31 protein-coding genes are annotated in these 42,120 nt (G+C 45.2%); 22 read left to right on the top strand and 9 right to left on the bottom strand.

Annotated elements, in window-relative coordinates; genetic code table 11:
- The first annotated feature begins 337 nt into the window (after window positions 1-337).
- The 6 genes from WKT20_RS10465 to WKT20_RS10440 all read left to right on the top strand — a co-directional run bounded on the left by WKT20_RS10465 (window position 338) and on the right by WKT20_RS10440 (window position 9,877).
- The gene (locus WKT20_RS10465) at window positions 338-2,668 is read left to right on the top strand and encodes an outer membrane beta-barrel protein (RefSeq protein WP_340417334.1); all 2,331 of its coding nucleotides are present in this window, start codon (window positions 338-340) and stop codon (window positions 2,666-2,668) included.
- A 108-nt stretch (window positions 2,669-2,776) separates the two neighbouring features.
- Window positions 2,777-4,009, top strand: coding sequence for a transglutaminase-like domain-containing protein (locus WKT20_RS10460; RefSeq protein ID WP_340417333.1), 1,233 nt, complete (start codon window positions 2,777-2,779; stop codon window positions 4,007-4,009).
- A gap of 461 nt (window positions 4,010-4,470) precedes the next feature.
- Window positions 4,471-6,795 (top strand): TonB-dependent receptor domain-containing protein, encoded by a 2,325-nt coding sequence (locus WKT20_RS10455; protein ID WP_340417332.1) that lies wholly within the window; start codon window positions 4,471-4,473, stop codon window positions 6,793-6,795.
- Window positions 6,796-6,851: 56 nt separating this feature from the next.
- A complete protein-coding gene (locus WKT20_RS10450) occupies window positions 6,852-8,723 on the top strand; it encodes a hypothetical protein (RefSeq protein ID WP_340417331.1) in 1,872 nt (623 codons plus the stop codon).
- Between the two features lie 170 nt (window positions 8,724-8,893).
- Window positions 8,894-9,370, top strand: a complete 477-nt coding sequence (locus WKT20_RS10445; protein WP_118163054.1) for a hypothetical protein — start codon at window positions 8,894-8,896, stop codon at window positions 9,368-9,370.
- Between the two features lie 93 nt (window positions 9,371-9,463).
- Window positions 9,464-9,877, top strand: a complete 414-nt coding sequence (locus WKT20_RS10440; RefSeq protein ID WP_118441761.1) for a secondary thiamine-phosphate synthase enzyme YjbQ — start codon at window positions 9,464-9,466, stop codon at window positions 9,875-9,877.
- A 1-nt stretch (window position 9,878) separates the two neighbouring features.
- Here WKT20_RS10440 and WKT20_RS10435 read toward each other — a convergent pair whose 3' ends face one another.
- Entirely contained in the window at window positions 9,879-11,804 is a 1,926-nt protein-coding gene (locus WKT20_RS10435; protein ID WP_340417330.1) for a biosynthetic peptidoglycan transglycosylase, read from the bottom strand.
- 379 nt (window positions 11,805-12,183) lie between these two features.
- Here WKT20_RS10435 and WKT20_RS10430 point away from each other — a divergent pair, with 379 nt between their 5' ends.
- Together WKT20_RS10430 and WKT20_RS10425 are read left to right on the top strand one after the other, a co-directional pair.
- On the top strand, window positions 12,184-12,456 hold the full coding sequence (locus WKT20_RS10430; protein ID WP_022053139.1) for a hypothetical protein: 273 nt from the start codon (window positions 12,184-12,186) through the stop codon (window positions 12,454-12,456).
- Between the two features lie 6 nt (window positions 12,457-12,462).
- A complete protein-coding gene (locus WKT20_RS10425; protein WP_117703071.1) occupies window positions 12,463-13,020 on the top strand; it encodes a 1-acyl-sn-glycerol-3-phosphate acyltransferase in 558 nt (185 codons plus the stop codon).
- Window positions 13,021-13,183: 163 nt separating this feature from the next.
- On the opposite strand, the gene WKT20_RS10420 is transcribed toward WKT20_RS10425, so the two are convergent.
- Window positions 13,184-14,266 (bottom strand): phosphotransferase enzyme family protein, encoded by a 1,083-nt coding sequence (locus WKT20_RS10420; protein WP_117703070.1) that lies wholly within the window; start codon window positions 14,264-14,266, stop codon window positions 13,184-13,186.
- Between the two features lie 208 nt (window positions 14,267-14,474).
- Here WKT20_RS10420 and WKT20_RS10415 point away from each other — a divergent pair, with 208 nt between their 5' ends.
- Window positions 14,475-15,095, top strand: coding sequence for a tetratricopeptide repeat protein (locus WKT20_RS10415; protein WP_117703069.1), 621 nt, complete (start codon window positions 14,475-14,477; stop codon window positions 15,093-15,095).
- Between the two features lie 134 nt (window positions 15,096-15,229).
- Window positions 15,230-16,774 carry a peptide MFS transporter gene (locus WKT20_RS10410; protein WP_340417329.1) on the top strand — a complete coding sequence of 515 codons (1,545 nt, stop codon included), beginning with the start codon at window positions 15,230-15,232 and terminating at the stop codon, window positions 16,772-16,774.
- A gap of 93 nt (window positions 16,775-16,867) precedes the next feature.
- Here the strand turns inward: WKT20_RS10410 and WKT20_RS10405 are convergent, their stop codons facing one another.
- From WKT20_RS10405 to tilS, 6 genes are all read right to left on the bottom strand, one after another.
- Entirely contained in the window at window positions 16,868-17,968 is a 1,101-nt protein-coding gene (locus tag WKT20_RS10405; RefSeq protein ID WP_117702379.1) for a TlpA disulfide reductase family protein, read from the bottom strand.
- A 75-nt stretch (window positions 17,969-18,043) separates the two neighbouring features.
- Window positions 18,044-18,727: an AbgT family transporter gene (locus WKT20_RS10400; protein WP_340417328.1), complete on the bottom strand. Its 684-nt coding sequence runs from the start codon at window positions 18,725-18,727 to the stop codon at window positions 18,044-18,046.
- Window positions 18,717-19,439 (bottom strand): DUF5932 domain-containing protein, encoded by a 723-nt coding sequence (locus WKT20_RS10395; RefSeq protein WP_007561928.1) that lies wholly within the window; start codon window positions 19,437-19,439, stop codon window positions 18,717-18,719. Before WKT20_RS10395 ends, WKT20_RS10400 begins: the two co-directional genes overlap by 11 nt.
- 31 nt (window positions 19,440-19,470) lie before the next feature.
- Window positions 19,471-23,898 (bottom strand): DUF5113 domain-containing protein, encoded by a 4,428-nt coding sequence (locus WKT20_RS10390; RefSeq protein WP_340417327.1) that lies wholly within the window; start codon window positions 23,896-23,898, stop codon window positions 19,471-19,473.
- A gap of 155 nt (window positions 23,899-24,053) precedes the next feature.
- Window positions 24,054-24,230 carry a histone H1 gene (locus tag WKT20_RS10385; RefSeq protein ID WP_007561922.1) on the bottom strand — a complete coding sequence of 59 codons (177 nt, stop codon included), beginning with the start codon at window positions 24,228-24,230 and terminating at the stop codon, window positions 24,054-24,056.
- 116 nt (window positions 24,231-24,346) lie between these two features.
- On the bottom strand, window positions 24,347-25,621 hold the full coding sequence (gene tilS / locus WKT20_RS10380; protein WP_340417326.1) for a tRNA lysidine(34) synthetase TilS: 1,275 nt from the start codon (window positions 25,619-25,621) through the stop codon (window positions 24,347-24,349).
- Between the two features lie 127 nt (window positions 25,622-25,748).
- Here tilS and feoB point away from each other — a divergent pair, with 127 nt between their 5' ends.
- The 3 genes from feoB to WKT20_RS10365 are packed head-to-tail and all read left to right on the top strand — an operon-like array spanning window position 25,749 to window position 29,272.
- Complete coding sequence (gene feoB / locus WKT20_RS10375; protein WP_118163072.1) at window positions 25,749-28,226, top strand: ferrous iron transport protein B; 2,478 nt, start codon at window positions 25,749-25,751, stop codon at window positions 28,224-28,226.
- Window positions 28,133-28,399 carry a FeoB-associated Cys-rich membrane protein gene (locus WKT20_RS10370; protein WP_310591266.1) on the top strand — a complete coding sequence of 89 codons (267 nt, stop codon included), beginning with the start codon at window positions 28,133-28,135 and terminating at the stop codon, window positions 28,397-28,399. Before feoB ends, WKT20_RS10370 begins: the two co-directional genes overlap by 94 nt.
- 30 nt (window positions 28,400-28,429) lie before the next feature.
- The gene (locus tag WKT20_RS10365) at window positions 28,430-29,272 is read left to right on the top strand and encodes an OmpA family protein (RefSeq protein ID WP_007561911.1); all 843 of its coding nucleotides are present in this window, start codon (window positions 28,430-28,432) and stop codon (window positions 29,270-29,272) included.
- A gap of 543 nt (window positions 29,273-29,815) precedes the next feature.
- On the opposite strand, the gene WKT20_RS10360 is transcribed toward WKT20_RS10365, so the two are convergent.
- Window positions 29,816-30,082, bottom strand: coding sequence for a hypothetical protein (locus WKT20_RS10360; protein ID WP_117702373.1), 267 nt, complete (start codon window positions 30,080-30,082; stop codon window positions 29,816-29,818).
- Between the two features lie 293 nt (window positions 30,083-30,375).
- Here WKT20_RS10360 and WKT20_RS10355 point away from each other — a divergent pair, with 293 nt between their 5' ends.
- From WKT20_RS10355 to WKT20_RS10315, 9 genes are all read left to right on the top strand, one after another.
- On the top strand, window positions 30,376-32,121 hold the full coding sequence (locus WKT20_RS10355; protein ID WP_117747374.1) for a sodium:solute symporter: 1,746 nt from the start codon (window positions 30,376-30,378) through the stop codon (window positions 32,119-32,121).
- A 180-nt stretch (window positions 32,122-32,301) separates the two neighbouring features.
- Complete coding sequence (locus tag WKT20_RS10350; protein ID WP_118242619.1) at window positions 32,302-33,459, top strand: aldose epimerase family protein; 1,158 nt, start codon at window positions 32,302-32,304, stop codon at window positions 33,457-33,459.
- Between the two features lie 49 nt (window positions 33,460-33,508).
- Window positions 33,509-34,186 carry an NUDIX hydrolase gene (locus tag WKT20_RS10345; RefSeq protein ID WP_117702370.1) on the top strand — a complete coding sequence of 226 codons (678 nt, stop codon included), beginning with the start codon at window positions 33,509-33,511 and terminating at the stop codon, window positions 34,184-34,186.
- Window positions 34,187-34,190: 4 nt separating this feature from the next.
- Window positions 34,191-34,880: an L-ribulose-5-phosphate 4-epimerase gene (locus WKT20_RS10340; RefSeq protein ID WP_117747372.1), complete on the top strand. Its 690-nt coding sequence runs from the start codon at window positions 34,191-34,193 to the stop codon at window positions 34,878-34,880.
- A gap of 42 nt (window positions 34,881-34,922) precedes the next feature.
- Entirely contained in the window at window positions 34,923-36,449 is a 1,527-nt protein-coding gene (araA, locus tag WKT20_RS10335) for an L-arabinose isomerase (protein WP_007561883.1), read from the top strand.
- Between the two features lie 107 nt (window positions 36,450-36,556).
- Entirely contained in the window at window positions 36,557-38,152 is a 1,596-nt protein-coding gene (locus WKT20_RS10330) for a xylulokinase (protein ID WP_117702368.1), read from the top strand.
- A 134-nt stretch (window positions 38,153-38,286) separates the two neighbouring features.
- Window positions 38,287-40,302: a transketolase family protein gene (locus WKT20_RS10325; RefSeq protein WP_117702367.1), complete on the top strand. Its 2,016-nt coding sequence runs from the start codon at window positions 38,287-38,289 to the stop codon at window positions 40,300-40,302.
- Entirely contained in the window at window positions 40,302-40,736 is a 435-nt protein-coding gene (rpiB, locus tag WKT20_RS10320) for a ribose 5-phosphate isomerase B (protein ID WP_007561878.1), read from the top strand. The genes WKT20_RS10325 and rpiB overlap by 1 nt, the downstream gene beginning before the upstream one ends.
- A 227-nt stretch (window positions 40,737-40,963) precedes the next feature.
- Complete coding sequence (locus WKT20_RS10315; RefSeq protein ID WP_117702366.1) at window positions 40,964-42,007, top strand: DUF4468 domain-containing protein; 1,044 nt, start codon at window positions 40,964-40,966, stop codon at window positions 42,005-42,007.
- The last annotated feature ends 113 nt before the right edge of the window (window positions 42,008-42,120 follow it).

Raw genomic sequence — 42,120 nt, 5'->3', positions numbered from 1 at the left:
CAAAAGAAACATCTTGAAATCATACGCCTAGTGTTTTTCAAAATTGAAGCGCTTGGCAGAAAAACGAAACGACATACACTTCATAACAACGATGATTGAAAGTGCATATAAATTGTCTACGAACAAGCAAAAAATATATTTGTATAGATACGACACCCCAACTATTATTCTTAATCAACTGGCTATCATACATATACATATATTATCGGAAATAAGTCTGTAGAGACCATTTGTCGCAGACATGAATTTTTTCTTTCTATATTTACAATCTAGAAACTACTCCACAAAATAGTAGACAAACAAACTTTGCAAAATAATAAAGAAAACAAGTTATCGTATGCACAAAATTGGAAAAGCGCTCCTGCTATTATGCAGCCTCACATCTGCCGGTGAAATAGCCGCACAGACCGTCAGTGGAAAATTAATCGATAAAAACAAACAACCCCTCCCCTACGCCAACGTGGTCCTTCTGTCACTCCCCGACTCGACCTTCGTCACGGGAACCGTTACGGCTGAAGACGGTACGTTCAGCCTGAATACCACCACACCGAATCAGCTTGTACGTATTTCTTCCATCGGATATAACACTATATACAAACCCGTCCAGCCTGCTAACTTAGGAGTAATACAACTGACATCAGACACACAACAGTTGGGGGAAGTAGTGGTTAAGGCTGATTTGCCCAAGACACGTGTAAAAGGGGATGCTATGGTGACTACCGTAGCAGGTAGTATCCTTGAAAACGCAGGGACAGGAAATGACCTGTTAAACAAAATACCCGGCGTATCGGCTAATGAAGGGGATATTAAAGTATTTGGTGCCGGAACTCCTGAAATATATATCAACGGCCGTAAAGTAAGGGATAAATCTGAACTCGACCAGCTTGCTTCCGACAACATCAAGAGCGTGGAAGTAGTGAACAATCCCGGCTCGCGCTATGATGCGACGGTCAATGCGGTTATCCGTATTCAAACCAAAAAGCCGCAAGGTGAAGGATTCGGTTTCAACAACCGTTTTTATACAGGCTACGGTTACGGATGGAATGTGCTGGACCAGTACAACTTCAATTACCGAAAAGGAGGATTTGACCTTTCGGGTATGCTGTATGGCAAGAAAGGATACACAGAAGACCGCAAGACCATCACACAGAAAACACTGTTGGATAAAACATGGATACAGGATTCATATCTCTGCACACAATATGACATGAAAGATGTTTCGGCCATGCTGTCGCTGAACTATCAGTTTAACGAGAATCACTCTCTGGGTGCACGCTATGATTATGACCGGACACCTGAACGTCATGAAACGGTAGATCCGATGAATACCCTGGTGTATCAGGATGATGCTCTTTATGAGGAAAGCCACACTACGGGCTGGAGAAATACACAGGATACCAAACATACTCTCAATGCCTATTATAACGGACGTGTAGGAGACTGGAACATCGACTTCAATGCGGACGGTTTCTGGTCGGATACGAAAAATCCACAGGAGATGCTCGAGCAGTTCACTCCAGCGGGAGGTTCCTTAGAGAAACAGACTGTCACCACCAAGAATCTGACAGACAATACCCTTTATGCGACCAAACTGGTATTCGGACATCCTTTATGGGGAGGAAACCTCTCTTTTGGCGGTGAATACACCTATACGGACCGGAATAATGCGTACATGAATGTGGAAGGAATCCTGGATGACAATAACAGTAATATCAAGGAAAACTCCACTTCGGCATTTCTGGAATATGCCCGCAGCTTCGGCAAGCTACAGGCACAGATCGGAGTGCGCTATGAGCATCTGTCTTCCGACTATTACGAGGATGGCAGGTATATGGACGAGCAAAGCAGGACATACGACAACGTATTCCCATCCGTATCCTTGAATCTTCCGATTGGTAAAGTACAGACACAATTGACCTACACCGGCAGTATCTACCGTCCTTCATACTGGATGCTGAGAAGTGACATCATGTACGGCAACCGATATACTTACGAAGGAGGTAACCCGCTGCTGAGACCGTCACTGATAAACCGTCTTACACTGAATGTGTCATACAAGTGGATATACCTCAATTCACGATATATACACGGAGAAGATGCCATTACACAGCTGAGCAGGGCATATTCGGAAGATGATCCGACCGTTTCGTTATATTCTTTCTACAACATGTATAACAGTGACAAGCTATATACCACTCTGACATTGTCTCCCACCATCGGATTATGGTCTCCCCAGTTCAATTTTCTTCTGCTCCAACAATGGTATAAAGTGGAAACATCCAATGGAACAGAAAACTTCAATAATCCGATATTGAACTTCGCCTGGAACAACAATTTCAAGTTGCCTCTTGGTATCAGTCTCGATGTAGATTTAGGTTTTGACACTCCGGGTGACAACGAAAATACAAAGGTCGAAGAATGGTGCTGGTTTGCCAACATCAGTCTTTACAAGAGTTTCCTTAAAGACCGTCTTTCGGTTCAGCTGAAAGCCTATGATCTTTTCAACTCATATCAGGCAAAATCAACCGTTTACAGTGGTAACCGTCTGATGACAGGAAAGATGGAAGCCCGTAGAAATATTGGCATAACTTTACGCTATAAGTTCAATGCTACCAAGAGCAAGTACAAGGGAACAGGAGCAGGCGACAGCCAGAAGAACCGTATGTAAGTTTTATATCAGTTCCAGGAATGAATGTCATAAAAGGTACGACTGAAGAATATAATGTTTTATAACCTGAACGCCCTATTGAAAACCAATTTTTAAACAGAATACACCATGAAAAGACTGAAAGGACACCTACTGATTTTACTTTTGCATTTAGTCTGCTTTACAAGCCTGTCGGCACAAACCGATGCCGAACGGAAGTTTCTGGCTTCCACCGACTCGCTGAACACACTGCTCTTTGACGCATATACCGGAAAGGACTATTCGGCTGCCGAAGCCCTCTGCAAGAAGATTATCGACTTATACGACGCACACGCGACGCAACTGGCCGAAGGCTATGCTTACTTCAAATACTCCAGCTACTATAACATGGCCAGCGTCCAGGCAATACAAGGGAAAAAACAAGAAGCCGCCAACAACCTGCTCAAAGCACTGGACAGCGGAAAGATTGAAGTAAGCTACAACAGGATAACCAACGACGAAGACCTGAAAGGCATTCTGGACGCACCTGAACTACAACCCGCCCTGAAGCGTCTGAAAGAAACCACCGATTACCTTTATATCCTGCAGAATGCGCCAGAATACACCCGCACACAATCAGTCGACAGCCTGCCCCGGATTGTCTATGCGCAGGCCGACGAACCCGACCTGAAGCGTGTCCGTGACTATTTCCGGCTAGATAGCGTAGCCGTGGTGGGCGATGAATTAGCTACTATCAAACGTATCCTGACTTATATCCACGACAAGATACGTCACGACGGGCAGAACGGCAATCCGAAGGGTGAGAATAACTCTATCAATTTTGCTGAAGCCTGCAAGGACGGCAGCCGGGGCTTGAACTGCCGCGGGTTGGCTACGGTACTGAACGAGTGCTACCTGTCGATGGGCATTCCGTCGCGCGTCATTACCTGTATGCCGAAGACGTATATCAACGACTGCCACGTCATCAACGCCGTCTATTCGTTCACTCTCGGCAAATGGCTCTGGATAGACCCCACAAACAATGCTTGGGTGACAGACGGACAGGGCAATCTGCTGAGCGTACAGGAAGTGCGTGCACGCCTCAGAAACGGCCAGCCAGTCCGGGTGAACGAAGAAGCCAACTGGAATAATGAAAAGAAGACCACGACGGAAGACTATCTGTACGAGTACATGGCCAAAAATCTGTTCTACCTGGAAAGCTGGACACGCTACGGGTTCAACACGGAAAGCGACCGGGAGAACCTCATCAACTACATCTTCCTGCAACCTACAGGCTGCGACAGCGAGGAACGGAACCCGAGGAACTATTCCGTCAACGATGACCGATACTTCTGGCAGGCTCCTCAGCAAGCGAAAAACTGATTGATGAAAACTGTCATCTATTGCCTCATGCAAAGAAACACAATGCAGAAAGTAAGACTACAAATATGTAGACCGTGAAACCGGTATAACCATATAAACTTGTACAATCATTATAAAAATCACACTCTAATCACATTTTAAAGGACAGCCTCGCAAGAAGTTGTCCTTTATTTGTTATTCTGAAAACTGCATGCATAGAAAAACAGACTATCGAAAATGTCTTTCTTCAAGAACTTATCAGCTCTTAAAACGTAAAAAACACAAATTGTAGAGATACATGACTCCGATGTTATATTTAAAAGACAATGAATCAGACATATACAGATTTTATCAAGAACAAACCTGTAGAGACCGTTTTTCGCATACATGCAATACTTCTTTCTATATTTGCAATACAGAAACTACTATCAAAAAAAGTAGACAAACACACTTTGCAAATAATAAGAAAAACAAATTATCGTATGCACAAAATTGGAAAAGCACTCCTGCTATTATGCAGCCTCACATCTGCCGGTGAAATAGCCGCACAGACCGTCAGTGGAAAATTAATCGACGAAAACAAACAACCTCTTCCTTACGCCAACGTAGTTCTTCTGACACCCCCCGACTCAACCTTCGTTACGGGAACCGTCACGGCTGAAGACGGCACGTTCAGTCTGAATACCACTACACCGAATCAGCTTGTACGTATTTCTTCCATCGGATATAACACTGTGTACAAACCCGTCCAACCTGCCAACTTAGGGGTAATACAGCTAACATCAGACACACAACAGTTAGGAGAAGTAGTGGTAAAGGCCGATTTGCCCAAGATGCAACTCAAAGGTGATGCCATGATTACCACTGTTACGGGTAGTGTACTCGAAAAGGCTGGAACAGGTGAAGATTTACTGAACAAGATTCCGGGCGTTTCTGCGGAAGATGAAGAAGTAAACGTATTTGGCTCGGGCACTGCCGAGATTTACATCAACGGACGCAAGGTACGCGACAATTCAGAAATTGACCAGTTATCGTCCGAACAAATCAAGCGCGTGGAGGTTGTGAAGAATCCCGGAGCAAGATACGATGCTTCCGTGAAAGCCGTCATTCGCATCATCACAAAGAAAGCAGCAGGCGAAGGATTCGGATTTAATAACCGTTTTGTAACCCGACACCGAAGAACGTACGGGTGGACTACTTTTGACCAGTTTAATTTCAATTACCGAAAAGGAGGTTTCGACCTGTCGGGAACATTGTTCGGAGGTAGATTCCGCAACGGAAATAACCAGCAGATTGGCATGAAGACTTATCTCGACAAACTGTGGGAACAAAAAATGGATGCTTCTTACGGAAAGAACTCCAATAGTAATGTCCAAGGTGTTCTTTCACTAAACTACCAGTTCAATGAGAAACACTCCATGGGTGTACGCTACGATATGGACAAAAACTTCAACTCTACAGGCGACTGGCGTTACACAGCCAATATCTACGCCGACCAAGAACTGTACGAAAACAATGCAAGTACGATGATTGGTGAAGACCCTTCTACAAGACACAGCCTGAACTATTACTACAACGGACAGATAGGCGATTGGAACATTGATTTCAATGCCGACGGTTTGTGGAACGTAAAAAAAGAAAGCCAGCATACAAGGGAAATCACCAATGGAGAAACGGAGAACGATGTCAATACCTTCAATAAAAATAACGGAACATTGTATGCCACAAAACTGATCGTGTCGTATCCTTTATGGAAGGGGAATCTGTCATTCGGCGGTGAGTATTCGCATACCAGCAGAACAAACCTCTATCACAACCAAGAGGGCATCCTCGACAATGATGACAGTAAAATAAAGGAAGGTTCCACTGCGGCTTTCATGGACTACTCACACTCGTTCGGCAAGGTAGATGTGCAGGCCGGAGTAAGATACGAGAACGTGAAGTTCGACTACTATGAGCAAGGAAAACACATCGACGAACAAAGCCGCACGTTCAACAATGTATTTCCTTCTGTCAACATAAACTTTCCCATAGGAAAAACACAAATTCAGCTGAGCTATAGCGGTGGTATCACGCGTCCTTCATACGATATGCTAAGAGGAAACATATATTACGGCAACAGATATACTTACCAGACGGGAAATCCATTTCTCAAACCTATCATCAATCAGGACCTCATATTTTCCGCATCCTATAAATGGGTGAATTTCAGCTTTACTTATAACCGTACGAAAGACGATATTATTCAGGTTTGCGAAGCTTATTCGGAAGCTGCCCCTACCATATCCTTGCTAAAGACCGTCAATACGGAACCCTACAACAATATCATATCAGCTATCACCTTATCGCCTACTATCGGCTGGTGGAGTCCGCAGCTTACCGCACAGGTCTTTAAGCAGTGGTTTCATGCAGAAGGACCGGACGGCAAACTCACACTGAGCAAACCAAGGACAATCATGGTGTGGCGTAACAGTTTCACTCTTCCGGCAGGATTCCTATTTGATGTAGATGGTACTTATTACACCAAAGGACATTCACAGAACATGTACATGGGTATCAACTCCCTGAATGTGTCTATGGGGCTCTACAAGAGTTTCTTCAAAGAAAGGCTGAGTTTCCAGCTTCAGGTCACCAATCTATTTGAAACAGATGATGTGGATTGCACTATTTATAGCGGCATCAAAACCATGACAGATTATATCACCAATTTCAGAAGAGTCTCACTGACCATGCGCTACAAGTTCAATGCTACCAAGAGCAAATACAAGGGTACCGGAGCTGGTGAAAGCCAAAAGAACCGTATGTAACAAGAAATCGCTATATTTGTATGACGAAAAAGTGATATCACCTTATCAACAGCCACATGAAACACAAAATAAAACCCATTCTCTATATAGCAGGCATCTTGCTGCTGTTTGCTACTTGCACAAGGCAACCGCACGCAAGTGCTCTGCTACAACAAACAGACTCTTTGCTGCATCATCACCAACCAGATTCTGCCTTGCAACTTCTGTTTAATATCAAGGATGAAACGTCTCTTCCGGAAACGGAACGGATGAAACTGGTATGGAACAAGGCGATGGCCCACTACCAGCTGGAAATGTCTCTGTTAGAAGATTCCCTGCTCTATCAGGCTATTGCCTACTACCGCCAACATCCAACAGATACCGCACGACTACTGGATACTTACCTGCTCGAAGGCATGTACCTGAGATGGAAAGAAGCAAACGATGAGGCCATCACAGTGTTCGACAAAGGCATTACCCTGGCCATCTCCCGAAAAGACACCACCAACATGTTAGTGCTACAGCGCAAGAAACTGGAAGTGCTATACAAGCAAAGCCGTTTTTTAGAGTGTAAAGCAATGATTGAAGACATGCTTCGCATTGCCCACAAACTACCGGTGAAAGAACATTACCAGATGGTATATTCACTGGCCCTTGTATCGCAGTTGGGAGGAGATACATCAAACATTGATTGTCCGGAGAAAGGGTTTCAGCTGGCATTAGAGGCCGGTGATACCTTGTTCGCCCATCATATTCTGCGAAACCATGGCTGTATGCTGGTAGGAGCACACAGATACAGGGAAGCCATCGCCCAATTCCAACGGCTTATCCGTCTCAATCCCGATTTCCTGCCGTATGCTGTCCAGTTAAGCCTTGCAGAGATTTATATAAACTTAGGAAAGAATGATTCGGCGTTCTATTATTTGGATAAAGCTGCCCAAAGCATGGACAAAGAGCAAAAGCTGAAAAAGGACCGAATCATGTTGTCATTCAAGTCCTTATATTATCAGATGCAGTCCGCATTAAATGAAAGAATGGGCCTTCCATATAGCGGACAGGTATTCAGACGGTATTGCGACTCCATCACAGAAGACCTCAAAGACAAGCACAATACGGCATTGCGGCAACAGGAAACCAGAGCCCAGCTGCAACAACGGAACTACGAGCTCATCATCAGCCGCCAGCAAATGGAACTCCGCATTGCAGTAGTTGTGTCCTTGCTATTAGGAGTGATTCTGGCACTTATCGTCCTCTACCAGCAGAACCTGAAGAAGAAGGAACGCACCATTCGCCGTCTTTCCAGCGAACTGCAAAAGTACAGCAAGCAATTAAAGGACAACGAGGTATTAATGGCACAAAACAATGAAAGTATCCAAGAGCTGCAAATGCAACTCTCTACCCAGAAAGCCAGTGAACAGGAAGCAAAATTGTCGCTCATCAAGCAACTGGAAGAACAGAACCGGCAACTGAATCTTGCCAACCAAAATCTGCAACACCAGATTGAAGCGCACTGGAAACAATTGAAAAGCGCACCGCTCAAAACTCCACATCTTCAGGAACTCACCACCGAAATGCTACGACTCAAAGAAAGAGAAGAGACACTGACCGGACAACTGATTTCCACCCACCCGTTAGTGGCTGAACTTCGGAGCAAACCACGCTTTCTGCAACCCGAGGATTTTGTCCGGATTGCCACCTTGGTCAACAAAATCTATCCGCATTTCACCGAACGGCTTACGGAAGCTTTCCCCAACCTGACTGAGCTGGACCAGCAACTTTGCTGCCTCATCAAATTAGGCTTCAGTGTGTCGCAAATAGCTGTATTCATGGCGGTATCCCCCACCTCCGTATCGCAGCAAAAATCAAGGATGAAGAAACGCATCCTGCAACAAAAAACGGACAGCTTTACCGAAGGAGAAACGCTGGATTTATGGCTTCACAGATTCTAAAAAAGGCCCTCTGTATATATACATACAAAAAGAAAACAACATAAAGCACACTTTTTCAAGCATTTACAAAACAAAGGCTGTATATATGGATTTATTTTAAAGTAAGCAAGAATGCGCTAACTTTGCCAAAAGTATAATTATAGCGTGAAAAAATAAACTCCAAAGAAAAGATGAATCGTTTGAAAAAGATATACGAAAAACGAAATGCGACCCAGCCAAAAGTGAATCACAAAAGCCATATCCAGCACATTCAGACGCTGACCAATGAAATGGAACAATTGAGGGAAAGAGAACACAGACTGGCCGAACGACTCATCTCTGAACAGCCGCTCATCAACGAATTGCGCCACAGCCCGCGCTTCATTAAAGAAGCAGACAAAAGTTGTCTGGCTGCTTTGGTAGACGACGTGTACAATAACTTCACTTCACACCTCACCACCCGTTTCCCGAATCTGACGGAAATGGATATTCAATATTGTATCCTTATCAAACTTCATTTTACGGTATCGCAGATTGCCGTACTTTCGGCCATCTCTCCTACTTCAGTCTACCAGCAGAAATCACGGATGAAGAAACGCATCCAAACACTGGAGCCTGAGCTCTTCACGGATGGAAAAACACTGGACGAATGGCTGAATGAGTGGTAAAAGGAGGTTTTTCACGCTATACCCCCTCCTTCTGAAAGATTTGTGTTATCTTTGAACGGATAAAATCTGTAATCTTTCATACCGTTTATTATTATGATACAACAAACTACTTTCACACTCCGGGCACGCGCGCGCGGCTTTCACCTCGTGACCGACGAAGTGCTCAGTCATCTGCCTGCCTTACCCAAGACCGGACTGCTCAATCTTTTTATCCAGCATACCAGCGCCGGATTGTCAGTCAACGAAAACTGTGACCCTGATGTACGCAACGATATGGAAAAGATATTCAACAACCTTGTGCGCGAACGCGAATCCTGGTACGACCATACTTTGGAAGGCTGGGACGACATGCCTGCCCATGCCAAATCCTCACTGGTGGGTGCCAGCCTGTCTATCCCCATCACCGACGGACGACTGAACTTAGGCACGTGGCAGGGAATTTACCTCTGTGAATTCCGCAACCACGGAGGAGGACGGCGCATCGTGGCTACCATCCTCGGAGAATAACTCAGGAAGCAGGCTGTGGCATGGAGAGACTGAGACTGTCAGCGAAACATCTTCCGGCTTCTCCGGTCAACACCACGCGCGACAAGTCGATTCCTTCTGCAGCCGTTTCCGAAATCACTCCCTTGGCCGCCATCCTGCGGGCTACCAGCCGGAAGTGTCCTTCCTGATTTTCTTTCAACCGTCCATTAGCTTCGAACGAACTGCGATAATGTTTCGGCTTTGGGATAATAGAAGCCAAATAAATGCATTCTTCCAGCGTCAGTTGCGACGGACGCTTGCCAAAATAAAACTCTGATGCCTCTAACAGCCCATACACTCCCGGTCCCCATTCAGCGATATTGAGATACACCTCAAACATACGTTCCTTTGAGGTAAGTCGGTTCTGCTCTATCAGCCAGACAATCAACGCTTCTTCCAGTTTCCGTGCAATGTTTTTCCGGCGGTTCAGGAACACATTCTTAACCAGCTGCATGGAAATTGTACTTCCTCCGCGCGCAAAGCGACGTGTTTTCAAGTCGTAAACCATCGCTTCACGAATAGCATCGGGAAGAAATCCCTGATGGTAAAAGAACCCTCCATCCTCACTCTGCAATACGGCCATGCGCATCAGCTGCGGCACACTATCGAGAGGAAGGAAATGATTCCACGACGGCCCCACCGGAAAAGTGCGTACGGGCATCTCATCCTCATAGGCCGTATACTCAAACTCTTCTGACATCTTGCTGAGATCGGTTGTTCCGTAACCCAGTATCCGGAAATGCTGCGGACGCAGGTCGGAATAAAACTTCAGGCTGTCAGGACAGGCCAAATCGGCATCCAGTTCGAAATCGTATGCCAGCTCTCCTTCCACCCGAATTCCTTCCAAGTTCTCAAAAAGTCCATGCGGAAGGGAGTTGAAAAGCTCCTTAGCCGGAAACAGGGGTTGATGTATGGAAGCCATGAGGTGGCTGGGCGACTCTACCCGCAGGTAAGGATGAAACTGTAAATCATTGAAACGTATCGTACTGCAACTGTCCAGTTCCAGGGCATGCGTCTCCACATTCAATTGAAAATCGAGTTTACCACGATCCAGATTAATACGTTCCGGCGACAAGCGACGATGGAATACTTTCAATCCGTCTACTTCTGTCTGACCAAGTAAGATTACTTTTTCGTCTTCTTTCTGCTGCGTGAAACTTAACCACAACCTGTCGAAGGCCACTTCTGCTCCCAAACGGCGACGAATGTAAGGCACAGTCAGTTCAGGTGCCTGAATGCTGACCGACACACGGCGTTCACCGGCATTGATTTCTCCTTCCGTTTCCCAATGCTGCGTGTGTCCTTCTTCTACAAAAGCAAGTTGGCTGCGGAACTGGTGATTCTCAATATTGAACTCCGGCACATACAAACTGACGGAATCGCTGTCCTTCCGTTCGCGTACATGCAGGCGAGTGAGACGTCCTTCAGAAGGCAACAAACGGAACACTCCATTCAACAAAGTCTGCACACGCTTGTCATACCCCACCTTTTCGGAGGCCCGTTCCGTTTCTTTTTCTCCCTCCGATCTGCTTCGGAACAAGAAATCATAATTGGCCTGATGGTTCTCTTTGACAAAATCCACGGTCAATCCGTCCAACGCCATGTCCATCACCTCCACATTTCCTTTCAGCAATTGCCAGAATCCCAAGTTAAACGTGGCTGACCGAAGTGTCAGTAATGTATCCCTTTTCTCGGGAACAACTGACAGCCCGTTCAAGAAAAGACGTCCGGTTCCCTCAAAACGCAAATCATCATAATTCACTTCCAATCCGTAGTGCTGCTCCAGTTTGGCTATCCGCCTTTCTGCCATCCGGTTTAAAATATGATTACGAAAAATCCATAACCCACCAGCCAGTAACAGTAATAACAGCAGCAAGCCTGCACCTGTATAAATTAGTATTCGTCTCATAACGTTTTTACTCCACTGTTACAAAGGTAGCAATTTTTCAACTAAAAATATCATATTTTTTCGCCCGCATAATCCGCATTTTAGTATGAATAGTTTTATCTAACAACTACTTAAGCACAGCAATCCACATTCGGATTTGGATAAAAATGGATAGACGTTTACTTTTGAAAAAATAAATACAGAATCACATTCATACAATCTCTCTTTTACTAATTTCATTTCGTACATTCCGGTAACTGTTTCTTCACTCAACACAGGTCGCCGGAATAGTACGGAATGTTTTTTATCCACAAGAATCGGGTACTGTTTCATGGATATTCCAAAAGAAATCGTATCTTTACACCATAATCATTTTTTATTAACTAAAAACTTTAGAATTATGGCTAGTAGAAGATCATTGAAAAAAACAGTCAATTATATTACAGAACTGGCAGCAGGACTCTGCCTGGTAGAATCGGCAAACGCAAATGCAGAAAAACGGGAAGCTTACAGCGAGGTATTCCTGCAGATTATTAACCTGCGTAATGACATCATCAGCCGCATCAGCCACACAGAACCGGGCAGCGTGAAACTGTTCTACAAGAAACTGAGAGCTGACTTCAATGCTGAAGTAGACAACGTATTCAAGAAACTGGAAGAACTGTCGAAATAACAGCACATGAAACAAGCTATCTGCCGGTTTATCTACCACAAACTGCTGGGTTGGAAAGCAGAAGTAAGTGTACCCGATTTTAAGAAGTGCATCATCTGTGCAGCTCCGCATACCACCAACTGGGACTTGTTCATCGGAAAATTGTTTATCACGGCCATAGGGCGTGAATCGGGTTTTCTGATGAAAAAGGAATGGTTCTTCTTCCCATTGGGAATCATATTCCGGAAAATGGGAGGTATCCCCGTACATCGTGACAAGCGTACTTCCATGGTAGACCAACTGGTGCAACGCATTGAAAAAAGTGACACATTCCATCTGGCCATCACACCGGAAGGAACACGTTCGGCCAATCCCGACTGGAAAAAGGGATTCTATTACATTGCCCTGGGAGCAAAAATTCCAATTGTACTGATTGGAATAGATTATGAAAAGAAGTGCATTACAGCAGGAAAATACCTCTTGCCCACGGGTGACATTGAAAAAGACATGAAGGAAATCAAGTTATATTTCAAAGATTTCAAAGGGAAACACCCTGAGAAATTTACCATAGGAAATATTGACTGAAATGAATCAAAAAACGTCCTTGCGTTTCGTTACGAACGCAAGGACGTTTTCTTTTAAACGCAAGTACATTTTACTTCAAACGCAAAGGCGTTTGAAAAGAAACGCCCTGACATTCTGAGAAGGTGAATGTCAAGGCGCCTTTATAGATTTTCAAATCACTGATTTACAGCAGCGAAGAAATATACTCCTTCATTTCAGGAACTGCACGACGTGCTTCCTGATACAACTTATACTGTGCCAGCGTACGCACATAGTTGTGTTCAGCGTATTTTATCTGATAATATGTATCCCCGTTGATATAGTCGGCCAGGAAGCGCACGGCCTGCATGTATGGGAATAACATCACAGCGTATGGCAACATCTCTATTTCCAGCGGAGTAAGGAAGCTCTTAGCCGATTCAATGTATCCTTTGGCAAAGGCACGGAAAATATCCATGTTGAAATGAATCTTGTTCAAATCAGGTTCATCTTCAGGAGCCGTATTTCCGGCAGAACGAAGGAAATCACCGAAATCAGAGAATACGAAACTTGGCATGGTTGTATCCAAATCGATTACACACAGCACCTTTCCGTCTTTATCAAACAACATGTTAGATACCTTCGTATCACAATGGCAGATACGTTTCGGCAGTTTCCCTTCCCGATACAAACGTTCAGCCGCACACATTTCTTCCGCATCTTTTTCAATTTCATCTACAAGCGACTGCACTTTCTCCATGCGTCCTGCCGCATTCTGTGCCACAGCCTCACGCAACTGCTGCATGCGGAATTCCATGTTATGAAAATCAGGGATAGTTTCACCCAGTTTCTCGGGAAGGTCGGCCAGCATAGCTTCAAACTCACCAAACTTCACACCTACCAGATAAGAAGATTCAGGAGTTACTGCTTCCAGTGTCTGCGACTCAGGAATGAACACGCACACACGCCAGTAACGTTCTCCATCAAAATAATATGTCTTTCCTTCGGCAGTCGGTACAAAACGAAGTACCTTGCGATCTATATCCATTTCATGAGCCTTTTCCAGTTTCTCACGAATATGACGGGTCACACACTCAATATTATGCTGAAGAAGTGCTACATCCTTAAATACCTGATGATTGACACACTGCAATATATAGTCGCAAGCCTGCGGATCTGCAGTCTGAACTTTATAAGTCTGATTAATCAAACCGGCTGTCAAAGGAATTATTTCTTTCACCTCTCCAACCTCCGGGAATTGTGCAATAATTTCATTAAGTGATTTCATGGTTACCAAATAAATTAGGTTTACTATATTATTTAATTAGAATCTATACTTATTCGAAATACCTTTCAAAATATTCTGATTTTTCTCCACTGCAAATATAGGGAAGTTTTTACGGATTACCTTCATCTAATTGTAATATTTTCTGCAAAATCTTTGCAGTATAATAAAAAGTTTATAGATTTGCGCCCGTTAATAAAAACTAGACTCTATGAAAGCCACCATGAAAACACTCTCAGCAATTCTGATTTGCTGTTTTATTTCTACCATACAAATGTATGGAGAAAATATTCAACGCCCTGAAAGCGAAAACTACGTAAAGGGAGTGGAAGCCCTCAATGAAGGAAATCCCGAAGCTGCCTATACCTATTTAAATGCAGAAATCAATGAACATCCAGACAACGGATATGCACATTGCTACATGGCACTAATCTGCAATTTCTGCAATGATACCAAGCTGGCATTGCAGGCATTGAACTCCAGTCTGGAACTTATTCCGGAAGCCGATACAGAATACCGTTCGTTTGCACACTATTCCAGAGGAGTGCTGCTTACTAACCTGAAAATGTGGGAACGTGCCGAAGCAGACCTGAATGAAGCAATTCGTCTGAATCCGGAAGATGTAGAAAACTACAAATCGCGCGCGCAACTCTACTTTGAAACAGAACGTTATGAAGAGTCTCTTAATGATCTGACACGCGCACTCAAGCTCGACAGCAAAGCTGATGTAAACGATTTGGTGCTGCAACTTATGGCGGTAGCTCCTACTTCAGAATTCATGGAACGTATCACTGCTACTTACCAGCAACTGGACCAAGTGACTATCCATTGACAAATTCATAAACTTACATTATACTTGAAAGCCATCTCACTCTTTGGGATGGCTTTTTCATTTGCAGGGATAAGAATGATTTTCTATTTTTGCAAAAACAATCAATTCACTAACATTTTATCAATAAAAACAGAATGAATCAAACAAAAGGGCATCCAAAAGGACTTTATTTACTCTTCGTAACTGAGATGTGGGAACGGTTCAGTTACTACGGCATGCGCGCACTGTTCATGCTTTACATGGTACAGGCGTTGCTTTTCGACAAGGAAATGGCTTCACAAGTGTATGGCAGTTACACGGGACTGGTGTATCTTACTCCGCTCATCGGCGGATACATTGCCGACCGCTACTGGGGCAACCGACGGTCCATCGTAGTTGGCGCACTGACCATGGCACTCGGTCAGTTCCTGCTGTTCCTCAGTGCCTGCTATTTTCAGGAGGTGGCATTGGCCAAATACCTGATGTTTTGCGGACTGGGACTGCTGATTTTAGGAAACGGTTTTTTCAAGCCCAACATCTCGACCATGGTGGGACGGCTCTATACACCCGATGACAACCGGAAAGACTCGGCCTTCACCATCTTCTATATGGGTGTAAACGTGGGTTCTACTCTCGCCCCGCTGGTATGTGGACTCGTAGGGAACACCGGCCATCCGGAGGACTTCAAATGGGGATTCTTGGCTGCCTGCATCGGCATGATACTGGGAGCAACCGTATTTCAGATTTTCAAGAACAAATACATATGCGACCCCGATGGCAATCCAGTAGGTGTTGCCCCACAAAGAAGCGCATCAACCACACAGCAATCAGAAACTTCTCCACAGAAATCCACTTCGCGCACCCTTCTGATGATCGGAAGCACCCTTCTGCTTACCTTGCTTTTCTCCATCAACTGGAATGCAGACAGCGCGCACCTGTTTGCCGACGCCGACTGGATTGGTTCACTGATTTACGCCACTACCATCGTCATGCCGGTGATTATCATTACCGACCACTCACTGAGCCGACACGAGAAAATGCATATCGGCGTGATTTACATCATTGCATTTTTCGTTATCTTCTTCTGGGCAGCCTACGAACAAGCAGGCGCTTCACTCACCTTCTTTGCCGATGAACAGACCGACCGCCATATCGGAGGATGGGAAATGCCCGCTGCCTACTTCCAATCGTTCAATCCTATTATGATTGTGACACTGGCTCCTATCTTTGCGGCAGTATGGTCATTTCTGGGTAAAAGAGGCATTGAACCAAGTTCTCCTCGCAAGCAGGCCATCGGATTGGGGTTGTTAGCGTTAGGTTATCTGTTTATTGCCTTCGGAGTGAAAGACATTGAGCCGGGTGTGAAAGTCAGCATGGTATGGCTCACCGGTCTTTACCTGATTCACACCATGGGCGAACTCTGTCTGGCACCTATCGGACTTTCGCTGGTCTACAAACTGTCGCCTGCCCGTTTTTCTTCACTGCTGATGGGCGTATGGTATCTGAGTACCTCGGCTGCCAACAAGTTTGCCGGTCTGCTGAGCGGTTACTATCCGGAACATGGAGTAAGTAAAAGTTTCATGGGCTATCCCATTGAAAATTTGTTCGACTTCTTTATACTTTTCGTGTTCATGAGCGGAGCAGCTGCCGTTATCCTTTTCCTGCTCTCAGGAAAACTCAAGAAAATGATGGAAGTATAAAAAACTTCCTTCACATACCAATAAAAAACGCGGGCCTCTCTATCGAAGGGTCCGCGTTTCTTTTATAATAAGTTTTTACTTTGAGGAAGCTGATTACTTCATCAGTTCTGCAAGTTTCGCTTCCAGGTCTTCACCACGCAAGTCACGAGCTACGATTGTACCGTCTTTTGAAACCAACAAAGTAGCCGGGATGGCACGCACACCATACAAAGCTGCACCTTCACACTGCCAGCCTTTCAAATCAGACATTTGCGGCCAAGTGATATTCAAATCTTTGATTGCCTTTTTCCAGCTTTCCGCATCGTTATCCAAAGATACACCTACAATGCCGAAACCTTTTGCTTTATACTTCGCATAAGCAGCTACTACATTCGGCATTTCCATACGGCAAGGTCCGCACCAGCTAGCCCAGAAATCAATCAGTGTATAGTTGTTGGCAGCGATGAAGTCAGACAATTTCACCGGTTTGCCTTCTGGCGTATTCAGCGTAAAATCGATAAATTTCTTTCCTACAGCTGTCTTAGCCACTGTCTCTACATGTTCCTTCAAAGCCTTTACCTCTTCATTTTCAGCAAAAGCAGCCGGAACTTTTTCCAGCAAAGACTGTACTTTTTCTACTTCAAAAGAAGAACCGAACATGGTCAGCAAGTGTACTCCTGCGGCACTAGCAATATTCTCAGACACGAGCTGATAAATACGGTCCATACCTTCTGTTTCCTTCTTGTCGAGAACTTCCATCAGTGAATCACGCTGTACCTCAGTCAACAAAGTATCACCCTTGATCTTCTGGTACATGTCGTTCATCTCCTTACCAATCTTCTGGTATTCATCCATGAACTTCTGATAAGTATCATTGTTCGGTGTTCCTGAAATGCGGCTTTCCATCGGGCTCAGATTTACCTGAATGTTTCCTTTTTCTACAAACACCATGGCAGCCATACGGGCATCTCCCTTCATGTAAGTTACAAAACGAGATACAGCCACAGAATCGGGAGTTCCCTTAAATTCAAAAGTTCCGTTTTTTACAACTACAGAATCAAGTGCTTCAAAACCTTCTTCTGTCTGTTTCTGCAAGAATACGGTATCGCCATCGGCCACACCTTCGGCTGTACCCTTAATGATATAGCCTGCTTTTTCCTGACAAGCAGCCAAAGACATCAGTCCGGCTGCTGCAAATAATACAATTTTTTTCATCTTATACGTTTATTCCGATTTTTGTTGAAAATAACGGGGCAAAGATAATCGTTTCAAGGAAAACATCCCTATTTTTTATAAAAGAAAAAGTACACAGCAAAGCAGATAAACTCCGCGACACACTTCATCCGACAATCCGGCATAATCTGTCAGTCCACTAAACTCCAGCGAAGAGAAAAAAAGCGTGATGAAAAGAAGTACGACAAAATACGCAGCCCGGCACTTGTAAAGATAGGCCATTCCTTCTACTACATCCGAATCGTCCAAATAAGAATCTGAAGCAAAGCCATACACTATGGAAGGCAGAGCTACTCCTAATGAACACACGCCCCAGAAGCCATCGGCCAACGGAGAATCTGACAATGTACCAATGGCACTGCGCACCGTATTCCAAGGGCCAAAAGCCAGCAACACACATAACCCGACATACACTAAAAAAGTGACAGCAGCCAGCCCCATTCCTCGTTTCTCTTTTCGGGAGAATTTTCGGGTACCCGACACCATCCTGTGACAGGCATTGCCCAGCCCAGAATGAAGGAACAAACCTCCCCCAAAGAAAAGACACACCACAGTTTGAAATACAGGAGAAAGAATATAGTCATCCAAAAGCGTACGCAAAAGCCACCGCAGCCCTTCGTCACTCAAAAGACTGCGTACACCTTCCCACTCATAAATACTGCCGGTCCATGACAACAAGGCAGCCAGCAAAAACAGTAGCAGGAAGCAGGTGGCCGGATGCAGGCTGAATTTATTCTTCATCGGGTTCCAGATTGTCGATATCAAGTATGCGCAACTCAAACGCACGGGTTACCAGGCGACAAGCATTGACTCCAGTCCGTTCATCAGAGCGGAACAACCGGTTTACAAGTTCATTCTGCCTTTTCTCAATCGATTTTACACCGAAAGGCATACCTTTAAGGTTGGTTATCATTTCCTTGGTATAGCCCAGAGCCAGGTGACGAAGCAGACGTTCGTCGTACTCGTCAATGTCATAATCAATAATTGCCTCCTGACGACGCTGTTCTACTTCCACCGTCTGCATGAAACGGGCGACAATTTTTTCCAGTATCGGCTCGTTGAACACCATCTTCTTTCCATCCATGACGGCCTGCACATCAGTTGCGGTCAACAGTTCGCCGGTCTTCAAGATGATGCCTACTGCTCCAGCCCGAAGCGCATCCACCCAGAGTTTCTCGTTCAGAATCTCTCCGGTGAAGATAAGCACCTTCAGCTCCGGACGTTCTCGGTGAAGACGGGCACAAATCTCCACTCCGATAGTGGTAGAACCTCCCAACCCCAAGTCAAGCAACACCATATCGGGCGTGCACGTCTCCATCAGCTTCCAGAACTCTTCCTCGGTCATGGCCGTACCTATGACCTCCGCATTCGGTATTTCGTGACGGAAAATTTCTTCCGTTCCCTTTAATTCCAGTTTGACATCTTCTACTATGACAACCTTAAACTTCTCCATTTTGTCTTGATTTTATGTTCATTCCAATTCGTTATTTCTTCTGCCTGAGCGGCAAGGTAAACCACACACTGAATCCCTTTCCTCCTCCGTCTCCCTGCCAAGGACTAGCATTGATGCGGCAGCCTCTTCGTCCGCCATACTCGTCATGGTCACGGATAACCTGCTTGCACACCAAGTATTCTGTACCTGTCAACCGCTGTCCGTCACCTGAAGGACACATACGCTCTCTGTCGGGATAAAACAAAGCGTTCAATTCCTCCTGCGAATAAGTCCGTCGCATATCAATGAAATCCATGCGTACAAAGCCGTCTTCTGCTTTTGCTTCCAAATGTAAGGTCCCGGAAGTCTCATAACGCACCGCCTCATCAATCAGATTTTCAAGGAGAAAGAGCAACAAAACCCGGTCACCCGTTACCCATAGCGAAGGTACATCCATCTGCCATTCCAGCGTAAAGTTACGCTTGCGCATCACCTTACGCAAATATTTCTCCGCGCCCTCTGCCAGCTCGGCTACCCCCACTTCCGTACGACGGAAAGTAACCTCCTCCAGCTGCCGTGAAGCACACGAGCTGAGAAGCGTAAATATATCCTTGTAATACCCCACCAGTTCCGACATATTCTCCAACAACTCCGTCCGTTGTGCGCCCGTAACCTCACCGTTTAATTTATCGGCCACTTGCTTGATTCGGCTCGGATAATAGATTGTTTCATGCTTGATGGTAGAAAGGCAGTTGTCGAGCACCATATTCTGCACATGTAATTGATTCTCCTCAAAGAGTGAACGACGGGCCTCATCCTGAGCCAGTTCAATGTCATGAAACTTCCGGTTCACCTGTACAATGGCATTATACAAAATAACCGCCAGATAGTTACATACCATTTCAACTAACAAACGGTCTTCTTCCCGACTATAGGCACGTGCCAGCTTTAAAGCCAATACTCCCACGCAATGTTTGTCGCCTCCTGTTTCTACCCACAAAGGCAAGAAACTCCATTTCATGACACCGCTCCACTGCATCTGTCCCGAATCGTAACACCGCTGGAGACGTTCATGCAATTCTTCTTCATTCTCTTCCGCGGTAAAACATGCCGTTTTCAGATGAGTGGTTTCCTCGTCATACACAGCCAATGCCAGATTCTCCAGCAACAGCATCTCGTTCAACTCGTTGAACATACTCCGTACAATCCGGTCCAGCACCTCATCACCGAGTCCTTCCGTACAAGAAGCAGCTGAAAAGATGGTACGGTTCACCACAAACACCTGCTCCATGTTGTAACGATAATGCAAGCGATGGCGAAGATAAAGCGCATAATAGGCTACCAGGCATCCGCAAACCAGCAACACGAACAAAGACAAGGCAATACGCTTGTTGCTGGCCGAACGCTGCATCTGCAAGCAATACTCCTCCAAAGAATTATCCTTACTCAAACGTTTGTAAAGAGCCGCGTAAGCCGCATTGTTATAGCGGTATTTCCGAAAATCCTTTACAGCCAACGAAGCCACAGCCGCTTCATTACGCACATCCAGCAAAATAAAATAATCCGTATCGAACGACTGGGCCAGCCAAGTCAACTCAGCCCCCTCTCCTTCACTCTCCAGCCGAAGCAACGGACCGCTTTTTCCCGAATAACGAAGATAATGAGCGTTCATATAATACAATACACTGTCGGCTAACATCAATGCTGTGGAATATTCTCCGTTCACATTGCACTCATATACCCAGTTGGCATAATCATTGGCAATAGCCAGTAAACTGTCATACGGAGCCACCTTTTCATTGCTGACCGTATGCGAGACAGACTCCGGTTGGGAAGAACAAGCTACTCCTAACAGCAGACACAAACCTATCCACAAAAGTCCGACCATCCGCCGCGCTCCTTTGGGCAAACGGAAAGAGAAACGACTGCCTTTTCCTGGCGTACTTTGTATGTCGAACCGGCAAACCGCAAACAAGCTGTTCGTCTTCCGATACTTCTCAATAATTCCCTTGCAGTTCATCAGCCCGAAACCATGACCTTTCTGACGTTGTAGCTCTGCCGCATCCGTGGCAGTATCCATACCAATGGCCCCCGAATCGTACACTTTCTCTCCCAAGATACGCATACGGTCCTTTTCCGAAAGACCCGGTCCGTTATCTTCCACTGCAATCTCCACATAGTCGGGAGTTTCTTCTGCGGAAAGACTCACTTTTCCACCTTCCTGCGTATATTTACGGGCATTTTCCACCAATGTATTCATCATAAAGAGCGTCAATGCCTTGTCGGCTTTTATACAAGCCGTTGTTTCTCCTACGGTCAGCGTCTGTTTTTTCAATTCAAAAGAACGACGTCCCTTGGCAATCATCGCAAACAACTCCTGCAACTCAAAGTTTTCAATGTTCAGGCTTAGTGTACCCTGCCGCATCTTAATCCATAAAGCCAGAATGTCATTGTATTCATTTATTTTTGTCACCAGCTCATCGATATAGCCTAACTTCCCCTGCTGTATAGTTTCTGTATTTGCAGCCGGAAGTGTACGGAGTTTTCGTACCTCGTTTACCATACGGTCAATATAAGGTACGATTCCTGTCACAATCGACAAACACGCCTTTTTCACTTCATTCTGACGTTTGTTCTCCATCAGGTGAAGTTCATGGACGTACTGTTCTTTTTCCAGTCTCTGCTGTTCCTCACCTAACGAAACCAGGTTCATGCCATGTTCCAGTGTCCAGGCCAGGTAAGGTAATAGCAATCGGATAAGTGTCTGCTCCTCCTTTCGCACAGGAACCGCAAACCACATCCACAGTTTTCCCACAATCACCTCCCTGTCGGGTAGTTGAAGGTCATACACTAACGGAGTACCCTCATGCAATTCCACATTTTCTTCCTCCCTCTCTTCCTCATCGCAGAATGTAATGCACACATCACGCACACCAAACAATTCTGCCAGTTCTGGTTTCATCACTTTTACTACCGCATAGGCCACCTCTTCCCTGCTGGTTGCCGAAACAGGTACCGCTCCCGTAATCTGCTGACAAAGCCCTAAAATGCGCTTGAGTTCCATGAGATACATCGTATTCTTCACCCTCCAGGAACGGTTCAGCCAGATAAATAATACGACTAATACCAAGAAACCTGCTACCACAAGCCACAGCAACACATTCAACTGTCCGGTTTCCTTTTCCAACGCCAAGAAACGACTTTCCAATTCCTTATCCTGCCGGGTATAGTCCAAAATATCCAGATACACATTGCGATTATAATCCGATTCTGCCTTGCATCCCATGGCAGAATACGTACGACTCAGCTGTTCCCGTAACCGGGCTATCCATTCTGGCACCGTATTGATACCCTCGTCATTAATCCATTTCAATTCGATGGAAGTGCCGTCTCCTGGTAGATATGCCTGCAAGCGGTCGAGTGAATCCTTGCAATGGTAATATTTCTCGTGATGCAGATTGACATAATTCAAGGCCTTCTTCAGATTAACCAATGCCTTTTCAGGCTGTCCCGTATAATTATAGAACGTCGCAATGGTACGATAAGTACCCGATATCTGATACCAGTCACCATAGCGTTTGAATAAACTCAACGCATCCCTAGCAAAAACTAGCGGCAGACTGTCCACCGGCAAGTTGTCGGGATTGACCAAGCGAAGCATTCCCGCCCTTTTCTCACTCAGCAACAAACGATTACTGCGGAACACTAGCAGCTCGGCCATCGCTTGAAGCGCATTAGCCTCGAAATAGGTATATCCCCTGAACTGAGCTACTTGCAGACACTGTACCAGATACCCAAACTCTCCGATAGTCACTTCTTCACGTGTAGGCGCCTCGTACATACCCCCCGATCCACGCATATAAGCATAGTACAGCCATTGCGCCGTATCATTTTTCAAAGCCTCTTCCGGCACAGCATTGATAGCCTGCATAGACTCTTTGTCCTGCTGCAAATAATAATAATAAATTCCCGATACGATATAAAACTCCGAAAGCGCATAATTCAACCGCCCTTCCAGCCCACTCTTTTCAAGCGAAAACCGATCCTCATTGAGACGCCGGATACGTTGTAATGCACTGTTATGATAATCATAGAACTCATTGTTCATGGAAGTGCGCTGACAGATTTTCATCATCCCGACATCGGCCACCAGACGCTCAATCTCGTTATTACTGGTTTCTGAAGCCTTTTGAAATAAACGTGCTGCATGCTCAAAGTCCATTCGCATGAATGCACAGAAGCCCATATTGTTCAATGCCTCTGCCCTGCCCGATGCATATCCTTCGGACAACCTCCAAGCTTCTGTAGCAGCTTTAGAAGATAAAGAAAGATCCTTATAATGTGTCTCATACGCCACACGGTTCAATGAATCGACCTGTGCGTACACCCTCTGATGTACCGGACGTTTGCACGAAAGCCACAGCATGCCGCACACAGCACACACCATACATACTAGTCCAATCTTCCGAAATCCCTTCATAAACACGTTCGTACAAGTCCACACAAATGTACGAAGTTCCCCTTTAATAAGCACCTCTCCGTGTGATAAAAAAACAAAAGAGAGATTATAGCGTGCATCTTAACCGCACCGGCTATAACCTCTCTCCCTCAGACATGAGTCCGTCTTGAAACTATTTATTTTTTTGACTCTTCCAGAGATACTTTTCTAAATTCTTTCAAAACTTTTTCTAACTCCAAGGATGCCTTACGGGCACGAGTTCCTGCAGCTTTGTTACCTTTTTCTGCCTGCAATTCAGCATCTGCAACCAAAGCGGCATTCAATTCTTTGATTTTTGCAATTAATTCGTTCATAATTCTGACTACAATTTAAATTAAACGTATTCAAAGTAAATACAATTCCCTCAATGTGATAACTTTACCCTCTCTTTTTTTGCATCTTTTAATACAAAAAACTGCAGATAATGCAATTAGACAAGCTTTAGATTTATAACAAACCGTGTCTCTGACGTTACTCGGAAGCGATTATCCAACCGTTCATTCACAAGCCACACGATACGGTCGCCATCACACACCACCCACTGGCGTTCTTTTTCAAAACGAGAGAACTTTTTGTCACGCAAATAATTACGAACAGATTTAAAGCCTTTCATCCCAAACGGAATAAACTTATCTCCTGACTGCCATTTGCGTAAAGTCAGCTCACCTTGTACTTTCTCTGCATCCACATAAGCTTCTTTATTATTATGAGGAACAGAAAAAGGAGGATTTACTTCCATCCGTTCCAGACATAACTCAGGCTGAGGTTCCACCTCTCCCGACGGACGACGTATCAACCGATTACGATCAATTAATAAAACCCATTCACGACTATAAAATATCCGTCCCGATTCTCCATGCAATGCACGGAACACATCATTCACTTGTACCGCATTGAACCCCAACGGATATAGCAGTTCAAAAAGCAGATTCTGTGCACCCGGCTCCCTGCACAAAGCAGGAATATCAATAGTTTCCCCATCAGGCATCACCCGTTGCTTAGCTGCCTGTATAGCCTCCTGATACACCTGTGCTACATCCGACAACCTGCGTGCAGTTTCCGCAATCGTATCACTCACTGACGGATTGATGGTTTCCAGCATCGGAATTACATTCAGACGAAGCTTGTTGCGCACAAACTCATCCTGCAGGTTGGTGCTGTCTGTCACATAATCCTGTCCCAACGAAGAAAGATAGTCCAAAATCTCCACACGACTCACACACAGCAACGGGCGCACCACATCTCCATTCACCGGACGGATACCCTGCAAACCGTTGATACCTGTTCCCCGCACCAGGTTGAGCAGAAACGTTTCCACACTGTCATCACGGTGATGCGCCACCGCCACCACCTTTGCTCCGCATTCCTGGCGCAATTTTGCGAACCAGTCATAACGTAACTCACGGGCTGCCATCTCGACCGACACATTATGGGAAGCAGCATAAGCGTTTGTATCAAAATGAATCACGTGCAAAGGCACTCCTAACCTTTCAGCTAATGCCCGCACAAAACGCTCATCACGCACCGACTCTTCTCCCCGGAGATGAAAGTTACAATGAGCCGCCTCGCATGCATAGCCCAAACGCAGAAGCACCCGCAACAGAGCCACCGAGTCGGCCCCACCGCTCAATGCCACCAGCACTTTGTCGCCAAAGCCCAACAAGTGCTTTTCTTCTATAAACTGACTGACTTTCCTTATAAACATAGTACAAACTTAGAGATAAAAATGAAAAAGCTCCATACAGACACTGTAATTTAAAAACATTCTAAATAGTTTGCAGAAAAAGATGCAATGCCCTATCTTTGCATCGAATTAAAACAGTGAATAAAACATGAAACTCTCTGAATTGAAAACTGGCGAAAAAGGCGTCATCATCAAAGTCCTCGGACACGGAGGATTTCGCCGTCGCATCATTGAAATGGGGTTCATTAAGGGAAAAACAGTGGAAGTGGTACTCAATGCACCGCTTAAAGACCCCATCAAATACAAAATAATGGGTTACGAAGTATCCCTCCGCCGACAGGAAGCCGATATGATTGAAATCGTCAGCGAAGAAGAAGCACGACGTACAGCCGCCACAGATACTTACCATGAACCTATTTCGCAGGGTATCCCCGTAAGCGATGAGGTAATGAAAAACATTGCTCAGGGAAAACGACGTACCATCAATGTGGCATTGGTGGGAAATCCGAACTGCGGAAAAACCTCACTTTTTAACGTCGCTTCAGGTGGACACGAACACGTGGGTAACTACAGTGGTGTGACCGTAGATGCCAAAGAGGGTTTCTTTGATTTTCAAGGTTATCACTTCCGTCTGGTGGACCTACCAGGTACTTACTCCCTTTCGGCCTACAGCCCGGAAGAACTCTATGTGCGTAAACACATCATCGAGGAAACACCCGATGTGATTATCAACGTGGTGGATGCAGGCAACCTGGAACGTAATCTCTACCTCACTACCCAGCTTATTGATATGAACGTGCGCATGGTAGTGGCACTGAACATGTACGATGCCCTGCAGCACAGCGGCAACAAACTGAACTACCACAAGTTGAGCGAACTGTTGGGAGTACCTATGGTACCGACAGTAAGTCGTACGGGCGAAGGCATTGACAACCTGTTCCACGTTATTATCGGTCTGTATGAGGGAGCCGACTTCATGGGACAGAAAGAAGAAATCAAGAACGAAATTCTCCGCGACTTCCGCGAATGGCACGATGCCTATGTGCCCGGACATAAGTATGAAGGGGCAGGCGAAGAAGACAACTTCACCGCCAAAGGTTTTATCCGCCACATCCACATCAACCACGGACCGGAAATTGAACGGAGCATCGACAACGTAAAGAGGGAAATCAGTAAAAACGAAAATATCCGTCACAAATACTCTACCCGCTTTCTGGCCATCAAGTTACTGGAGAATGACAAGGATATAGAGACACGCGTCATCGCTCCCCTCCCCAACGGAGCAGAAATCCTAGCTATCAGAGACAACGAAGCGGCACGTCTGCGTGAGCTGGGCAATGACGATAGCGAACAATGCATTGCCGATGCCAAATATGGCTTTATCTCAGGAGCCTTGAAGGATACCTTCACCCAAAATAATCATGACACGGAAGCGTTTACACGAGTGGTAGACAGCATCGTGACCAACCGTTTCTGGGGATTCCCCATTTTCTTCATCTTTTTGTACATCATGTTCGAAGGAACCTTTGTACTGGGAGAATACCCGCAACAAGCCATCGAATGGTTCGTGGGACTTATTGCACAGGGAACAGAAACCTTCCTGAGTCCGGGCCCGCTGAAAGACCTGATTATTGACGGAATCATTGGTGGTGTAGGAGGCGTAATTGTCTTCCTGCCCAATATCCTGCTGCTCTACTTTTTTATTTCCTTTATGGAAGATTCCGGCTACATGGCACGTGCAGCCTTTATCATGGATAAAATCATGCATAAAATGGGACTTCACGGAAAATCGTTCATCCCGCTCATCATGGGATTCGGATGTAACGTACCTGCCATCATGTCATCGCGTATCATCGAGAGCCGCAAGGCACGGCTGGTCACCATGTTAGTGAACCCGCTCATGTCGTGCAGTGCCCGCCTTCCCATCTACCTGGTCATGATCGGCGCATTCTTCCCCGGCAAAGCCAGTCTGATTCTGCTGTCCATCTATGCCATCGGCATCCTGCTGGCCGTACTCATGGCCCGCATCTTCACCAAGTTCCTGGTGAAAGGCGATGACAGCCCCTTCGTGATGGAACTTCCTCCCTACCGCATGCCAACCGCCAAAGTAGTGCTGCGCCACACATGGGAGAAAGGAAAGCAGTACCTTAAAAAGATGGGTGGAATCATCATGGTAGCTTCCATTATCATCTGGTTTCTGGGATACTATCCTAACCACGAAGCATACGAAACCACTGCCGAGCAACAGGAGAACTCCTATATCGGCCAGTTAGGAAAAGCCATTGAACCCGCCATCGAGCCGTTGGGATTCGACTGGAAGATGGGTATCGGTATTCTGTCGGGAATCGGAGCCAAAGAACTTGTGGTAAGTACCTTGGGAGTGCTCTACACCAACGAGGACGATGTAGATTCCGTCGATCTTTCCGAACGCATCCCCATCACACCACTCGTAGCCTACGGTTACATGTTGTTCGTACTGATTTACTTCCCGTGCATTGCAACCTTAGCTGCCATCAAGCAGGAATCCGGTGGATGGAAATGGGCTATCTTTGCTGCAACCTACACCACCGTACTGGCATGGATTGTGTCATTCGGAGTCTATCAGATAGGAAGTTTATTCATCTAATAATTTTTACCATTATGGATATTCAAGACATTCTCGTATATATCATTGTAGCCTGCTGCCTTCTCTGGGCTGGCAGGCACCTTTTCCGTACCCTTATCCGCCGAAAAGGAAATTCAAACGGATGTGGATGCGGATGTAGCGGATGCAACGGGTGTCCTTCACACAAAAAATAGAACCACATTTTTTTGAAAAAATATAAGACTATGAAAAGATTAAATGTAATAGTGCTGACCGGAGTACTGATGATAAGCAGCACCTCGTGTGTCACCAAGAAAAAATTCCTTCTTGCAGAGAACGGAAGAATAGAAGCTCTTTCCAGAGGCGATAAGCTGCAAGGACAATTAAATGAATGCCATAACGAAATGGACAAAATGCGTGGACAGATTGCCCAATTGCAGCAAGATACAAGCCGAAAAGGGACCTCAATCCGACATTACCAGCAACTGCTGTCGAGCAACATGAATGAGCAGGAAAAACTGAATGCGTTGCTCGGTGAAAAGCTAAAAGAATTGGATGAACGCGAAAAAACCATTCAAGAACTGCAAAGCATGATAGACCAGCAAAATGCCCAGGTGCAAAATCTGCTCAACAGTGTAAAGGATGCCTTGCTTGGCTTCAGCAGTGACGAACTGACCGTACGAGAACAGAATGGCAAGGTCTATGTGGCCATGTCTGATAAACTGTTGTTTCAATCCGGAAGTGCCAAACTGGACAAGCGTGGCGAAGAAGCCTTGGGTAAACTGGCCGAGGTGCTGAACAAACAGACTGAAATTGACGTATGCATTGAAGGACACACCGACAACAAACCGATTCATACCGCACAATTCAAGGACAACTGGGACCTGAGCGTAATCCGAGCAACTTCTGTAGTACGTATCCTGATTGAAAAATACAAGGTCAATCCACTGCAGATACAACCTAGCGGACGTGGAGAATTCATGCCAGTGGCCGACAATGAAACAGCAGAAGGACGCGCTAAGAACCGCCGCACGGAGATTATCATGTCGCCAAAACTGGACAAACTGTTCCAGATGCTGAAAAAATAAGAATAAACCATCTTTATTCATTGTATTTACTTAACGCAAAACGTAAGTACATAGAAAGAAATACTCGCTCGCATATTTTATGTTTCCCCCGTGCAAACCGTATGTTTCCCGAAACGAAAATGTAGGGTTTCTTTGCTGAAAACATACGGTTTCGCCTCGGGAAACATAATAAACGACAAGAGGTTTCCTGCTTATCTCCAAAGTATTTATCAGATTACTTCAAAACTGTCAATACGTTAACCCTACAAATACCTGGCAAAAAGCCATAACCATGTACATCCATATTCCATTCTACTTCCGTAGCAATATATTGGCCGGCACATCCGTACGAATGTTTACTCCATCTGCATCCAACTGAATGAAAGGACGGTTCCAAGCTTCTCCTTTCTGACGTACCACGAAAATAAGCGTCAGCTAATCCTTAATATGGAATACAGCATATCCTTTATGCGGTTCAATCCTTCCGTCATGAAAGCAGCATCATATGTAGCCCTATTCCATACAAATGCAGTTGACATACTATGATTAACTTCGCTTCCATACTCATTCAATGATACCTGTGACCGCGTCGAATCCATAATTGGCCAGTTTTTTCAACGCCCACTGACAGATGAACATATATCTGTCCGCTATCGAAGCCACTTTTGCCCAAGGAGCCTTTCTAATCAACTCCTGAGTTTCTTTCTTCCCCTCCTGTGTGGTCAGATAGCGGGGATGTCCTTGCGGAAGCTTCAAGTCTAACCGCCCGGTTTGTGCATGTACCGCCCCTATAACTACAGACAGGCACAGCAAAAGAATCAGCCTTTTCATATCTTCTAGTTTTTTATTTTCACATATACTAATACGAACGGACACGTAAAAATACTCAAAAGTCTACAGAAGTTTTTTACTTTCGTTGTCCGCTGAAATGTTAAAAACGAAAGAGGATGAAAAAAAAGAAGGAAACATGCTCTAAAACATGGGTTTTTATTAGTGTAATTTTACACTTATCCGTAATATTGCATTCAAATTAGTGTTACTAATACACTTTGAAAAACAAATGAAATAGAACCAGTTTTTGATAACCGAGAAATCAATACACAAATAATTAAAATAATACTATTATGAATTGGAATTCAACTGAATTTATTTGGCTCGACTGGTTGGTTCTCGCCGTTGGAGTCATGGCTATTGTATGGGCTGTTTACCGTGCAATAAAGAAAGATCAGGAAAAAATGAAAGGTGCCGACAGTCAGGACTACCTTTTCGGAAAAGGGGAACCTTGGTACATTATCGGTGCTGCCATCTTCGCAGCAAACATCGGTTCTGAGCATCTTGTAGGATTGGCCGGTACAGGTGCAAAAGACGGTGTAGGTATGGCACACTGGGAAATGCAGGGTTGGATGATCCTGATTCTAGGCTGGCTGTTCGTTCCGTTTTATCAGCTATTAAACAACAAAATGGGCAAGATTATCACCATGCCTGACTTCCTGAAATTCCGCTACACACAACGTACTGGTTCATGGTTGTCTATCATTACACTGATTGCCTACGTATTGACAAAAGTATCTGTTACTGCATTTACTGGTGGTATCTTCTTTGAATACTTACTTGGACTTCCATTCTGGTGGGGAGCAATTGGCCTTATCTTTATCACGGCTATCTTCACTGTGTTCGGAGGTATGAAAGGAGTAATGACACTTTCTGCCATCCAGACTCCTATTCTTATCATCGGTTCGTTCCTGGTTTTGTTCCTGGGCTTGAATATGCTTGGCGATGGCAGTATCTCAGAAGGATGGTCACAAATGATGGCTGTTTGTAATGCCGCACACGACGGTTTCGGAACAACTCATATGTTCCACACTGACCCAGCTGACCCGATGTATCCGCAATTCCCAGGTTACGTGGTATTCCTCGGAGCATCTATCATCGGTTTCTGGTACTGGTGTACAGACCAGCACATCGTACAGCGTGTGCTCGGACAGACTAAAGGAGAAGACAACCGCAAGGTTATGGCACGCGCACGCCGCGGTACAATCGCAGCCGGTTACTTCAAACTGTTGCCTGTTTTCATGTTCCTGATTCCGGGTATGGTAGCATTCGCACTCTCACAGAAAACCGGCAGCAACATCGTAATGGATATAACCAACACACATGACACAGACGGTGCTTTTGCCATGATGGTAAAGAATATCCTGCCTGCAGGTGTGAAAGGTATCGTAACCATCGGTTTCATCTGCGCCCTCGTAGCTTCTTTGGCCGCATTCTTTAACAGTTGCGCGACATTGTTTACAGAAGACTTCTACAAACCTATGAAAAAGGGTATGAGCGAAAGCCACTACGTAATGGTAGGACGTGTAGCTACAGTCGTTGTCGTACTGTTGGGATTGGCATGGATGCCTATCATGATGAACATGGGTAACCTGTATTCTTATCTTCAAGATATTCAATCTTTGATTGCTCCTGCCATGGTAGCCGTATTTACACTGGGTATCTTCTCTAAGCGTATCACACCGAAAGCTGGTGAATGGGGACTTATCGGAGGATTCCTCATCGGTATGCTGCGCTTGCTGACTAATGTAATCACTGACTCTGGTAAAGCGGTAATGGACGGAGCGTTCTGGGAATGCACTTCTTGGTTCTGGCAGACTAACTGGCTTATCTTCGAGGTATGGTTACTGGTATTCATCGTTATCATGATGTACGTAGTATCCATGTTTACTGCCAAACCGACATCTGAACAAATTGCAGCTATCACTTTCACTGGCGACTACAAGAAAGCTATTCGCGAAAGCTGGAATATGTGGGATGTAATTGCCACATTGGGCGTTGTAGTTCTCTGCGCATTGTTCTATGCATACTTCTGGTAATCCATAAAAACTAACTTATAAATGAAGAGGATATGTAAAAAAGCTGCATATCCTCTTCATTGTTTTATAGAAACTACTGAAAAACACTCATTCTATGTTGAAAAACATCTGAAAAAAAAGAACAAGCAATCGTTTTAAGTGTTACTTTTACACCATAGATAAAAACATCAACAATTTCATATGAAAAGCATGAACAAATCTTTTTTAGGGGCAAGTATCATCCTTGCAGTATTGAGCGGTTGTGCTTCCAAGCAAGCCCAACAACCGGAACTGACATTATCAGGCTTGAACCCTGCTAATTTTGAGGTTTCAGCAGAAAATACCAAACCTATCAAACTTTACACTCTGAAGAACAGTCAGGGAATGGAAGTTTGTGTAACGAATTTCGGAGGACGAATCGTATCAATCATGGTTCCCGACAAAAATGGAAAGATGACAGATGTCGTTCTTGGCTTTGACAGCATAGCTGACTATCAGAATATTCCAAGTGACTTCGGAGCTTCCATCGGCCGTTATGCCAACCGAATCAACAAAGGAAAAATTACTATTGACGGACAGGAAATCCAGCTTCCTACCAATAACTTCGGTCACTGCCTGCACGGTGGTCCTACCGGATGGCAGTATCAGGTATACGAAGCCAACCAAGCCAATGACAGCACCATCGTGCTGACCATGAAATCACCTGATGGAGACAATAACTTCCCAGGAAATGTAACTGCCAACGTGACTTACTCACTGACAGCTGACAATGCCATCGACATCAAATATGATGCTACTACAGATAAGACAACAGTCATCAACATGACTAACCACTCTTATTTCAACTTGAATGGTGACCCGTCTAAACCTGCTACAGATCATCTGCTTTACGTAGCTTCCGACAGTATTACTCCGGTAGACAGCACCTTCATGACAACAGGTGAAATGATGGCAGTAAAAGATACTCCGTTCGACTTCAACACACCGAAGGCCATCAGCGAAGGAGTGACCGATTTCTCTAACGAACAAGTGAAATTCGGTAACGGATTTGACCATAACTGGGTATTGAAAACCAAAGGTGACATCAATCAGGTGGCAGCCAAACTGACCAGCCCGACCACAGGTATCAGCCTGGAAGTGTATACAGACGAACCGGGTATTCAAGTGTATACCGGAAACTTCCTGGACGGAACAGTGAAGGGAAAGAAAGGCATCGCATACCCGCAACGTGCATCTGTATGTCTGGAAACACAGCACTATCCTGACAGTCCCAACAAACCCCAATGGCCTTCTGTTATTCTGGCTCCGGGACAAACTTACCACAGCCACTGTATCTTCAAGTTTACAGTAGAAAAATAACAAAGACCAAAAGAGACCAAGTTGTAAAGAACCAAAAGTCACGAACTTCATGACCACATACTATAATCATAATCCCAAATTTTATGTCGGAATCGACTGTATTATCTTCGGATTCGACAAAGGCGAACTGAATCTATTGCTGCTCAAAAGAAACTTCGAACCTGCAATGGGACAATGGTCGCTGATGGGAGGCTTCATTCAGGAAAACGAAAGTGCTGATGATGCAGCCAAACGCGTATTAAGTGAACTGACCGGACTGGAAAATGTATACATGGACCAGATTGGCGCATTCGGAGCTGTAGACCGCGATCCGGGCGAACGAGTTATTTCACTGGCTTATTATGCCTTAATCAATATCAATGAATATGACCGTGAACTGGTGCAACAGCACAATGCTTTCTGGGTAAACATCAATGAATTGCCCGACCTGATTTTTGACCACAATGAAATGGTCGAGAAAGCTCGTGCCATCATGAAGCAAAAAGCCTCAAGGGCACCTATAGGCTTCAACCTCTTGCCAGAACTGTTCACCCTGACGCAGCTTCAAAGTTTGTACGAAGCGATTTACGGTGAACCGATGGACAAACGAAATTTCCGCAAGCGTATTGCAGAGATGGGATTTATAGAAAAAACTGATAAAATTGATAAAACTGGATCAAGAAGAGGAGCCTCTCTCTACAAATTCAATGACAAGGTTTATCAGAAAGATCCAAAATTCAAACTTTAAGAATATGTTAGAAGCACTGAAAGAAGAAGTGTTTCATGCCAACCTGGATTTGGTGAAACACGGACTGGTTATTTTCACGTGGGGAAACGTATCAGCCATCGACCGTGAAAGCGGACTGGTGGTTATCAAACCCAGTGGAGTGTCTTACGATGAAATGAAAGCAGAAGACATGGTAGTAGTCGACCTGGAAGGAAACGTGGTAGAAGGAAACTTACGTCCCTCAAGCGACACACCGACTCACCTTGTATTGTACAAAGCTTTTCCTGAAATCGGAGGTGTGGTACATACACATTCTACCTACGCTACCGCATGGGCACAAGCAGGCTGCGATATTCCGAACATCGGAACGACTCACGCCGACTATTTCCACGAAGCCATCCCCTGCACTGCCGACATGACAGAAGAAGAAGTGAAGGGAGCTTACGAAATGGAAACTGGAAACGTAATCGTGAAACGTTTTGAAGGCATGAATCCGGTACATACCCCGGGCGTACTCGTAAAGAACCATGGTCCTTTCTCATGGGGTAAGGATGCCCACGATGCCGTTCACAATGCCGTAGTTATGGAACAGGTAGCCAAAATGGCCAGCATTGCTTATGCTGTCACCCCACACCTGACCATGAATCAGCTGCTGATAGAAAAACACTTCAGCCGCAAGCACGGTCCGAACGCTTATTACGGACAGAAAAAATAACATAAAAACAAATATCCAACCAAATAAAAACATAAAATCACTATGAACGCATTTGATCAATATGAAGTATGGTTCGTAACCGGAGCTCAGCTCCTTTACGGAGGCGATGCAGTTATCGCAGTAGACGCACACAGCAACGAAATGGTAGCAGGTTTGAATGCCAGCGGCAAATTGCCTGTAAAAGTAGTATATAAAGGAACTGCCAACTCTTCTAAAGAAGTAGAAGCAGTGTTCAAAGCAGCCAACAACGAAGAAAAATGTATCGGTGTAATCACTTGGATGCATACTTTCTCTCCTGCTAAAATGTGGATTCACGGCTTGCAGCAGTTGAAGAAACCGTTGCTCCACCTGCACACTCAGTTCAACAAGGAAATTCCTTGGGATACCATGGACATGGACTTCATGAACCTGAACCAGTCTGCTCACGGTGACCGTGAATTTGGTCACATCTGCGCTCGTATGCGCGTACGCCGCAAAGTAGTAGTTGGCTATTGGAAAGATGAAAACACATTGTCTAAGATTGCTGTATGGATGCGCGTATGTGCTGCATGGGCAGACTCTCAGGATATGCTGATTCTGCGTTTCGGTGACCAGATGAACAACGTAGCCGTTACAGACGGTGATAAAGTAGAAGCTGAACAGCGCATGGGTTACCACGTAGACTACTGTCCAGTAAGCGAACTGATGAGCTATCACAAAGAAGTAAAAGACGAAGAGGTAGAAGCTCTTGTAAAAACTTACTTCAATGAATACGACCACGATGCAGCACTGGAAGACAAAGCTTCTGAAGCATACCAGAAAGTATGGAACGCAGCTAAAGCTGAATTGGCTCTGCGTGCTATCCTGAAAGCTAAAGGTGCCAAAGGTTTCACAACTAACTTCGACGACCTGGGTCAGACTGACGGAAGCTACTTCGACCAGATTCCGGGATTGGCTTCACAACGCCTGATGGCAGAAGGATATGGTTTCGGCGCAGAAGGAGACTGGAAATCAGCTGCTTTGTATCGTACAGTATGGGTAATGAACCAGGGATTGCCTAACGGATGTTCTTTCCTGGAAGACTACACACTGAACTTCGACGGTGAAAACAGCTCTATCCTTCAGGCTCACATGCTGGAAGTTTGTCCGATGATTGCTGCCAAGAAACCTCGTCTGGAAGTACACTTCCTCGGTATCGGTGTACGCAAGAGCCAGACTGCACGTCTTGTCTTCACTTCTAAGGTAGGTACAGGATGTACTGCTACTGTAGTAGACATGGGCAACCGCTTCCGTCTGATTGTAAACGACGTAGAATGTATCGAACCGAAACCGCTGCCGAAATTACCGGTTGCTTCTGCACTTTGGAAACCGATGCCTAACTTCGAAATCGGTGCGGGTGCATGGATTTTGGCTGGTGGTACTCACCACTCTTGCTTCTCATACGACCTGACTGCAGAATACTGGGAAGACTATGCTGAAATTGCGGGTATCGAAATGGTACATATCAACAAAGATACTACCATCGACAGCTTCAAGAAAGAACTTCGCATGAACGAAGTATACTACATGCTGAACAAAGCTCTTTGCTAATACTTAATCAAGTATATCTTAAAAGTGCTGGACAGAAGATTTCTTTCTGGCAGCACTTTTATTTTTTAATATTGCCTTATTTTTCACTTTAACTAATCGATTTTAATATGAAAGATGCAAAGTCAACCATTGAGGCAGGTAAAGCCATTTTGGGTATTGAATTCGGTTCTACCCGAATCAAAGCTGTCCTGATTGACCAGGAAAATAAACCTATTGCTCAGGGAAGTCACACCTGGGAAAACCAGCTGGTAGATGGTCTTTGGACCTACAGCATTGAAGCTATCTGGGCTGGTGTGCAGGACTGCTATGCTGATCTTCGCGCAAACGTAAAAAGCCAGTACGGTATCGAAATAGAAAACTTGGCAGCCATCGGTATCAGTGCCATGATGCACGGTTACATGGCTTTCAACGATAAAGAAGAAATCCTCGTACCGTTCCGTACATGGAGAAATACCAACACTGGCAAAGCAGCTGCCGAACTGTCTGAACTCTTTGTCTACAACATTCCGTTGAGATGGAGTATCTCTCACCTCTATCAGGCTATCCTGAACAAGGAAGAACACGTGAAGGACATCACTTTCTTCACTACATTGGCAGGTTACGTACACTGGCAGATTACCGGCGAAAAAGTTCTGGGTATCGGTGATGCTTCTGGTATGCTTCCTATCGACCCTGAGACAAAGAACTACTCTGCCGAAATGATTGAAAAATTCGACAAGTTAGTAGCTCCTTACGGATACAGCTGGAAACTGACAGACATTCTGCCGAAAGTATTGCTGGCAGGAGAAAATGCTGGTTGCCTGACTGAAGAAGGTGCCAAGAAACTCGACGTATCAGGCCATCTGAAAGCAGGTGTACCTGCTTGTCCACCGGAAGGTGATGCAGGAACAGGTATGGTGGCTACCAATGCTGTAAAACAGCGCACGGGTAATGTATCGGCTGGAACTTCTTCTTTCTCTATGATCGTACTGGAAAAAGACCTGTCAAAACCATACGAAATGATTGACATGGTAACTACTCCTGACGGAAGCCTGGTAGCCATGGTACACTGCAACAACTGTACTTCCGACCTGAATGCATGGGTAAACCTGTTCAAGGAATACCAGGAACTGATGGGTATGCCGATAGATATGGACGAAATTTTCGGCAAGCTGTACAACCACGCACTGACAGGTGATGCAGACTGCGGCGGACTGATTTCGTACAACTATTTCTCAGGCGAACCTGTAACCGGCCTGACAGAAGGACGTCCGTTATTCGTACGTACAGCAAGCGATAAATTCAACCTGGCCAACTTTATGCGTGCACACTTGTATGCATCGGTAGGCGTACTGAAGATTGGAAATGACATTCTCTTCAACGAAGAAAAAATCAAAGTAGACCGCATCACAGGTCACGGAGGTCTGTTCCGTACCAAAGGTGTAGGTCAGAGAGTTCTTGCAGCAGCCATCAACTCACCGATTTCTGTGATGGAAACTGCAGGAGAAGGTGGTGCATGGGGTATTGCCCTGTTAGGTTCTTATCTGGTAAACAATGACAAGAAGCAGTCACTGGCTGACTTCCTCGACGAAAAAGTGTTTGCCGGAAATGCTGGCGTGGAGGTATCTCCTACCGCAGAAGACGTAGCCGGATTCAATGCTTATATTGAAAATTACAAGGCTTGTCTGCCGGTAGAAGAGGCTGCGGTAAAATACAAGAAGTAAAAAAATGTAAAATAAATAAGTTACTTACACTTTGTAATTTACATATAAATGTCATACCTTTGCTCATAATTTCAAAAAGCGGGTGACTTGTGCCACCCGTATTTTATGTAGCATACAAATCAAAATTTAGTTATATGAACAGCAAACAAGTAATGAATCACGCTGCTGACAATATTCGTATTTTGGCTGCTTCAATGGTTGAAAAAGCAAAGTCTGGACACCCCGGAGGTGCAATGGGTGGAGCCGATTTCATCAATGTCTTGTATGCAGAGTATCTGCAGTATGACCCTCAGAACCCGAAATGGGAAGGTCGCGACCGCTTCTTCCTGGATCCGGGCCACATGTCACCGATGTTGTATTCACAATTGGCTCTTATCGGTAAATTTACATTAGACGAATTAAAACAATTACGTCAGTGGGGCTCTCCTACTCCGGGACATCCTGAAGTGGACGTAATGCGCGGCATTGAGAACACTTCTGGCCCGCTGGGACAGGGACATGTATTTGCTGTAGGTGCTGCCATCGCTGCCAAATTCCTTGCAGCTCGTACGGGTAATCCTACTTTCAATAAAGAAACTATCTACGCTTATATCTCTGACGGTGGTATTCAGGAAGAAATTTCTCAGGGTGCAGGCCGTATTGCCGGTCACCTGGGTCTGGACAACCTGATCATGTTCTATGACTCAAATGACATCCAGCTTTCTACAGAAACAAAGGATGTTATCTCTGAAGATACAGCCATGAAATACCGTGCATGGGGATGGAATGTCATCGAAATCAACGGTAACGACTGCGAACAAATCCGTACTGCTCTGGATGCTGCAAAAGCAGAAAGCAAACGCCCGACGCTGATTATCGGTAAATGTATCATGGGTAAGGGTGCCCGCAAGGACGATAACTCTTCATACGAACACAACTGTAAGACTCACGGTGCTCCTCTGGGTGGCGACGCTTACAAGAACACCATGATTAACTTGGGTGCTGACCCTGAAAATCCGTTTGTTATCTTCGATGACGTAAAAGAAATTTACGCAAAACGTGAAGAAGAACTGAAAGCTATCGTAGCTGCACGTCATGAAGAAGAAGCTGCATGGGCTGCAGCTAATCCAGAAAAAGCCGCTCAACAGAAAGAATGGTTCAGCGGAGCAGCCCCGAAAGTAGACTGGGCTAGTATCCAACAGAAAGCAAACGATGCTACTCGTAACGCATCTGCAGCAGTATTAGGCGCATTGGCACAGCAGGTTCCTAACATGATCTGTGCTTCTGCCGACTTGTCTAACTCTGACAAGACTGACGGTTTCTTGAAAAAGACTCATGCATTTGTAAACGGTGACTTCAGCGGTTCCTTCTTCCAGGCCGGAGTAGCCGAACTGACTATGGCTTGCTGCTGTATCGGTATGGCACTGCACGGTGGTGTAATCGCTGCCTGCGGTACATTCTTCGTATTCTCAGACTACATGAAACCGGCTGTACGTATGGCTGCCCTCATGCAGTTGCCAGTGAAGTTCATCTGGACTCACGATGCATTCCGGGTAGGTGAAGACGGTCCTACTCACGAACCAGTAGAGCAGGAAGCACAAATCCGCTTGATGGAAAAACTGAAAAACCATCACGGTAAGAACTCTATGCTGGTACTTCGTCCGGCCGATGCAGAAGAAACTACTGTCTGCTGGAAACTGGCTATGGAAAATACCGATACTCCGTCGGCTCTGATTCTGTCTCGCCAGAACATCAACATGTTGCCTGCAGGTACAGACTACTCACAGGCTGCCAAGGGAGCTTACATCGTAGCTGGTTCTGACGAAAACCCGGATGTCATCATGGTAGCTTCTGGTTCTGAAGTATCTACCTTGGTAGCTGGAGCCGAACTGCTTCACAAAGACGGTGTGAAGACTCGTATCGTATCAGTTCCGTCAGAAGGTTTGTTCCGCAGCCAGAGCAAGGAATATCAGGAAAGCATTCTTCCGGCTGGAGCCAAAGTATTTGGTCTGACAGCTGGTCTGCCAGTCAACTTGTTGGGTCTGGTAGGTGCAAACGGCAAGATTTGGGGATTGGAATCATTCGGTTTCTCTGCTCCATACAAAGTGCTGGATGAAAAACTGGGCTTCACTGCTGAAAATGTATATAACCAAGTAAAAGAAATGCTCTGATGAAAACAATAGGACTTGCATCCGACCATGCCGGATTTGAATTGAAACAATACGTGAAAAAATGGCTGGAAGCCAAAGGATGGGAATACAAAGATTTCGGAACTTACACAACCGACAGTTGTGACTATCCCGACTTTGCTCACCCGCTGGCTTTGGCAGTAGAAAACGGAGAATGCTATCCGGGAATTGCCATCTGCGGAAGTGGTGAAGGAATCGGTATCACCCTGAACAAACACCAGGGTATCCGTGCCGCACTTTGCTGGATTCCGGAAATTGCTCATCTGGCCCGTCAGCACAACAATGCCAACGTACTGGTGATGCCGGGACGTTTCATTGATGAAGCAATGGCCGACAAGATCATGACGGAATTCTTCACTACCGATTTTGAAGGCGGACGCCATCAGGCACGCATCGACAAAATTCCCGTTCGATAATCCCCCACTCCTGCTTCGGAGAGGTTCTATTTGATAGAAATACGTACAAAGCCTGTTTTCCTGAAAAGGGAAACGGGCTTTGTTGTTTTTACTGAAATGTATAATTGTTTCACAAAAAAATAATAAGAAATCCTATTCCTACACCGCAGTTAAAAAAAATACCTATCTTTACACATGCTATCTTTAAGAAATAATGTTTCATACTATAAAAAACTTTGATACGAATCATGAAAAAACTATTGTTCATCTTATTGGCCTGCCTGCCGTTGTTTGGAATGGCCAAAGATAAAAAAGACAACTCTGACCCGAAATATCTGGCTGGAGCGATTACAATGGAGGATGGAAAGGTTACCTTCAATCATGAAATCAAGGCTCCTTCCCTTTCAAAAGAACAACTCTATCAGCAGATGCTAGACTGGGCCAACAACCGCTTCAAATCTGACGGAAAACTGCAGAGCCGAGTAGTCTATACCAACGAAGAAGAAGGTGACATTGCCGCCTCTGCCGAAGAATACATTGTGTTCTCTTCCTCGGCACTTTCACTGGACCGTACCCGCATCTACTACCAGTATCTGATCAATGTAGCTGATGGAGTATGCCACATGACCATGACCCGCATCCGTTACTGGTATGACGAGAACCGCGACGGAGGAGAAAAATATACTGCCGAAGAATGGATTACCGATGACATGGCACTGAACAAGAAGAAAACCAAACTGGCTCCTATCTGCGGAAAGTTCCGTCGTGAGACCATCGACCTGAAAGACCAGCTCTTCCAGTCGGCTACCGATGCACTGGGACAAAAGGTACTGGCTAACGAAACAGCTCCTGCTGTAGTTCCGGCAACTCCTCTGACCCCGGCCATGACCCTGACCGGCGAACTGAAGGAAGTGCCTGTAGCACAATTCTCAGACAACTGGAACAGTCAGTTGCAAAACGGACGCATTACCCTGACTGCCAACGATGAAGAAATAGAAATCAAGGCCGAAAACTGGGGAGGTTTTGGTAAATTGTTCAACAAAAACGTGGCTTACCTGCTGATTGCACAAGACCGCATCGCTCTTAGTGCCCTGATGGAACAGTGCAGCGAATATAAGATTTCATTCTATGCACAAGGTGCTTCCCAACCGACAGCAGTTATCGAATGTAAGAAGTCAATGAGCCAGAAAATGACGGCTGAAGATCTGAAATCACTTAACATTCAAGCAGATAACAGCAAGTCATACACCATGTATACAGGCGAAATCACACGCACTCAGCTGCGTCAGTAACTACATAGAAAAACGTCCTTGCGCTTCAACCGAAACACAAGGACGGTTTGTTTTAAACGCTTTGACGTTTTACCTAAAACGCAAGTGCGTTTTAAATGAAACGCTTCGACGTT

This window comes from Phocaeicola sp. ICN-14070, from assembly GCF_037892625.1.
GTDB lineage: Bacteria > Bacteroidota > Bacteroidia > Bacteroidales > Bacteroidaceae > Phocaeicola > Phocaeicola plebeius.
Note: the sequence above shows the minus strand (reverse complement) of the source record. Positions and strands in the feature narration are given on the sequence as shown.

Excerpts from the sequence above, each read along its gene's own strand:
- WKT20_RS10465 (WP_340417334.1), top strand. The coding sequence starts at position 338 with ATGCACAAAATTGGAAAAGCGCTCCTGCTATTATGCAGCCTCACATCT.
- WKT20_RS10460 (WP_340417333.1), top strand. The coding sequence starts at position 2,777 with ATGAAAAGACTGAAAGGACACCTACTGATTTTACTTTTGCATTTAGTC.
- WKT20_RS10455 (WP_340417332.1), top strand. The coding sequence starts at position 4,471 with ATGCACAAAATTGGAAAAGCACTCCTGCTATTATGCAGCCTCACATCT.
- WKT20_RS10450 (WP_340417331.1), top strand. The coding sequence starts at position 6,852 with ATGAAACACAAAATAAAACCCATTCTCTATATAGCAGGCATCTTGCTG.
- WKT20_RS10445 (WP_118163054.1), top strand. The coding sequence starts at position 8,894 with ATGAATCGTTTGAAAAAGATATACGAAAAACGAAATGCGACCCAGCCA.
- WKT20_RS10440 (WP_118441761.1), top strand. The coding sequence starts at position 9,464 with ATGATACAACAAACTACTTTCACACTCCGGGCACGCGCGCGCGGCTTT.
- WKT20_RS10435 (WP_340417330.1), bottom strand. The coding sequence starts at position 11,804 with ATGAGACGAATACTAATTTATACAGGTGCAGGCTTGCTGCTGTTATTA.
- WKT20_RS10430 (WP_022053139.1), top strand. The coding sequence starts at position 12,184 with ATGGCTAGTAGAAGATCATTGAAAAAAACAGTCAATTATATTACAGAA.
- WKT20_RS10425 (WP_117703071.1), top strand. The coding sequence starts at position 12,463 with ATGAAACAAGCTATCTGCCGGTTTATCTACCACAAACTGCTGGGTTGG.
- WKT20_RS10420 (WP_117703070.1), bottom strand. The coding sequence starts at position 14,266 with ATGAAATCACTTAATGAAATTATTGCACAATTCCCGGAGGTTGGAGAG.
- WKT20_RS10415 (WP_117703069.1), top strand. The coding sequence starts at position 14,475 with ATGAAAGCCACCATGAAAACACTCTCAGCAATTCTGATTTGCTGTTTT.
- WKT20_RS10410 (WP_340417329.1), top strand. The coding sequence starts at position 15,230 with ATGAATCAAACAAAAGGGCATCCAAAAGGACTTTATTTACTCTTCGTA.
- WKT20_RS10405 (WP_117702379.1), bottom strand. The coding sequence starts at position 17,968 with ATGAAAAAAATTGTATTATTTGCAGCAGCCGGACTGATGTCTTTGGCT.
- WKT20_RS10400 (WP_340417328.1), bottom strand. The coding sequence starts at position 18,727 with ATGAAGAATAAATTCAGCCTGCATCCGGCCACCTGCTTCCTGCTACTG.
- WKT20_RS10395 (WP_007561928.1), bottom strand. The coding sequence starts at position 19,439 with ATGGAGAAGTTTAAGGTTGTCATAGTAGAAGATGTCAAACTGGAATTA.
- WKT20_RS10390 (WP_340417327.1), bottom strand. The coding sequence starts at position 23,898 with ATGAAGGGATTTCGGAAGATTGGACTAGTATGTATGGTGTGTGCTGTG.
- WKT20_RS10385 (WP_007561922.1), bottom strand. The coding sequence starts at position 24,230 with ATGAACGAATTAATTGCAAAAATCAAAGAATTGAATGCCGCTTTGGTT.
- tilS (WP_340417326.1), bottom strand. The coding sequence starts at position 25,621 with ATGTTTATAAGGAAAGTCAGTCAGTTTATAGAAGAAAAGCACTTGTTG.
- feoB (WP_118163072.1), top strand. The coding sequence starts at position 25,749 with ATGAAACTCTCTGAATTGAAAACTGGCGAAAAAGGCGTCATCATCAAA.
- WKT20_RS10370 (WP_310591266.1), top strand. The coding sequence starts at position 28,133 with ATGGAAATGGGCTATCTTTGCTGCAACCTACACCACCGTACTGGCATG.
- WKT20_RS10365 (WP_007561911.1), top strand. The coding sequence starts at position 28,430 with ATGAAAAGATTAAATGTAATAGTGCTGACCGGAGTACTGATGATAAGC.
- WKT20_RS10360 (WP_117702373.1), bottom strand. The coding sequence starts at position 30,082 with ATGAAAAGGCTGATTCTTTTGCTGTGCCTGTCTGTAGTTATAGGGGCG.
- WKT20_RS10355 (WP_117747374.1), top strand. The coding sequence starts at position 30,376 with ATGAATTGGAATTCAACTGAATTTATTTGGCTCGACTGGTTGGTTCTC.
- WKT20_RS10350 (WP_118242619.1), top strand. The coding sequence starts at position 32,302 with ATGAAAAGCATGAACAAATCTTTTTTAGGGGCAAGTATCATCCTTGCA.
- WKT20_RS10345 (WP_117702370.1), top strand. The coding sequence starts at position 33,509 with ATGACCACATACTATAATCATAATCCCAAATTTTATGTCGGAATCGAC.
- WKT20_RS10340 (WP_117747372.1), top strand. The coding sequence starts at position 34,191 with ATGTTAGAAGCACTGAAAGAAGAAGTGTTTCATGCCAACCTGGATTTG.
- araA (WP_007561883.1), top strand. The coding sequence starts at position 34,923 with ATGAACGCATTTGATCAATATGAAGTATGGTTCGTAACCGGAGCTCAG.
- WKT20_RS10330 (WP_117702368.1), top strand. The coding sequence starts at position 36,557 with ATGAAAGATGCAAAGTCAACCATTGAGGCAGGTAAAGCCATTTTGGGT.
- WKT20_RS10325 (WP_117702367.1), top strand. The coding sequence starts at position 38,287 with ATGAACAGCAAACAAGTAATGAATCACGCTGCTGACAATATTCGTATT.
- rpiB (WP_007561878.1), top strand. The coding sequence starts at position 40,302 with ATGAAAACAATAGGACTTGCATCCGACCATGCCGGATTTGAATTGAAA.
- WKT20_RS10315 (WP_117702366.1), top strand. The coding sequence starts at position 40,964 with ATGAAAAAACTATTGTTCATCTTATTGGCCTGCCTGCCGTTGTTTGGA.